This is a genomic window from Escherichia sp. MOD1-EC6021 (genome assembly GCF_002965245.1).
GTDB lineage: Bacteria > Pseudomonadota > Gammaproteobacteria > Enterobacterales > Enterobacteriaceae > Escherichia > Escherichia coli_F.
The window spans coordinates 115,344-173,014 of the sequence record NZ_PTRU01000005.1 but is presented as its reverse complement, the minus strand read 5'-3'; the positions used below and the strand labels follow the sequence as shown (position 1 = coordinate 173,014).

Sequence of the window (57,671 nt, the reverse complement as noted above, 5' to 3'; positions counted from 1 at the left end):
AGGCTGGTTGGTCGCGATCGGCGGCTCCTGGTACTACCCTATCGCTGGCCTTGTGATGCTCGGCGTCGCCTGGATGCTGTGGCGCAGCAAACGCGCCGCACTTTGGCTTTACGCGGCATTGCTGCTTGGCACCATGATTTGGGGCGTCTGGGAAGTGGGTTTCGATTTCTGGGCGCTGACGCCGCGTAGCGACATTCTGGTCTTCTTTGGCATCTGGCTGATCCTTCCGTTTGTCTGGCGTCGCCTGGTCATTCCTGCCAGCGGCGCAGTTGCCGCGTTGGTGGTCGCGCTGTTGATTAGCGGTGGTATCCTCACCTGGGCCGGATTTAACGATCCACAGGAAATCAACGGCACCTTAAGCGCTGATGCTACACCTGCCGAAGCTATCTCCCCCGTTGCCGATCAAGACTGGCCTGCCTATGGTCGCAATCAGGAAGGTCAACGCTTTTCACCACTGAAACAAATTAACGCTGATAACGTCCACAAGCTGAAAGAAGCCTGGGTGTTCCGTACAGGCGATGTGAAACAGCCGAACGATCCGGGCGAAATCACCAATGAAGTGACGCCGATTAAAGTAGGCGACACGCTTTACCTGTGTACCGCTCACCAGCGTTTGTTTGCGCTCGATGCCGCCAGCGGCAAAGAGAAATGGCATTACGATCCTGAGCTGAAAACCAACGAGTCTTTCCAGCATGTAACCTGCCGTGGTGTCTCTTATCATGAAGCCAAAGCAGAAACTGCTTCGCCGGAAGTGATGGCGGATTGCCCACGTCGTATCATTCTTCCGGTCAATGATGGTCGCCTGATTGCACTCAACGCCGAAAATGGCAAGCTGTGTGAAACCTTCGCTAATAAAGGCGTGCTCAACCTGCAAAGCAACATGCCGGACACCAAACCGGGTCTGTATGAGCCGACTTCACCACCGATTATCACTGATAAAACCATCGTGATGGCGGGTTCCGTCACTGATAACTTCTCAACCCGCGAAACGTCTGGCGTGATCCGTGGTTTTGATGTCAATACCGGGGAGCTGTTGTGGGCCTTTGATCCAGGCGCGAAAGATCCGAATGCGATCCCGTCTGACGAACACACCTTTACCTTTAACTCGCCAAACTCGTGGGCACCTGCGGCCTATGACGCGAAGCTGGATCTGGTGTATCTGCCGATGGGTGTGACCACGCCAGATATCTGGGGCGGTAACCGCACCCCAGAACAGGAACGTTATGCCAGCTCGATTCTGGCGCTGAATGCCACTACCGGGAAACTGGCGTGGAGCTATCAGACCGTTCACCACGACCTGTGGGATATGGATCTTCCGGCACAGCCAACGCTGGCAGATATCACCGTTAATGGTCAAAAAGTTCCGGTTATTTACGCTCCAGCGAAAACCGGCAACATTTTTGTGCTTGATCGCCGCAATGGTGAACTGGTGGTTCCGGCCCCGGAAAAACCGGTGCCGCAAGGCGCAGCGAAAGGTGATTACGTTACCCCTACTCAACCGTTTTCTGAACTGAGCTTCCGTCCGACGAAAGATTTAAGCGGTGCGGATATGTGGGGCGCCACCATGTTTGACCAACTGGTGTGCCGCGTAATGTTCCACCAGATGCGTTATGAAGGTATTTTCACCCCGCCATCTGAACAGGGTACGCTGGTCTTCCCGGGTAACCTGGGGATGTTCGAATGGGGCGGGATTTCCGTTGATCCGAATCGTGAAGTGGCAATTGCCAACCCAATGGCGCTGCCGTTCGTTTCGAAACTGATCCCACGCGGTCCTGGCAACCCGATGGAACAGCCGAAAGATGCCAAAGGCACCGGTACGGAATCCGGCATTCAGCCACAGTACGGCGTACCGTATGGCGTTACGCTCAACCCGTTCCTTTCACCGTTTGGTCTGCCGTGTAAACAGCCAGCATGGGGCTATATCTCGGCCTTGGATCTGAAAACCAACGAAGTGGTGTGGAAGAAACGCATTGGTACGCCGCAGGACAGCATGCCGTTCCCGATGCCCGTTCCGGTGCCGTTCAATATGGGTATGCCGATGCTGGGCGGGCCAATCTCCACGGCGGGTAACGTGCTATTTATCGCCGCTACGGCAGATAACTACCTGCGCGCTTACAACATGAGCAACGGTGAAAAACTGTGGCAGGGCCGTTTACCGGCGGGTGGTCAGGCAACACCGATGACCTATGAAGTGAATGGTAAGCAGTATGTGGTGATCTCCGCAGGCGGTCACGGTTCATTTGGTACGAAGATGGGCGACTATATTGTGGCTTATGCGTTGCCGGATGATGTGAATTAAGATTGACTCATATTGCTGACAAAGTGCGCTTTGTTCATGCCGGATGCGGCGAAAACGCCTTATCCGGCCTACTAAAACTCGCAAATTCAATAAATTGCAGAGTTCACGTAGGCCTGATAAGCGTAGCGCATCAGGCAGTTTTGCGTTTGTCAGCAGAATAATGCCCGGAGAGATCCGGGCATATTTCCGAATACGGTCTTTTTATACCGTAAACCCTAACATCATCCCCGTATCTTCATGCTCCAGCAGATGGCAGTGCGCCATATATGCATGTTCTTTCGGGGCGTCATGATTAAACTTCACCAGGACTTCGCTGACATTACCTTCTACCTTAACGGTATCTTTCCAGCCTGCGCGATGCGTCGCTGGCGGTTTGCCATTTTCCGACAAGATACGGAACTGCGTACCGTGGATATGGAACGGATGCAGCATCATGTCGCCCACGCCAGAGATAACCCAACGCTCGTACTGCCCTTTTGCTGCCGCAAACATCGGCTTGTTCATATCAAACGCCTGACCGTTGATTTTATTGGCATGGTGGAAATCGAACTTCCCGTCGTGGTTCATATGATTCATATTGCCGTGCCCCATATGGCCCATCATCTGGCTGTGGTCCATCCCGGCCATCGCCTGATCGCCATATTTCTCCATCAGCATCTGCATACCAATCATATCGAGCATCGGGTCCATAGAGAGTTGCAGCTTGCGTACCGTTAATCCATCCAGCGAAGGTAACGCTGGCAGGCTACCTAACGCGTCAGGTAAGGCACCTGAAGCACTAATGGAAATCGGCTGGATCCGCATTACCGGATGCGGCTTGTCAAACGGTGCAATTGCCATTCCCATCTGGCTGACCGGTAGCGTCACCAGATCAAAGGGTTTGTTGTCGTTAACCTCCACCAGCACTTCGAAACGCTCGCCCATCAGCACCGGCAGCTCGCTCACCTTCACTGGTTCAGGTAGCAGACCACCGTCGCTGGCAATCACATACAGCGGGCGATTGTCACTGGTAGCGAAATTGAGCGAGCGGGCGTTACAGCCATTGAGCAAACGCAGGCGCAGCCAGCCGCGCGGGGCGGCGTGTTGCGGGTAGATAGCACCGTTGGTCAGCAGCGTATCGCCAAACCAACCCACGGCAGCGGTCATCACATCCAGTTGATAATCAATCTGCCCGTCAGCGTTAAATTTTTTATCCTGCACGATCACCGGGACATCATCGATACCCCACTGTTTTGGCAGCATTAATTTTAGAATCTCGTCATCTTCAATCACTACCAGCCCCGCCAGCCCCATCGCCACCTGTCGCCCGGTTTTGCCATGTTGATGCGGATGGAACCAGCAGGTAGCGGCAGGTTGATCAACGTTCAACGTCACCGTACGCTTGCCACCTGGCGGAATAATTCCCTGCGGGCCGCCGTCGACTTCACCCGGTACTTCCAGCCCGTGCCAGTGCAACGTCGTTTCTTCCGTCAGTTGGTTATAGATATCAACCGTTACCGCTTTGCCGCGCTGTAATTTCACCGCCGGCCCCAGCAGATTGCCGTTATAGCCCCAGGTAGTTGCCGTTTTTCCGGCAAAGGTGGACTGGCCTGTGCCAACAGTTAACTGAATACGATTGCGGGCATCAGTCGTGAGCAAATCAGGGATCGGTAACGTTGGACGCTCCGCCGCAAATACTGCGCGGCTCCACAGCGGCAAGGCTGAAGCTACGCCCAGCGCAATGGAATATTTCAAGAAATCACGACGTTGCATAGTTATTTCCTTATTCTTAAGCAGGCGAAACAAAATCAAACGTTGAGCATAGTCCTTCCCCTTACGGGAAGGTCAAGCCGCAGACACAATTTAATCAACAATAATGGTCGTCGCCTCGCTCGCAGTGTGCTAACGTTTATCTTCTTTAAGCCCCTGGTAGAAGCAATGAAGACGTTTTTCAGAACAGTGTTATTCGGCAGCTTGATGGCCGTCTGCGCAAACAGTTACGCGCTCAGCGAGTCTGAAGCCGAAGATATGGCCGATTTAACGGCAGTTTTTGTCTTTCTGAAGAACGATTGTGGTTACCAGAACTTACCAAACGGGCAGATTCGTCGCGCACTGGTCTTTTTCGCCCAGCAAAACCAGTGGGATCTCAGCAACTACGATACCTTCGACATGAAAGCCCTCGGTGAAGACAGCTACCGCGATCTCAGCGGCATCGGCATTCCCGTCGCTAAAAAATGCAAAGCCCTGGCTCGCGATTCCTTAAGCCTGCTTGCCTACGTCAAATAATCCCTGATACCTTTTTGTAGAAATATTGACCGTGCATCCGCGGTCAATGTTAGCTATTATGTTGCGCCCTTTTTTTACGGGTGTTAACAAAGGAGGTATCAACCCATGGCCGAAAAAAAACAGTGGCATGAAACGCTACACGACCAGTTTGGGCAGTACTTTGCGGTAGATAACGTTCTGTATCATGAAAAGACCGATCACCAGGATCTGATCATTTTTGAGAACGCTGCATTTGGCCGCGTAATGGCGCTGGATGGCGTAGTACAAACCACCGAGCGCGACGAGTTTATCTATCATGAGATGATGACCCACGTTCCGCTATTAGCCCACGGTCACGCGAAACATGTGCTGATTATCGGCGGCGGCGACGGTGCCATGCTGCGTGAAGTGACCCGACATAAAAACGTTGAGTCAATCACGATGGTGGAAATCGATGCGGGTGTCGTGTCGTTCTGCCGTCAGTATCTGCCCAACCATAACGCCGGTAGCTACGACGATCCGCGCTTTAAACTGGTGATCGACGATGGCGTCAATTTCGTTAATCAAACCAGCCAGACCTTTGATGTCATTATCTCCGACTGCACCGATCCTATCGGTCCCGGCGAAAGTCTGTTCACCTCAGCATTTTATGAAGGCTGCAAACGTTGCCTGAATCCAGGCGGTATTTTTGTCGCACAGAACGGCGTCTGCTTTTTACAGCAGGAAGAGGCCATTGACAGCTATCGTAAACTCAGCCATTACTTCAGCGATGTTGGCTTTTATCAGGCGGCAATCCCGACCTATTACGGCGGCATCATGACCTTTGCATGGGCGACAGATAACGACGCCTTACGCCATCTCTCAAGCGAAATTATTCAGGCGCGTTTTCTCGCCTCTGGCCTGAAATGCCGTTATTACAATCCGGCAGTCCATACGGCAGCTTTTGCCTTACCTCAGTATCTGCAAGACGCACTGGCCTCACAGCCGTCCTAAGGAGAAGATAAGAAATTGAAAAAACTGAAACTGCATGGCTTTAATAATCTGACCAAAAGTCTGAGTTTTTGTATTTACGATATCTGCTATGCCAAAACTGCCGAAGAGCGCGACGGTTATATCGCTTATATCGATGAACTCTATAATGCCAACCGCCTGACCGAAATTCTGTCAGAAACCTGTTCCATTATCGGAGCCAATATTCTTAACATCGCCCGCCAGGATTACGAACCACAGGGTGCCAGCGTCACTATTCTGGTGAGTGAAGAACCGGTCGACCCGAAACTTATCGACAAAACAGAACACCCTGGACCACTGCCAGAAACGGTCGTTGCCCATCTCGATAAAAGTCATATTTGCGTACATACCTATCCGGAAAGCCATCCTGAAGGCGGTTTATGTACCTTCCGCGCTGATATTGAAGTCTCGACCTGCGGCGTGATTTCTCCGTTGAAGGCACTGAATTACCTGATCCACCAGCTTGAATCCGATATCGTGACCATTGATTATCGCGTGCGCGGTTTTACCCGCGACATTAACGGTATGAAGCACTTTATCGACCATGAGATTAATTCGATTCAGAACTTTATGTCCGAGGATATGAAGGCGCTGTATGACATGGTGGATGTGAACGTCTATCAGGAAAATATCTTCCATACAAAAATGTTGCTTAAAGAGTTCGATCTTAAGCACTACATGTTCCACACTAAACCGGAAGATTTAACCGACAGCGAGCGCCAGGAAATTACCGCTGCGCTGTGGAAAGAAATGCGCGAGATTTATTACGGGCGCAATATGCCAGCTGTTTAACGGCTCTGGCGGAGCTCGCAGGCTCCGCCAGATTTATCTACTTCTGCTGCACAAAATCGCGATAAGCCGCCACTACCTGCAAGAAGTCCTCAACGCCGCACAGCGACAGGCTTTCCTCGTCGTAGTAGTTCATCCCCTCTTCCATTTCATCGCCAGCGAATTCCAGTTGATTGGCGCGAACCATCACCTCTTCACCGTCCATCCGCAGGGTGTATTCATGCCCTGCCCGCTGCCAGGAACGTTCGCTGCCTTTGAGCGTGCGCGCTGCGTCTTCCACTTCGTCAAGCAAGGCCAGGTTTTCTTTCACCTCTTCATTAAACCAGTGCCCGATGACTTCATGCCCCATGGACATGCGCACCTTTACCACTCCGGTTACATCGCGCAGAAATTCGTAATCCATAGTGTGTTCCTCTGCTCCCGGCAATGCGCCGAAATCGCATTGCGCCATTGATTTAATTATCGCAGCCTTATCGGAGAAAAACAGCGGAACGGCGATGGTTTAGAAATAAAAAATGCCCGGGAATCTCATTCACCGGGCATTGTCTCGTTTATGCGCAGCGGGTGCGCTTACTTATTAAACCGCAGTCTGGAAAATCACCCCATCCGCTTTTTCGGTGTACTGAGAAAGCTGGTTGAAGTTCAGATAACGATAAGTATCAACGGCTGTTTTATCTACCTGCGCCACGTAGGTCTGGTACTCTTCCGGCGTCGGCAGTTTGCCAATCAGCGCCGCAACAGCAGCCAGTTCCGCAGAAGCCAGGAAGACGTTCGCGCCAGTCCCCAGACGGTTCGGGAAGTTACGGGTAGAGGTGGAAACCACCGTCGCACCGTCCGCTACACGCGCCTGGTTACCCATACACAGGGAACAGCCAGGGATCTCGATACGCGCACCACTCTTACCGAAGACGCTGTAGTAGCCTTCTTCGGTCAACTGCGCGGCGTCCATACGCGTTGGCGGTGCCACCCACAGGCGGGTCGGCAACTGACCTTTGTGCGCATCCAGCAGTTTACCGGCGGCACGGAAGTGACCGATGTTGGTCATGCAAGAACCGATAAACACTTCGTCGATCTTCTCGCCCTGTACCGCAGACAGCGGACGTGCGTCGTCCGGGTCGTTAGGTGCACAGAGGATTGGCTCTTTGATATCAGCCAGATCGATATCGATTACTGCTGCGTATTCTGCATCAGCATCGGCTTCCAGCAGCTCAGGATTCGCCAACCATTTTTCCATACCCTGAATACGGCGTTCCAGGGTACGACGATCGCCATAACCTTCCGCGATCATCCACTTCAGCAGGACGATGTTAGAGTTCAGGTATTCAATGATCGGCTCTTTGTTCAGCTTGATGGTACAACCGGCAGCAGAACGCTCGGCGGACGCATCGGTCAGCTCAAAGGCCTGCTCAACTTTCAGATCCGGCAGACCTTCGATTTCCAGAATGCGACCAGAGAAGATGTTTTTCTTGCCTTTCTTCTCAACGGTCAGCAGACCTTGTTTGATCGCATACAGCGGAATGGCGTGTACCAGATCGCGCAGGGTGATGCCTGGCTGCATTTTGCCTTTGAAGCGAACCAGAACGGATTCCGGCATATCCAGCGGCATTACGCCTGTTGCAGCTGCAAATGCCACCAGACCAGAGCCCGCCGGGAAAGAGATACCGATCGGGAAACGGGTATGGGAGTCACCGCCAGTACCGACGGTATCCGGCAGCAGCATACGGTTCAGCCAGGAGTGGATTACGCCATCACCCGGACGCAGCGACACACCGCCACGGTTCATGATGAAGTCCGGCAGCGTGTGGTGCGTGTTCACGTCAACTGGTTTCGGATAAGCCGCTGTGTGACAGAAAGACTGCATCACCAGATCAGCCGAGAAGCCCAGGCACGCCAGGTCTTTCAGTTCATCACGGGTCATTGGGCCGGTGGTGTCCTGGGAACCTACAGAGGTCATTTTCGGTTCGCAGTACGCCCCCGGACGAATGCCTTTCACGCCGCAGGCACGACCGACCATTTTCTGCGCCAGCGAGAAGCCGCGATCGCTCTCAGCGACATCTTTCGCCTGACGGAACACATCGCTCTGCGGCAGGCCGAGTGCTTCACGTGCTTTGGTGGTCAGGCCACGCCCGATAATCAGCGGAATACGGCCACCTGCTCGCACTTCATCAATCAGCACGTCGGTTTTCAGTTCGAAGGTCGCCAGCAGTTCGCCGGTTTCGTGGTTACGCACTTCACCTTTGTACGGGTAAACGTCAATCACGTCGCCCATGTTCAGGTTAGAGACGTCGACTTCGATTGGCAGTGCACCCGCGTCTTCCATCGTATTAAAGAAGATTGGTGCAATTTTACCACCGAGGCACAAACCACCGCCGCGTTTGTTCGGTACATGAGGAATGTCTTCACCCATAAACCACAGCACGGAGTTAGTCGCAGATTTACGTGAGGAACCGGTACCCACAACGTCACCCACATAGGCCAGCGGGAAACCTTTCTGTTGCAGAGCTTCGATTTGCTTGATCGGACCAACAACACCCGGCTGATCTGGCTCAATACCTTCACGCGCGTTTTTCAGCATCGCCAGCGCGTGCAGTGGGATATCCGGGCGCGACCACGCATCCGGTGCCGGAGAGAGGTCATCGGTGTTGGTTTCGCCAGTTACTTTGAAGACGGTAACGGTCAGTTTTTCAGCCAGCGCCGGGCGATTCAGGAACCATTCGGCATCCGCCCAGGACTGCATTACCTGCTTCGCATATTCGTTACCTGCTTTCGCTTTCTCTTCTACGTCATAGAAGTTATCGAACATCAGCAGCGTGTGAGAAAGTGCTTTGGCAGCGATCGGTGCCAGTTTGGCATCATCCAGCGCGTCGATCAGCGGATGAATATTATAACCACCCTGCATGGTGCCCAGCAGTTCGATGGCTTTTTCCGGAGTCAGCAGTGGGGATTTAGCTTCGCCTTTGGCGACAGCAGCCAGGAAGCCTGCTTTGACATAGGCGGCTTCATCGACGCCAGGGGGAACACGGTTGGTTAACAGATCTAACAGGAATTCTTCATCGCCCGCGGGCGGGTTTTTCAGCAGCTCTACAAGTGCGGCCATTTGGTTTGCATCCAGGGGTTTGGGCGCAATCCCCTCAGCGGCACGCTCAGCTACGTGCTTACGGTATTCTTCTAGCACGACGGTTCTCCTCGCTCTCATTGTCATAGTGCGGCAGGCGATTCTCTTCACGCTCCTGTGAGACAGCAGTTTGTAGGGTAAATGCCCAGTACCGCAACGGGCAGAATAGCAGGATTTTGACGATGTGTTAATCTGTTTACAAAAAAGCAACATAAAAAAGTGGCTGAATCGTTAAGGATAGTCTAGAGATTGTTTCCCTCCGTAAAAACCTCGTTAATTCGCATGGTGATAATCACCTTTCTCAACGAATCCCAAGATTAGTCAAAATTTAAACTACCGCCTCTTTATACTCGGATTCATAGCACCTGCGGGTGGCAGTTCGCCGACCATTGCGATTTCCTTGAGATCCGAATTATGAAAATGACTTTGCCGTTTAAACCCCATGTGCTGGCGCTAATTTGCAGTGCCGGGCTTTGTGCCGCCTCTGCCGGGCTATATATAAAAAGCCGCACAGTGGAAGCGCCTGTGGAAGCGCAATCGACACAACTGGCTGCGCCTGACATCACCGCAGTTACGCTTCCTGCAACGGTTTCCGCACCGCCCGTAACGCCCGCCGTCGTTAAAACCGCATTCAGCACTGCGCAAATAGATCAATGGGTTGCACCTGTCGCGCTGTACCCCGACTCTCTGCTTTCACAAGTGTTAATGGCATCAACCTATCCGACAAACGTTGCGCAAGCAGTGCAATGGTCGCACGATAATCCACTTAAACAAGGCGATGCTGCTATTCAGGCGGTATCTGACCAGCCGTGGGACGCCAGCGTCAAATCGCTGGTGGCTTTTCCGCAATTGATGGCGTTAATGGGCGAAAACCCGCAGTGGGTGCAAAATCTTGGCGACGCATTTCTGGCGCAACCACAGGACGTAATGGACTCGGTACAGCGGTTGCGGCAACTGGCGCAACAAACCGGCTCGCTGAAGTCATCAACCGAACAGAAAGTTATTACCACAACGAAGAAAGCTATACCGGTAAAACAGACAGTCACGGCTCCCGTCATACCATCCAATACCGTTACAACTGCCAACCCTGTCATTACAGAGCCTGCAACAACCGTCATTTCCATTGAGCCCGCCAATCCTGATGTGGTCTATATTCCCAACTACAACCCAACCGTGGTTTACGGGAACTGGGCCAATACTGCGTATCCGCCGGTTTATCTGCCACCACCAGCCGGAGAACCGTTTGTTGACAGCTTTGTGCGCGGATTCGGCTATAGCATGGGCGTTGCTACCACGTACGCACTATTCAGCAGCATCGACTGGGACGATGACCATCATCATGACGATGATGATTATCACCACCACGATGGCGGTCATAGTGACGGTAATGGCTGGCAACACAACGGCGACAACATCAATATCGACGTCAACAATTTCAACCGTATCACCGGTGAGCATCTTACTGATAAGAACATGGCATGGCGGCACAATCCAAACTACCGTAATGGTGTGCCCTATCATGATCAGGATATGGCAAAGCGGTTTCACCAAACCGATGTCAACGGCGGCATGAGCGCCACGCAGTTACCTGCTCCAACACGCGACAGCCAGCGTCAGGCGGCAGCAAGTCAGTTTCAGCAACGAACACACGCCACACCCGTCATTACGCGAGATACACAACGTCAGGCTGCGGCACAGCGATTTAATGAAGCGGAACACTATGGGAGCTATGACGACTTCCGCGAGTTCAGCTGTCGCCAACCACTGACCCAGCAACAAAAGGACGCCGCTCGTCAGCGTTATCAGTCGGCCTCTCCTGAGCAGCGCCAGGCAGTCCGCGAGAGAATGCAGACTAACCCGCAGAACCAGCAGAGAAGAGAAGCGGCACGTGAGCGTATTCAGTCAGCCTCGCCTGAGCAGCGCCAGGCGGTTCGCGAGAAAATGCAGACTAACCCGCAGAACCAGCAGCGAAGAGAGGCAGCGCGTGAGCGTATACAATCAGCATCACCTGAACAACGTCAGGTTTTTCGGGAGAAAGTTCAGGAGAGCCGCCCACAACGTCTAAACGACAGTAACCGTACTGCCCGATTGAATAACGAGCAACGGTCAGCAGTACGCGAACGTCTCTCTGAGCACGGAGCAAGGCGACTGGAAAGGTAAATTACAGACGTAAAAAAAAGCGGCGTGGTTAGCCGCTTTTTTAATTACCGGATGTCCCGGCACTCGAAGAATTACTTCTTCTTCGCTTTCGGGTTCGGCAGGTCGGTGATGCTACCTTCGAACACTTCTGCCGCCAGGCCCACAGACTCGTGCAGAGTCGGGTGCGCGTGGATGGTCAGTGCGATGTCTTCAGCATCACAACCCATTTCGATTGCCAGACCGATTTCACCCAGCAGCTCGCCGCCGTTAGTACCGACAATCGCACCACCGATCACACGGTGAGATTCTTTGTCGAAAATCAGCTTGGTCATACCGTCTGCGCAGTCAGAAGCGATAGCACGACCAGAAGCAGCCCACGGGAAGGTGGCGGTTTCATAGCTGATGCCTTTCTCTTTCGCTTCTTTCTCAGTCAGACCCACCCATGCAACTTCTGGTTCGGTATAGGCGATAGACGGGATAACTTTCGGATCGAAGTAGTGTTTCTTACCGGCAATAACTTCAGCGGCAACGTGACCTTCGTGAACACCTTTGTGTGCCAGCATCGGCTGACCGACGATATCGCCGATAGCAAAGATGTGCGGTACGTTGGTACGCAGCTGTTTGTCAACGCGGATGAAACCACGGTCGTCAACTTCCACGCCAGCTTTGCCTGCGTCGAGGTTTTTACCGTTCGGCACACGACCAATCGCTACCAGCACGGCGTCGTAACGCTGCGGTTCAGCTGGTGCTTTTTTGCCTTCCATCGTCACATAAATGCCGTCTTCTTTCGCTTCAACGGCGGTAACTTTGGTTTCCAGCATCAGGTTGAATTTCTTGCTGATACGCTTGGTGAAGACTTTAACGATGTCTTTGTCAGCTGCCGGGATAACCTGGTCGAACATTTCAACCACATCAATCTGTGAACCCAGCGCGTGGTATACGGTCCCCATTTCCAGACCGATGATACCGCCACCCATTACCAGCAGGCGTTCTGGTACTTCTTTCAGTTCCAGCGCGTCAGTGGAGTCCCAGATACGCGGATCTTCATGCGGAATAAACGGCAGTTGAATCGGGCGAGAACCCGCTGCAATGATCGCGTTGTCGAAGTTGATCACGGTTTTGCCGTTCTCACCTTCCACTTCCAGGGTGTTCGCCCCGGTGAATTTACCCAGACCGTTGACCACTTTGACTTTGCGGCCTTTCGCCATACCAGCCAGACCACCGGTCAGCTGATTGATCACTTTCTCTTTCCAGGTACGAATCTTGTCGATATCGGTTTTCGGTTCGCCGAAGACGATACCGTGTTCAGCCAGCGCTTTGGCTTCTTCGATAACTTTTGCTACGTGCAGCAGTGCTTTAGAAGGGATACAGCCGACGTTCAGGCAAACACCGCCGAGGGTGTTGTAGCGTTCTACGATTACGGTTTCCAGACCTAAATCAGCGCAACGGAAGGCAGCGGAGTAACCTGCGGGGCCTGCCCCAAGTACCACGACCTGAGTTTTGATTTCAGTACTCATCATGACCTCTATATATTTATCTCCGGCGGGTCTGACGTTTTTTTTATGACGCCCATCATCCACCGGGTCGTTCTATCCGTCGGTATTTTACAAAATTGTTAACAATTTTTAAACAACAAACGGCAACCGATTTGTCTATTCGCTAATAACCTCAATACATTCATGAGATTACCAGAAAAAAGCCGGCCGTTGGGCCGGCTCTTTTACTTACATCACCAGACGGCGAATGTCAGACAGCGTGTTGTTAATGATGGTAATGAAACGGGCACCATCAGCACCGTCGATCACGCGGTGGTCGAAGGAGAGAGAAATCGGCAGCATCAGACGCGGCACGAACTCTTTACCATTCCACACCGGCTCCATCGCGGACTTGGAAACGCCGAGGATAGCCACTTCCGGCGCGTTCACAATCGGCGCGAAGTGGGTAGTACCCAGGCCGCCGATGCTGGAGATGGTGAAGCAACCGCCCTGCATTTCGCCCGCAGTCAGCTTACCGTCACGCGCTTTCTTAGAAATAGTCATCAGCTCGCGAGACAGCTCGATGATGCCTTTCTTGTTGACGTCTTTGAATACCGGAACAACCAGACCGTTCGGGGTATCCACCGCCACACCGATGTTGATGTATTTCTTCAGGGTCAGACGCTGACCGTCTTCCGACAGAGAACTGTTGAAGCGAGGCATCTGCTCAAGTGCCGCAGCAACGGCTTTCATGATGAAGACAACTGGGGTTATCTTCACATCCAGCTTACGTTTCGCTGCTTCTTCGTTCTGCTGTTTACGGAACGCTTCCAGCTCAGTGATATCGGTTTTGTCGAAGTGAGTAACATGCGGGATCATCACCCAGTTACGGCTCAGGTTCGCACCAGAGATTTTCTGGATGCGGCCCAGTTCCACCTCTTCGATTTCACCAAACTTGCTGAAGTCCACCTTCGGCCACGGCAGCATGCCAGGGATACCGCCGCCAGTTGCCGCCGGAGCCGCTTCTGCACGTTTGATCGCTTCTTTCACGTAAGCCTGAACGTCTTCGCGCAGGATCCGACCTTTACGGCCAGTACCCTTCACTTTCGCCAGGTTAACGCCGAATTCGCGTGCCAGACGGCGGATCAGCGGAGTCGCGTGAACGTAAGCGTCGTTTTCAGCAAACTCAGATTTGCCTTCTGCTTTCGCAGCCGGTGCTGCTGCCGGAGTTTCAGCTTTTGCTGCCGGAGCCGGCGCCGGCGCTGCCGCTTCCTGTTTCGCAGGAGCTGCCGCAGGTGCTGCGCCTTCAACTTCGAAGATCATAATCAGCGAGCCAGTTTTCACTTTGTCGCCAACGTTGACTTTCAGTTCCTTCACGACGCCAGCAAACGGAGCCGGAACTTCCATAGAAGCTTTATCGCCTTCTACGGTGATCAGTGACTGCTCAGCGGCAACTTTGTCGCCCACTTTCACCATCACTTCGGTCACTTCAACTTCGTCACCGCCGATATCCGGAACGTTAACTTCTTTCACGCCAGCCGCTGGTGCAGGGGCCGCTGCCGGAGCCGCTTCCTGTTTAGCCGCCGGAGCTGCCGCGCCTGCTTCACCCGCGACTTCGAAGACCATAATCAGCGAGCCGGTAGACACTTTGTCACCCACGGTCACTTTGATCTCTTTCACGGTGCCTGCAAACGGAGCCGGAACTTCCATAGAAGCCTTGTCGCCTTCTACGGTGATCAGCGACTGTTCAGCTTCAACTTTGTCGCCCACTTTCACCAGGATTTCGGTCACTTCGACTTCATCGCTGCCGATATCCGGAACATTTACGTCTTTTGCCGCCGCAGCCGCGGGTGCTGCTGCCGGAGCTGCTTCTTTCTTCTCTTCTGCCTGAGCAGGTGCAGCGTCAGCTGCACCGTCGGCGGAATCGAAAATCATAATCAGTGCGCCGGTCTGGGTTTTATCGCCAACAGAGACTTTGATCTCTTTAACGATACCCGCCTGCGGAGACGGTACTTCCATAGAGGCTTTGTCGCCTTCTACGGTGATCAGCGACTGTTCGGCTTCAACTTTGTCGCCCACTTTGACCAGGATCTCGGTGATTTCAACTTCATCAGCCCCGATGTCCGGTACTTTGATTTCGATAGCCATTATTCTTTTACCTCTTACGCCAGACGCGGGTTAACTTTTTCTGCATCGATGTTGAATTTGGCGATTGCGTCAGCAACCACTTTCTTATCGATTTCGCCACGTTTAGCCAGTTCGCCCAGCGCCGCAACCACGACATAAGAAGCATCAACTTCGAAGTGGTGACGCAGGTTCTCACGGCTGTCGGAACGACCGAAGCCATCAGTACCCAGTACGCGGTAGTCGTCAGCCGGTACGTAAGTACGGACCTGCTCAGCGAACAGTTTCATATAGTCGGTAGATGCCACTGCCGGAGCGTCGTTCATCACCTGAGCGATATACGGAACGCGTGGAGTTTCCAGCGGGTGCAGCATATTCCAGCGTTCACAATCCTGACCATCACGCGCCAGTTCGGTGAAGGAGGTCACGCTATATACGTCAGAACCTACGCCATAATCTTTCGCCAGGATCTCTGCCGCTTCACGGACGTGACGCAGGATAGAACCGGAGCCCAGCAGCTGAACTTTACCTTTGCTACCTTCAATGGTTTCGAGTTTGTAGATACCTTTACGGATACCTTCCTCAGCACCTTCCGGCATTGCCGGCATGTGGTAGTTTTCGTTCAGCGTAGTGATGTAGTAGTAAACGTTCTCTTGTTTTTCACCGTACATACGCTCCAGACCGTCATGCATGATGACAGCAACTTCGTAAGCGTAAGCCGGGTCGTAAGAAATACAGTTCGGGATAGTCAGCGACTGAATGTGGCTGTGACCATCTTCGTGCTGCAGACCTTCGCCGTTCAGGGTGGTACGACCGGAAGTACCGCCGATCAGGAAGCCACGTGCCTGCTGGTCGCCAGCAGCCCAGCACAAATCGCCGATACGCTGGAAGCCGAACATCGAGTAATAGATGTAGAACGGAATCATCGGCAGATTGTTGGTGCTGTAAGAAGTCGCCGCTGCCAGCCAGGAACAACCTGCGCCCAGCTCGTTGATCCCTTCTTGCAGAATCTGACCTTTCTCGTCTTCTTTATAGTAAGCAACCTGCTCGCGGTCCTGCGGGGTGTACTGCTGACCGTTCGGGCTGTAAATACCAATCTGACGGAACAGACCTTCCATACCGAAAGTACGCGCTTCGTCGGCGATGATCGGCACCAGACGATCTTTGATCGACTTGTTCTTCAGCATCACGTTCAGGGCACGAACGAAAGCGATAGTGGTAGAGATCTCTTTGCTCTGCTCTTCCAGCAGCGCGCCGAAGTCTTGCAAGCTCGGCAGCTCCAGCTTCTCGGTGAAGTTCGGCTGGCGGCTTGGCAGATAACCGTGCAATTTCTGACGCTGAGCGTGCAGATAGGTATGCTCTTCAGAACCTTCCGGGAAGGTGATGTACGGCAGTTTTTCGATATCAGCATCAGACACCGGCACATTGAAACGGTCGCGGATATGACGCACGCCGTCCATGTTCATTTTCTTAACCTGGTGCGCGATGTTTTTACCTTCAGCTGCGTCGCCCATGCCGTAACCTTTAATGGTATGAGCAAGGATTACTGTCGCTTTGCCTTTGGTTTCCTGCGCTTTCTTGAATGCAGCGTAGATTTTCTTCGGATCGTGACCACCACGGTTCAGCGCCCAGATCTGCTCGTCAGTCCAGTCTGCAACCAGAGCTGCGGTTTCCGGATATTTACCGAAGAAGTGTTCACGAACATACGCACCATCTTTCGATTTGAAGGTCTGGTAATCGCCGTCAACGGTTTCGTTCATCAGCTGGATCAGTTTACCGCTGGTATCTTTACGCAGCAGTTCGTCCCAACGGCTACCCCACATCACTTTGATCACGTTCCAGCCAGCACCTTCGAAGATGCCTTCCAGTTCGTTGATGATCTTGCCGTTACCGGTGACCGGGCCGTCAAGACGCTGCAGGTTACAGTTGATAACGAAGACCAGGTTATCCAGTTTTTCACGGGTAGCGATGGTGATCGCACCTTTGGATTCCGGTTCGTCCATCTCGCCGTCGCCGAGGAAGGCGTAAACGGTCTGTTTAGAAGTATCTTTCAGGCCACGGTGTTCCAGATATTTCAGGAATTTAGCCTGGTAAATAGCACCAATCGGACCCAGACCCATAGATACGGTCGGGAACTGCCAGAATTCCGGCATCAGTTTCGGGTGCGGATAGGAAGAGAGGCCATTGCCGTGAACTTCCTGACGGAAGTTATCCAGCTGCTCTTGAGTCAGACGACCTTCCAGGAAAGCACGTGCGTAAATGCCCGGGGAGATGTGGCCCTGGAAGTAAACCAGGTCGCCGCCATCCTGCTCGTTGCGTGCACGGAAGAAGTGGTTAAAGCACACATCATAAATGGTTGCGGACGACTGGAAGGACGCCATGTGGCCGCCCAGTTCGAGGTCTTTTTTCGACGCACGCAGAACCGTCATGATGGCGTTCCAGCGGATAGCTGAACGAATACGGCGTTCCAGTTCCAGATTACCCGGATACTCCGGTTGTTCTTCAACGGGGATGGTGTTGATGTAGTTGCTGATACCGGTGCCTGCGGCTACGTTGACACCGCCTTTGCGGGCTTCAGCAAGCAGTTGGTCGATCAGATACTGAGCACGCTCAACACCTTCTTCACGGATGACCGATTCGATCGCCTGGAGCCAGTCGCGAGTTTCGATCGGATCCACGTCATTTGGGAAACGTTCTGACATGGGTTATTCCTTATCTATCTAATAACGTTGAGTTTTCTGGAACCTGTCCCATTGAACTCTCGCCGGAAAGCTCAATAAGACAGGTTCTACGTTTAGTTGCCGCGCTTTTATATGCGCTTGATTTACAACATCTTCTGGATAATTTTTACCAGAAAAATCACTAATTCTTTCGTTGTTCCAGACGACGCAGAGAACGCTCACGGCGGCTCTCTTCACGGCTTCTGTCGAGCAAAATTTCTTCGATAAAGGCCAGATGGCGATGCGATGCTTCGCGCGCTTCTTCCGGCTTACCGGCCATAATCGCTTCGAATATGCGAGTGCGGTGACTACTCACCAGCGGCAGCATCTCGCGACGCGAATAGAGCAATTCGAAGTTCTGACGGACATTCTGAGCCAACATCGGCTCCATACACCTTAGCAGATGAAGCAGAACTACATTGTGGGCTGCTTCGGTGACGGCAATCTGATACTGGAGGACGGCGTTTGATTCCGCGTCCAGATCGCCAGACTGCTGCGCCAGCTCTATGGCGTGGTGGAGTTCACGGATGCGTTCCTTGTCTTCATCGGTACTACGCAGCGCGGCGTAATAGGCGGCGATACCTTCCAGGGCGTGTCGTGTTTCGAGCAAGTCATACTGTGATTCAGGATGGTCGGAGAGCAGCTCCACCAGCGGATCGCTGAAACTTTGCCAGAGGCTGCTCTGAACAAAAGTGCCGCCACCCTGGCGACGAAGCAACAAGCCCTTTGCTTCGAGACGTTGAATCGCCTCACGCAAGGAGGGACGGGAGACGTCGAACTGTTTCGCCAGTTCGCGTTCCGGTGGGAGTTTTTCGCCCGGGCGGAGTGTGCCTTCGAGGATCAAAAACTCCAGTTGCTGCTCAATCACATCGGAGAGTTTTGGTTGGCGGATTTTGCTGTAGGCCATGAGTTCCTGTCTTAAGCCACTTGCCGAAGTCAATTGGTCTTACCAATTTCATGTCTGTGACGCTAAAGTAACAAAGTATTCACCTCATGTCCATACAGGTTTTGATTGAAATCATGAAACTGTGCACATTTTAACAAGTTAACATATATAACGTTTCAAAGTTGTAACTATGCACAAATGTAGACTTTACGTAGGAAAGGGATTTTTTAACGATTATTAAACTATAAAAATCCGAATTGAACCGATTCACTTACCAATTTATCGATTTTTAATTCAAAAATAATGAATTTATATTCATTTTGTATGTTGAGGGGATTTGAGGCTGACCTTTACAAACGGTTCCTTTTTAAGCAACTCATCTTCAACCATGCATAAAGCGGGTGCATTCGCTGCCGCATACCATTATTCTTTATCTGACGGAAGTCCTTTTGTAACAATTCAAACGTCTTTGATGTAAACAAATTAATACAAAAAACGGAATTGCAAACTTACACACGCATCACTGCGTAGATCAAAAAAACAATCACCGCACGAGGTTTCATGATGGAAGGTCAACAGCACGGCGAGCAGCTAAAGCGCGGCCTTAAAAACCGCCATATTCAGCTTATCGCGCTGGGTGGCGCGATAGGGACCGGGCTATTTCTGGGTAGCGCCTCCGTAATACAGTCCGCAGGGCCAGGGATTATCCTGGGTTACGCCATTGCTGGTTTTATCGCCTTTCTGATCATGCGTCAGCTGGGTGAAATGGTGGTCGAAGAACCTGTCGCAGGCTCCTTTAGCCACTTTGCTTATAAATACTGGGGTAGCTTTGCCGGTTTCGCTTCTGGCTGGAACTACTGGGTACTGTACGTTTTAGTTGCCATGGCAGAGCTGACTGCCGTGGGTAAATACATTCAGTTCTGGTATCCGGAAATCCCCACCTGGGTTTCTGCCGCCGTGTTCTTTGTGGTGATCAACGCCATCAACCTGACAAACGTAAAAGTGTTTGGCGAGATGGAGTTCTGGTTTGCCATTATCAAAGTTATCGCAGTGGTGGCGATGATCATCTTCGGCGGCTGGCTACTGTTCAGTGGCAACGGCGGCCCGCAGGCGACCGTTAGCAACCTGTGGGATCAAGGTGGTTTCCTGCCGCACGGCTTTACCGGACTGGTGATGATGATGGCGATTATCATGTTCTCTTTCGGCGGTCTGGAACTGGTGGGGATCACCGCAGCAGAAGCTGATAATCCGGAGCAAAGTATCCCGAAAGCAACTAACCAGGTTATCTACCGCATCCTGATTTTCTATATTGGTTCGTTAGCCGTTCTGCTCTCGCTGATGCCATGGACCCGCGTTACTGCTGATACCAGTCCGTTTGTACTGATCTTCCACGAATTGGGCGATACCTTTGTGGCTAATGCGCTGAACATCGTGGTACTGACTGCTGCGCTCTCCGTGTACAACAGCTGCGTATATTGCAACAGCCGTATGCTGTTTGGTCTGGCACAACAGGGCAACGCGCCAAAAGCGCTGGCGTCTGTCGACAAACGCGGTGTACCGGTTAACACTATTCTGGTGTCTGCGCTGGTTACGGCATTGTGCGTGCTGATTAACTACCTTGCACCGGAATCCGCATTCGGACTGTTAATGGCGCTGGTGGTATCTGCACTGGTCATCAACTGGGCGATGATTAGCCTGGCGCATATGAAATTCCGTCGCGCCAAGCAGGAACAAGGCGTGGTAACTCGCTTCCCTGCTCTGCTTTATCCGCTGGGTAACTGGATCTGCCTGCTGTTTATGGCGGCGGTACTGGTGATTATGCTGATGACCCCAGGAATGGCGATTTCGGTATACCTGATCCCGGTATGGCTGATCGTGTTAGGTATCGGCTATCTGTTTAAAGAGAAAACCGCCAAAGCCGTAAAAGCGCATTAATCTCTCTACGCCCTCACCCGTGCAGGGTGAGGGCAATAATCTTTACACCAACGCCCCGTAAATCGTCAGTAGCGCAATTACCACCACGACCACGAACGAGGTTTTCTTCGCCATGGAAACCGCTGCCTTCGGCGTCTCCACCTTATCGACATGCGGTTCACGCGCCAGAGAGAACTGTGCCAGACGTGTTAATACCTGATATTGCGAAGTATGGAAATCACCCAGCGAAGCAAACCAGGCCGGTAACGCTTTTTCCCCATGACCGATCAAGGCATATACCACACCCGCAAGACGAACCGGCACCCAATCCAGTACATGAAGCACGGCATCAATGCCGGACTGTAAACGATGATGCGGCGTCTGGTAACGCGCCAGCCAGTATTGCCATGCACGCAAAAACGCATACCCCATCAGCGTAACGGGTCCCCAGGTTCCCCCCACAATCAGCCAGAACAACGGAGCAAGATAAAAACGAAAGTTAATCCACAGCAATGCATTTTGCAGCTCACGCAAATACTCACGTTCATCGCAGCCTGCCGGGACGCCGTGAATCATGGTGAGTTCGCCAGCCATCGTGGCACGGGCATGGCTATCATTACGTGAAGCAGCTGTCAGATAAGCATGATAATGAAGACGAACTTTACCTGCGCCAATACACAGCAAACCAATCAGCAGCCACACCAGCAGCGTGGGAACGTTGAACAATACTCCCTGCAATGCGCGTAACAGTAAAAAAGTCACGCCCATCGCAATAATGGTCATGCCTAATGTGCGCCCGAGAGAAAAATGTTTCACCCGCCGAAAGAACGCTTCAAGACGATGATCAAGCTGCCAGTGCTCGCCCAACTTAAACAGGCGCTCGAAAATTAACACCAGTAAGGTTGTAAATAGCGTCATGTTGTCTCCTTGCTGACCAGTGCACGAAACCGTGCCCAATCAAATGCAGGACCGGGATCGGTTTTCCGATCCGGCGCAATATCACAATGGCCCGTCATGTTATTAGCGATATCTGGATAGCGATCAATCAGTGCCCGCGTAACCGCCGCAAGCTGTTGATACTGCGCATCGGTATACGCCAGCGTATCGGTGCCTTCCAGCTCAATCCCAATAGAAAAATCATTGCAGCGTTCGCGCCCCTGATACTGAGAGACTCCGGCATGCCAGGCACGTTTATCGAAAGGAACATACTGAACTATTTCACCATCGCGGCGAATCAAACAGTGAGCGGAGACGCGCAAATGGGCGATCTCAGCAAAGAAAGGATGTGCCTGCGGATCAATAGTTCCAGTGAATAATGCGTCGATCCACGGACCGCCAAACTCGCCTGGCGGCAGGCTAATATTGTGCACCACCAGCAGGGTGGGTGTTTCGTCATCCGGGCGGCAATCGTAATGTGGTGAGGGAACGCGGCGCGCGCCAACCAGCCACCCCTGTTCTAACAACATGCAGGATCTCCTTATATGTGGTGCTAATACCCGGTTCAGAGTAGCATGTTTCTACCTTATGATTCGTTAGCTATCTGGAGTTTTAACATGCCGCCTCGCCGCTATAACCCTGACACCCGACGTGACGAGCTGCTGGAACGCATTAATCTCGATATCCCCGGCGCGGTGGCCCAGGCGCTGCGGGAAGATTTAGGCGGAACAGTCGATGCCAACAATGACATTACGGCAAAACTTTTACCGGAAAACTCTCGCTCTCATGCCACAGTGATCACACGCGAGAATGGCGTATTTTGCGGCAAACGCTGGGTTGAAGAGGTGTTTATTCAACTGGCAGGCGACGATGTCACCATAATCTGGCATGTGGATGACGGCGATGTCATCAACGCCAAACAACCCTTGTTCGAACTTGAAGGCCCATCCCGCGTGCTGTTAACGGGCGAACGCACTGCACTTAATTTTGTGCAAACCCTTTCAGGGGTTGCCAGTAAGGTACGCCACTATGTCGAATTACTGGAGGGCACCAACACGCAGTTGTTGGATACGCGCAAAACCTTACCCGGCCTGCGTTCAGCTCTGAAATACGCGGTACTTTGCGGCGGCGGAGCGAATCACCGCCTGGGGCTTTCTGATGCCTTCCTGATCAAAGAAAACCATATTATTGCCTCCGGCTCAGTGCGCCAGGCGGTCGAAAAAGCGTCCTGGCTGCACCCAGATGCGCCAGTAGAAGTCGAAGTAGAGAATCTGGAAGAACTTGATGAAGCCCTGAAAGCAGGTGCCGATATCATCATGCTGGATAACTTCGAAACAGAACAGATGCGCGAAGCCGTCAAACGCACCAACGGCAAGGCGCTACTGGAAGTGTCTGGCAACGTCACTGACAAAACACTGCGCGAATTTGCCGAAACGGGCGTGGACTTTATCTCCGTCGGTGCGCTAACTAAACACGTACAGGCACTCGACCTTTCAATGCGTTTTCGCTGATTGCTGACAGATTTATCCGCTCCATCGTGGGCGGATAATCTCCCCTTTCCCAACTTTCTTCGTAACGCCTCGCAAATTTCTTGTCTTTCGCTGCAACGTAATAAAAAACTCCGGAAGCTGCTTTCCCGTTTCGTTTTTTGCCCCTCGCTTGTGCTGATGGCGTTTGCCAAAGTAGCGCCAACCAAATCAAGGAGCGAAACAAATGGACAAGCAACGCGGTTTTACACTTATCGAACTGATGGTGGTTATTGGCATCATTGCCATTTTAAGCGCCATTGGTATTCCCGCTTATCAAAACTACCTGCGCAAAGCCGCACTCACCGACATGCTACAAACCTTTGTGCCTTACCGTACCGCCGTAGAGTTGTGCGCGCTGGAACATGGTGGATTAGATACCTGCGACGGTGGCAGCAATGGCATTCCCTCGCCTACCACCACCCGCTATGTTTCAGCCATGAGTGTGGCAAAGGGCGTGGTGTCGCTGACCGGGCAAGAAAGTCTCAATGGGCTAAGCGTCGTCATGACACCGGGTTGGGATAACGCAAACGGCGTCACCGGCTGGACACGCAACTGCAATATTCAAAGTGACAGCGCATTACAGCAAGCCTGCGAAGATGTCTTCCGTTTTGATGACGCCAACTAAGGAGCGGCAATGAATATTCCACAGCTCACCGCCCTGTGTCTGCGTTATCAGGGAGTCTTGCTGGATGTCAGCGAAGAGGTGGTTCATGTTGCGGTGGTCGATGCCCCTTCGCATGAGCTACTGGACGCATTGCATTTCGCTACCACCAAACGTATTGAGATCACCTGCTGGACGCGCCAACAAATGGAAGGTCACGCCAGTCGCCCCCAACAGACATTGCCCGTAGCTATTCATGAGAAGCATCAGCCCAAAGCAGAGTTGCTGACTCGAACGTTACAATCTGCGCTGGAACAACGCGCGTCTGATATTCATATCGAACCAGCGGACAATGCCTACCGCATCCGCTTGCGTATCGACGGTGTATTGCATCCTTTACCGGATGTTTTACCGGATGCCGGAGTCGCATTAACCGCCAGATTAAAAGTGCTGGGCAACCTGGATATTGCGGAACATCGCCTGCCGCAGGACGGGCAATTCACTGTCGAACTGGCAGGAAACGCCGTCTCATTTCGTATTGCGACCTTACCATGCCAGGGTGGTGAAAAGGTGGTATTAAGGTTGTTACAGCAGGTGAGCCAGGCACTGGATATCAACACGCTGGGGATGCAGCCGTTACAACTGGCGGACTTTGCTCATGCCTTGCAACAACCACAGGGACTGGTGCTGGTAACTGGCCCTACAGGCAGCGGCAAAACGGTCACGCTTTATAGTGCCCTGCAAACGCTGAATACCGCTGACATTAATATTTGTAGCGTCGAAGATCCGGTTGAGATCCCCATAGCCGGACTAAACCAGACGCAAATCCATCCGCGTGCCGGTCTTACCTTTCAGGGCGTTTTGCGTGCGTTATTGCGCCAGGACCCTGACGTCATCATGATCGGAGAGATCCGCGATGGCGAAACAGCAGAGATCGCTATTAAAGCGGCGCAAACCGGTCACCTGGTGTTGTCTACCCTACACACCAATTCCACCACTGAAACGCTGGTACGTTTACAGCAAATGGGAGTCGCCCGCTGGATGCTCTCATCGGCGCTTACGCTGGTAATAGCCCAGCGTCTGGTACGTAAACTTTGCCCACATTGCCGCCTGCAGCAAGGGGAGCCCATCCATATTCCAGACAATGTATGGCCGTCGCCGCTGCCCCGCTGGCAAGCACCCGGTTGTGTACATTGCTACCACGGTTTTTATGGTCGCACGGCCTTATTTGAAGTTCTGCCCATAACACCGTTCATACGTCAGCTTATTTCCGCTAATACCGACGTTGAATCGCTGGAAACGCACGCCCGACAGGCGGGTATGCGAACGCTTTTTGAAAACGGCTGCCTGGCCGTGGAGCAAGGCTTAACCACCTTTGAAGAGTTAATCCGCGTACTGGGAATGCCGCATGGCGAGTAAGCAACTCTGGCGCTGGCGTGGCATAACCGGCGACGGCAATGCGCAAGATGGGATGCTATGGGCAGAGAGCCGTGCTTTGCTGCTCATAGCACTACAGCAACAGATGGTTACCCCACTTAGCCTGAAGCGAATCGCCATCAATTCTGCGCAGTGGCGAGGAGATAAAAGCGCGGAAGTCATTCATCAACTGGCGACGCTACTCAAAGCCGGGTTAACGCTTTCTGAAGGGCTGGCACTGCTGGCGGAACAGCATCCCAGTAAGCAATGGCAAGCGTTGCTGCAATCACTGGCGCTCGATCTCGAACAGGGCGTTGCCTTATCCAATGCCTTATTACCCTGGTCAGAGGTATTTCCGCCGCTCTATCAGGCAATGATCCGCACGGGGGAATTGACCGGTAAGTTAGATGAATGTTGCTTTGAACTTGCTCGACAGCAAAAAGCCCAGCGTCAGTTAGCCGATAAAGTGAAATCAGCGTTGCGTTATCCCATCATCATTTTAGCGATGGCAATCATGGTGGTTGTGGCAATGCTGCATTTTGTACTGCCGGAGTTTGCTGCTATCTACAAGACCTTTAACACCCCATTACCGGCGCTAACGCAGGGGATCATGACGCTGGCAGACTTTAGTGGCGAATGGGGCTGGCTGCTGCTGTTGTTCGGCTTACTGCTGGCAATAGCCAATAAGTTGCTGGTGCGCCGCCCGACCTGGCTCATCGTGAGGCAAAAATCACTGTTACGCATCCCAATTATGGGTTCACTGATGCGAGGGCAAAAACTCACGCAGATCTTTACGATTCTGGCGCTGACACAAAGTGCAGGCATTACTTTTTTACAGGGCGTAGAGAGCGTCAGAGCAACAATGCGCTGTCCGTACTGGGAGCAACTTCTGACACAAATCCAGCACGATATCAGTAACGGTCATCCTATCTGGCTGGCGCTAAAAAATGCCGGTGAGTTTAGCCCGCTCTGTTTGCAATTAGTGAGAACAGGAGAGGCATCCGGTTCGCTGGATCTCATGTTAGACAACCTCGCCCGTCATCATCGGGATAACACCATGGCGCTGGCGGATAACCTTGCAGCCTTGCTCGAACCGGTGTTGCTGGTCATAACGGGAGGAATTATCGGTACGCTAGTGGTGGCAATGTATTTGCCAATTTTCCATTTAGGCGATGCGATGAGTGGGATGGGATAACGCTGGCGTGTTACTCCACGCCAGCATTGGGAGATTACAGATTGTTGAAGATGCGGTTTTCTTGTTCCTGTACACGGATAAACGTAGTGCGCTTGGTCAGCTCTTTCAGGCGTGAAGCCCCAACGTATGTACAAGCTGAACGCAGGCCGCCCAAAATATCACGCGCGGTATTTTCAACCGGGCCTCGCAGCGGCAGCTTAACGGTTTTACCTTCTGCTGCGCGATATTCCGCAACGCCGCCAACGTGACGTTTCATCGCAGACTCGGAGCTCATGCCGTAGAACAGCATAAATTTCTCGCCGTTCTCCTCAACGATGCGACCGCCGCTCTCTTCGTGGCCCGCCAGCATGCCGCCAAGCATGACGAAATCGGCACCGCCGCCAAAGGCTTTCGCGACATCGCCCGGCGTGGTGCAGCCACCGTCGCTGACGATCATTCCGCCCAGACCATGCGCAGCATCGGCACATTCGATCACCGCAGAAAGTTGCGGATAACCGACGCCTGTTTTGACGCGAGTTGTACAAACAGAACCGGGGCCAATGCCAACTTTAACGATATCAGCACCGGAGAGGATAAGCTCCTCACACATTTCACCTGTCACGACGTTGCCAGCACAAATGGTTTTGGTCGGCCACGCTTCACGCGCTTTCGCAACGAACTGCACGAAGTGTTCAGAATAACCATTCGCCACATCAATACAAACGAAGTTTAATGCCGGGTTCAGGTCGAGAATCTGTTTAGTTTTTTCGAAATCCGCATCTGACGTGCCGGTAGAAACCATCACATGTTTCAGCACATCAGCGGAAGAATTGTTGATAAACGCTTGCCACTCTTCGACAGAATAGTGTTTATGCACAGCAGTCAGAATATCAAAAGAAGCCAGCGCAGAGGCCATAGAAAATGTGCCTACGGTGTCCATATTTGCGGCGATAATCGGCACGCCGGACCAGCTCTGACCTGAATGTTTGAAGGTGAATTGACGTTCCAGTTCAACATCGGAACGGCTTTTAAGAGTGGAGCGTTTAGGGCGGATGAGAACGTCTTTAAAACCTAACTTCAGATCTTCTTCAATACGCATGTGCGGATTCCTGGGGTTAATGGCTATAAGGGTAAGAGCGCAACTCCAGTGACGCTATCATACGCACTAATCAATGCGGCGCAAGACTGCGAAATTGTCTTTTTTTACGCTACAATCCCATAAATTTACCTGGTAAATAGTGAGCGAACGTTTCATCAATTTCGCTTTCGTGCGCTCATTTTTAACGTTTTGATAATCATGATGAATTCCCGGGAATATAAATTATGAGGTATATAGTTGCCTTAACGGGAGGCATTGGCAGTGGCAAGAGTACCGTTGCCAATGCGTTTGCTGATCTCGGAATTAACGTCATTGATGCCGATATTATTGCGCGTCAGGTGGTTGAACCAGGTGCACCTGCGCTACATGCCATTGCTGATCACTTTGGCGCTAACATGATTGCTGCTGATGGAACATTGCAGCGCCGGGCCTTGCGCGAGCGGATTTTCGCCAACCCGGAAGAGAAAAACTGGCTTAACGCCCTGCTACATCCGCTGATTCAGCAAGAGACGCAACACCAGATCCAGCAAGCATCTTCCCCCTATGTACTTTGGGTTGTGCCATTGCTGGTAGAAAACTCATTGTATAAAAAAGCGAATCGAGTGCTGGTGGTGGATGTCAGCCCAGAAACGCAACTTAAACGCACCATGCAGCGCGATGATGTCACTCGCGAGCATGTTGAACAAATTCTTGCTGCTCAGGCAACGCGCGAAGCCCGCCTTGCCGTGGCAGATGACGTCATTGATAATAACGGCGCACCGGATGCTATCGCATCGGATGTTGCCCGCCTGCACGCACACTATTTGCAGCTTGCGTCGCAGTTTGTCTCACAGGAAAAACCGTAATGCAGACCCAGGTCCTTTTTGAACATCCACTAAATGAAAAAATGCGTACATGGCTGCGCATTGAGTTTTTGATTCAGCAACTCACCGTTAATCTACCCGTCGTTGACTACGCTGGCGCTCTGCATTTCTTCCGCAATGTCAGTGAATTACTGGATGTTTTCGAGCGCGGCGAAGTCCGTACTGAGCTGTTGAAAGAACTTGACCGCCAGCAGCGCAAACTCCAGACCTGGATTGGCGTGCCTGGCGTGGACCAGAGCCGTATTGAAGCATTAATTCAGCAGTTAAAAGCGGCGGGGAGCGTATTAATTTCCGCGCCGCGTATCGGGCAATTTCTGCGTGAAGATCGTTTGATTGCTCTGGTGCGTCAGCGACTGAGCATCCCAGGCGGCTGTTGTAGCTTTGATTTACCTACATTGCACATTTGGCTGCATCTACCCCAGGCGCAGCGCGACAGCCAGGTAGAAACCTGGATTGCCAGTCTGAACCCGCTCACCCAGGCACTTACCATGGTGCTGGATTTAATTCGCCAGTCGGCCCCCTTCCGTAAACAAACCAGCCTGAATGGTTTTTATCAGGATAACGGTGGCGATGCCGACTTGCTGCGCCTGAATCTGTCGCTCGATTCACAGCTTTATCCGCAAATTTCCGGTCATAAGAGCCGTTTTGCCATTCGTTTTATGCCGCTGGACAGTGAAAACGGACAGGTACCGGAACGTCTGGATTTCGAACTGGCCTGTTGCTAAGGAGTAAAAATGTCAGAAACTATTACGGTGAATTGCCCAACCTGCGGGAAAACGGTGGTGTGGGGTGAAATCAGCCCGTTTCGGCCATTTTGTTCCAAACGTTGTCAGCTGATCGACCTAGGAGAATGGGCTGCTGAAGAAAAACGAATCCCCAGCAGTGGCGATCTTTCCGAAAGCGATGACTGGAGCGAAGAGCAGAAGTAATTGGGTGTAAAAGGTGAGATGTTGTCGGATGCAGCGCGAACGCCTTATCCGACCTGCAAGATCTTTTATATCAATGTGTTAAAAAATTGTAGGCCTGATAAGACGCGCCAGCGTCGCATCAGGCATCCAGTGTAAATGTTGGATGCCTTAACCGATCTACAGACACTTAAGCTTCGCAATTACCGGTTCATTGGCTGGCGGAAAATCATCTGCATTGAGGCTGGCCTGTGAAATCCACTCACTGGGCTGCCCTTCTTTACCCCACGGCTCCCCTTCCCAGCTTTCGACCAGCCAGAACCACAGTGTTATATGCCTGTCCGGGAATTCATATTCCAGTTTTTCAAATAGCGAATAATGTTGTGGGGTAATCCCGACTTCTTCCTGAAGTTCACGCACCACCGCCTGTTCCGGCGTTTCGCCCATTTCAATTTTACCGCCAGGAAACTCCAGTTTATTCGCCATGTGCGCATCTGCGGCGCGACGGGTTATAAAGATTTCATTGTTCTCGTTGCGAATAATACCTACCGCAATTTGCAGCTTTTTCATTGTCTTAAACCTATAAAAAAGGCGCAGAATCCTGCGCCTTTTGTTTCAAGAGTTAGCTTTATTGCAGGCGACCATGGCACTGCTTGTATTTTTTACCAGAACCGCACGGGCAAGGATCGTTACGTCCTACTTTGCGTTCACCGGTTTGCGCCGCCAGTGCAGCTGCGGCTGCAGAGTCGTCATCCTGATGGCTAAGCTGCTGCATTTGCGCTAAACGCTCGGCTTCCATACGACGCTGTTGTTCCAGCTCTTCAACCTCTTCAGGCATACGTACCTGGACTTTGCTCAGCGTGCTGATGACTTCATATTTCAGCGACTCCAGCATCGCTGCAAACATGGAGAACGATTCACGTTTGTATTCCTGCTTCGGATCTTTCTGTGCATAGCCACGCAGGTGGATACCTTGACGCAGATAATCCATCGCCGCCAGGTGCTCTTTCCACAGGGAGTCAAGCGTTTGCAGCATGACGCCTTTCTCGAAGTGACGCATCATCTCAGCGCCAACCACTTCTTCTTTACGCTGATACACTTCGATGGACTGCGCCAGAATACGCTCACGCAGCGTCTCTTCATGCAGTTCTGGCTCTTTGTCCAGCCACTCGGCAATCGGCAAATCGAGGTCGAAATCGTTCTTCAGACGTTCCTGCAGCCCCGGAATATCCCACATTTCTTCCAGCGACTGCGGCGGAATGTAGGCATCGATGGTCGCTTTGAACACATCTTCACGAATGCTGTTGATGGTATCGCTCACATCGCTGACATCCAGCAGTTCATTACGCTGGGAATAAATAGCGCGACGCTGATCGTTAGCCACGTCATCATATTCCAGCAGTTGCTTACGAATATCGAAGTTACGGCTTTCAACTTTACGCTGAGCGTTGGCAATCGCTTTGGTCACCCACGGGTGCTCGATGGCTTCGCCTGGTTTCATACCCAGTTTACGCATCATGCCGGAAACACGGTCAGAAGCAAAAATACGCATCAGCGCATCTTCCATCGACAGGTAGAAACGTGAAGAACCGGCATCCCCCTGGCGCCCAGAACGACCGCGTAGCTGGTTATCGATACGACGAGATTCGTGACGTTCTGTACCGATGATATGCAGACCACCTGCAGCCAGTACCGCATCGTGACGCACCTGCCAGTCGGCTTTGATTTTTTCAATTTGCTCTGCGGTCGGATTTTCCAGCGCGGCAACTTCTGCCTGCCAGCTACCACCGAGCACAATATCTGTACCACGACCCGCCATGTTAGTCGCGATAGTCACCGCCGCCGGATAACCCGCTTGTGCAACAATCGCTGCTTCGTTAGCGTGGAATTTGGCGTTCAGAACGTTGTGTTTGATACCGGCTTTGGTCAGCTCGTTTGACACCAATTCCGATTTTTCGATGGAGATAGTACCCACCAGCACTGGCTGGCCCTTCGCAGTACGCTCTTTGATATCTTCGATGATCGCCTGGATTTTTTCTGCTTCAGTCATATAGACCAGATCTGGCAGATCTTTACGAATCATCGGACGGTTGGTTGGAACAACAACGGTATCCAGTTTGTAGATTGAGCTAAATTCGAAAGCTTCGGTATCAGCAGTACCGGTCATGCCCGCCAGTTTTTCATACAAACGGAAGTAGTTCTGGAAGGTGATCGACGCCAGCGTCTGGTTTTCGTTCTGGATCTGTACTCCTTCTTTCGCTTCCACTGCCTGATGCAGGCCATCGGACCAACGACGTCCCTGCATGGTACGACCGGTGTGTTCGTCAACGATGATAACTTCACCATCTTTAACGATGTAGTCGACGTCTCGGGTAAACAGCGCATGAGCGCGCAGCGCCGCCGTTACGTGGTGCATCAGCATGATGTTGGCCGGAGAGTACAGAGACTCCCCTTCATCCATGATGCCTTCTTTCACCAGCAGTTCTTCAATCAGCACCAGACCACGTTCGGTCAGGTTCACCTGGCGAGATTTTTCGTCCACCGAGAAGTGGCCTTCGCCCTGGAAGGTTTCGGAGTCTTCTTTTTCCTGACGGATCAGGTGCGGAATAATTTTATTCACGCGTTTATACATTTCCGAGCTGTCTTCAGCCGGGCCGGAAATGATCAGCGGTGTACGCGCTTCATCGATGAGGATGGAGTCCACTTCGTCCACCAGCGCATAGTGCAGTTTACGTTGTACACGTTCTTCAGGGCTGAATGCCATGTTGTCGCGCAGGTAGTCAAAGCCGTATTCGTTGTTTGTACCGTAAGTGATGTCAGCTGCGTAAGCTTCGCGCTTTGCCGGTGCTGGCATGCCCGGCAAGTTGATGCCGACTGTCAGGCCAAGGAATTCAAACAGCGGACGGTTGTTTTCGGCGTCACGTTGCGCCAGGTAATCGTTGACGGTAACAACGTGTACCCCCTTACCGGTTAATGCGTTCAGGTAAGCAGGCAGCGTTGCGGTTAGGGTTTTACCTTCACCGGTACGCATTTCCGCGATGCAGCGTTCGTTAAGAACCATACCGCCGAGTAACTGAACGTCGAAGTGACGCATACCAAAGACGCGCTTACTTGCCTCACGCACCACAGCGAAAGCTTCTGGGATCAGATTTTCCAGCACTTCGCCTTTTTCCAGACGTGCACGAAACTCTGCGGTTTTCCCTTTCAGTTCTTCGTCGGAGAGTTTTTCCATCTCCGGTTCCATGGCATTGATGATGTTGACGACTTTGCGCATCCGGCGCAGGGTGCGATCGTTACGACTACCGAAAACTTTAGTTAATAATTTGATTAGCATAATAAAATCTCAAACGCCCCGCGTTGCGGAGTCAATAAAATGAAGTAAAGGTTTATTGTTGTTAGCTGAGGCGTTGAGGGCCAGCACGGATGCCTTGCGCCTGGCTTATCCAGACGGGCGTGCTGAATTTTGCTTGTGGGGTAAAATGCGCATAATCAATGCGATAACCCTTTTCAGACGGCGTGCCTTCCTGGGTCAACAGCGCGCTGAGCGTATCCAGTAATGCAAGATGTTGCGCCTGAAGAGGCAAAGATTCTTCAGCAACGGGCAGCGTTTGCGGTGCCATTGCGAAGGAAAGATGACGGATTACCGTGCGAATGGCATGTTGATGCCAGTAATCAACGGAATAGTTCGAATTCGGGCGGCGCGTGTTCGCTTCCAGCATGGCCAATTGACCAAAGTTAACTTTGGCTGAAGGCTCGTGGTTGCGGGTTGTCGCTTTTGCGGGCGCGTTTGGTTCGGCGGCGTTGCTGAGCGCAGGCAAACCTAAACTCGCCGCGACCATCCCTAATAAGAGATGCGGCCAGAAGTAGCGTTTACCAAACTGTCGCCAGCGCGTCAGTATTCCACTCACGTTATTGCCATCCCGATCGTATTCAAACGTATTTAGCGCACAAATCTTATCATTAAAGCCTGAAGTCCACAGCACGAATGAAGATAAGTTGTGCGTAAAAGTGCTTAAGAAAACAGCGTTCGCACCGTTTTTTATCGTTCTTATAAAATTCAAAAAAAAACGACTGGTTCACCTGGCCGGAGAGAGTGCCAGATTTGCCAGTCGAATTTTATACGACAGTATAAATGTCGTTATGCCAGTACGGCTGAAGGCGCTTTGAAGGCCAACGGCAGTTCTGCGTCGTCCTGGAAGGTCACATATTCCCAGGCTTCCTGTTTTGCAAGGACAGCCTGCAGCAGTTTGTTATTCAGTGCATGACCAGATTTATAAGCGGTAAATGCACCAATAATATTGTGACCACACATGAACAAGTCACCGATCGCATCGAGCATTTTGTGACGCACAAATTCGTCTTCAAAACGCAGGCCGTCTTCGTTCAGTACGCGATAATCGTCAACAACGATGGCACAATCGAAGCTGCCGCCCAGGCACAAACCACGGGACTGCAGATATTCGATATCACGCATGAAACCGAACGTACGCGCACGGCTGATCTGGCGCATAAACGCATCAGCGGAGAAGTTCATCGCATAGCGCTGGTTGCTGGAATCAATAGCCGGATGGTTAAAATCGATGGTGAAATCCAGCGAAAAACCATTGTACGGCTTAAATTCAGCCCACTTATCGCCATCTTCGACACGAACAGTCTCTTTGATGCGAACAAATTTCTTGGCGCAGTTCAACTCGTCGATACCGGCGTCAAGCAGCAGGTATACAAACGGAGCGGCGCTGCCGTCCATGATCGGGATTTCCGGCGCGTTAACTTCGATAACAATGTTATCGATGCCGAGGCCCGCGAGAGCAGCATTGAGGTGCTCTACGGTTGAAATCCGTACATCATGCTCGTTGACCAGACACGTACAGAGCATGGTATCACGCACAGATTTGGCATCGGCCGGGAAATCTACCGGTGGATTCAAGTCGGTGCGACGATAGATGACCCCGGTGTTGGCCGGCGCAGGGCGTAACGTCAGGGTGACTTTCTTGCCGGTATGTAAACCGACACCCGTCGCCTGAACGATACGTTTAAGTGTCCTTTGTTTGATCATCGTATTATCTCGCCAAATTACCTATCCAACCGAAGTGTACTATACATTCGGCGGGCCAGTTTAGCACAAAGAGCCTCGAAACCCAAATTCCAGTCAATTCTTAATCAGCTTGCTTACGCAGGAATGCTGGGATATCCAGATAATCCGGCTCTTTCGCAGTTTGCGGCGCATTGTCATTCACGACTTTAGCAACCGGCTTCTGCTCCTGGGTCAGCGGAGCCATCCCGTGCTGCTGGTAGCGATCCATCACTGGCTGCTGAACCTGCTTATTGGTCACCAGAGTGATTTCAGGACGTTTGTCCATACCGATACCTGTCGCAACAACAGTTACGCGCAGCTCGTCATTCATATCCGGGTCAAGAGAAGTACCGATAACGACAGTTGCGTTGTCGGATGCAAATGCACGGATGGTGTTACCTACCGTTTCGAACTCATCCAGACGCAGGTCGAAGCCCGCCGTGATGTTAACCAGCACGCCGCGCGCGCCAGACAGATCGATATCTTCCAGCAGCGGAGAGGAAATAGCCATTTCAGCAGCTTCTTCCGCACGGTCTTCGCCGCTCGCCACACCAGAACCCATCATTGCGTAGCCCATTTCAGACATTACGGTACGTACGTCTGCAAAGTCCACGTTCATCAGGCCTGGACGAGTAATCAGTTCAGCGATACCTTGCACAGCACCTTTCAGTACATCGTTCGCTGCGCCAAATGCATCCAGCAGGGAGATACCGCGGCCCAAGACTTTCAGCAGTTTGTCGTTAGGGATAGTGATCAGAGAGTCCACATGCTTGGACAGTTCAGTGATCCCCTGCTCAGCGAATGCCATACGCTTCTTGCCTTCAAAGTTGAAAGGCTTAGTCACGACAGCAACGGTCAGGATCCCCAAATCTTTTGCCACTTCAGCGACAACTGGTGCTGCACCAGTACCGGTACCACCACCCATACCCGCAGCAATAAAGACCATGTCTGCACCTTCCAGCGCCGCACGCAGTGCATCGCGATCCTCATCAGCCGCATTACGGCCAACTTCTGGATTTGCGCCAGCTCCCAGTCCTTTGGTGATACCGCTACCGATTTGAATCGTCTGTCCAACCGCTGTTTTACGCAGCGCTTGTGCATCGGTATTTACCGCGAAGAATTCAACACCTTCAATGCGCTCGCGCACCATGTGTTCAACAGCATTACCGCCGCCGCCGCCGACGCCGATGACTTTAATCACCGCGTCATTGGTAAGTTCCATTGGTTCAAACATAGTTTCTCTCCGATTTGTGCCTGTCGCCTGAGGCCGTAATTATCGTCGACCTCATAAAAATTAAAACTCTTTTCGCAGCCAACTATTGAGTCGCTTGATCCACGAGCCAACTGATGCTGTAACACGTTTTTCTACTTCAGCTTCACCGTTAAGATGTGACTCTTTCCCGTAGTGAAGCAATCCCACCGCCGTCGAATAATACGGCTCCTGAGCATAATCCGTTAAACCGGTAATGTTCAGCGGCGCGCCGATGCGCACCTGCGTATGAAACACGCGCTGAGCACAGGCTGCAAGACCTTCGATCTGCGCTGCGCCACCAGTTAAAACAATGCCAGCCGCCAGGTGATGTTTAACCCCTTGTTGGCGAAGCTTTTCCTGCAACTGCAATATCTCTTCGTTGACCAGGTTGAGCAGCTCGGTATAGCGCGGCTCGATCACCTCTGCCAGGGTCTGACGTTGCAGACTCCGCGGTGGACGACCGCCTACGCTAGGCACTTCCACGCTCTCATCTTTTCCAACGATGGAACCCAGCGCACAACCGTGGCGAACTTTAATCGCTTCGGCGTCGCTTGGCGGCGTGCCAAAGGCGTAAGCGATATCACTGGTCACGACATTGCCAGCATAAGGAATTACCTTAGTGTGGCGCAATGCCCCACCGGTATAAACGGCGATATCCATTGTACCACCACCGATATCGACGACGCAGACACCCAGTTCACGTTCATCTTCCGTCAATACCGAATAACTTGATGCCAGTCCGGCAAATATCAGTTGGTCAACTTTCAGCCCACAACGTTCAACCGCTTTGACGATGTTTTTCGCCATATCGTTGTGACATGTGATCAGGTGCACTTTTGCCTGCATCCGCACGCCCGAAAGTCCTACCGGATTCTTGATCCCTTCCTGATAGTCAATCGCATACTCTTGCGGGATCACATGCAGCACACGATGCTCATCGCGCACACGCACTGATTTCGCGGTATGGACGACGTTTTCCACATCTTCTTGCGTCACTTCTTCTTCAGAAATAGGCACCATACCAATTTCATTCTGGCAGCTGATGTGCTTACCAGAAAGCGCCAGATATACCGAAGAGATCTGACAATCTGCCATCAATTCTGCCTGGTCAATGGCGCGTTGTACGCACTTGACCACGGATTCGAGGTCGTTCACCCCGCCTTTATCCATACCACGCGACGGGCAGCTGCCCACGCCAATGATATTGACCATACCGTCGGGCAGAACTTCCCCTACTAAAGCGGCAACCTTCGCGGTACCAATCTCCAGTCCTACTACCAGTTTTCTGTCCGTCGCCTTGATCATTGTTGTTCTGCCTGTGCCTGATTTTGTTGCTGAGTAGATTCCTCTGGCGGCAAGGGCGCCCAGCCTACTGCCGCTCCAGAGTCATAACGCAAATCAACGTAGCTAATCCGTTTGCCATCGGTTTGCGCCTGCTGCTGTAAAACCGGATAAAGTTCTACAAAGCGAGCCAAACGTTTCATCGTATCGCCCCGGCCAAGATTGAGCTTAATATCGTTATTCAGCGTCAACTGCCAGGAACGCCGCGCGGTCATCGCCGCTTCCTTCAGAGTAAATCTGTCCTTTGCCAGCATCTGCCCCATTTCGCGATAGCCCTGCAACACTTCATTGGCGCTGCCTTCCGGGCCATACAGCATTGGAAGCACCTGCTTGCTGGTGCGATCTGGTGGTACGCTGAAAGTGTTTCCTTCCGCGTCTACCATATGTTGATCATTCCACCGCGCAATCGGCACATATTCAACCAGATGAATCTTCAATTCATCAGGCCACTGCTTTCTGACGCTCACCTGCTTAATCCACGGCAGGCGTTGTTCTATTTGCGTCTGGATGATGTTGACATCCTGGGTCATAAAGGTACCTGGCTCACCCAATGCCAGGATCGACTGCCGGATATCGTCATTACGCGTGTAATGGCGTTCACCGGTCAACACCAGCTTTGAGAGCGGCAGGCGTTGCGCATCTTCCATCCAGCCCAACACGACCCAGCCGCTCACCAACACTGTCGTTAAAACGGTCAGCAGGAAAAGGATCCCCGCCAGACGCGTTCCATTATTGCGGCGAGAAGAAACCTCTTCTTCGCTGTTTCGCGTGTTCAGAGCAGCCTGCGACATATTAGTCCGCCAGTTCCAGAATTCGTACTACCAACTGCGAGAAGCTCATACCTGCCTGACGTGCCGCCATCGGCACCAGGCTGTGGCTGGTCATACCCGGTGAGGTATTGGCCTCCAGCAGATAAAACTGTCCATCGCTGTCCAGCATAACGTCAATACGTCCCCATCCTTTGCAACCTAACGTCGTCCATGCTTTCAGCACTAATGCCTGCAAATTGGCCTCTTGTGACGCTTCCAGACCTGCGGGGCAGAAATACTGTGTCTCATCAGAGAGATACTTCGCCTCATAATCATAGAAGGTTCCGGCCGGTTGAATACGTATTGACGGTAAAATTTCTTCACCAAGTATCGCAACCGTGAACTCCGGCCCACTTAGCCATTTTTCAATCAATACTTCTTCATCGTGCTGAAATGCCAATCTTAATGCATCTTGTAGAGCATTTTCTGCTACTACTTTTGACATTCCCACACTGGAACCTTCGCGGCTCGGCTTAACGATAACCGGCAAACCTAAGGCAGAAATTTCTGCTAACTGCTTATCGCTCAGGCCTTTTTCAAACTCTGCGCGGGTTAATGCTACCCACGGCGCTACCGGTAAACCAGCGCCCTGCCAAAGCAATTTGCTGCGTAGTTTATCCATTGAAAGCGCAGATGCCATCACTCCGCTGCCGGTATAAGGCAAGCCCATCAGCTCGAGCATACCCTGCAGCGTGCCATCTTCACCGCCGCGACCATGTAGCGCGATAAACACTTTCTGAAAGCCCATCGACTTCAGTTGCGTCACGTCGACTTCTTTCGGGTCGACAGGATACGCGTCAATACCGCCTTCACGCAGCCCGGCTAACACCGCTGCACCAGAATTCAGAGAAACTTCCCGCTCAGCGGAGGTCCCGCCCAACAGGACCGCGATTTTATCAGTCATGTTGTTCTTCCTCCGGAGTTTGCGGCTTCAGTTTGATTTCAGCTAAAGAACGAGCAATTTTTCCGATATTACCGGCCCCCTGAACGAGAATCAGGTCGTTACCGGTTAATACTGGTGCTAGCATTTCGGCTACCTGCGCCGGGTCCGGCACCAGAATGGGATCAATTTTCCCACGTCCACGAATTGTGCGACACAGCGAACGGCTGTCCGCTCCCGGAATTGGCGCTTCGCCAGCCGGATACACTTCCAGCATCAACAGGGTATCAACCTGCGTCAGCACATTGGCGAAATCATCATACAGGTCGCGCGTACGGGTAAAACGGTGCGGCTGAAACAGCATTACCAGGTTTTTATCCGGCCAGCCTGCACGCGCCGCTTTAATGGTGGCATCCACTTCGGTCGGATGGTGACCGTAGTCATCAACCAGCATTGCCGTACCGCTTTTACCATTCACTGGCTCCAGCGGGAATTCACCGAGGAAATCAAAACGACGGCCTGTCCCCTGGAAACTCTCCAGCGCACGCAAAATAGCCTCGTCGTCAATCCCCTCTTCCGTGGCAACAGCGACCGCAGCTGCGGCATTCAGCGCGTTATGACGGCCTGGCGCATTCAGGGTAACGCGCATCGGCTCTTTGTCCTGGCGCAGCAGCGTAAAGTGCCCCTGCGGACCAATCTGCTGATAATCTTCTACACGCACGTCGGCATCTTCGCTGAAGCCGTAAGTCGTGGTCTGACGCCCCACACGCGGTAACAATTCGCGGATCACCGGATCATCTACACACATCACCGCACGACCGTAAAACGGCAGGTTGTGCAGAAAATTAATAAAGGTCTGTTTTAAATTCTCAAAGTCGCCCTGGTAGGTATCCATGTGGTCGGCTTCGATATTGGTGACAATCGCCACCATCGGTTGCAAATGGAGGAACGATGCATCGCTCTCATCCGCTTCGGCAATCAGGTATCGACCATGCCCCAAACGCGCATGAACACCCGCCGCTTTTACCAGCCCGCCGTTAACGAAGGTTGGGTCGAGCCCCGCTTCTGCGTAGATGCTGGAAACCATCGCGGTGGTTGTCGTTTTGCCGTGCGTTCCGGCAATGGCGATGCCATGACGAAAACGCATTAACTCAGCCAGCATTTCCGCGCGACGAATCACCGGAATACGCGCTTCATGAGCTGCGACAATTTCCGGGTTATCGGCAGAAATCGCGCTGGAAACAACGACCACACTGGCATCACGTACGTTTTCCGGGCGATGGTTGAAATAAATCGTCGCTCCCAGATTCATTAACTGTTGCGTGACCGGATTTGGCGCTAAATCGGAACCACTGATCTGATAACCTTCATTGGCCAGAACTTCGGCAATACCGCCCATACCGGCACCACCGATGCCGACAAAATGTATGTGCCGAACGCGACGCATTTCGGGCACGATGGAACGCAGTTTTGCCAATTGTTGTGTATTCATTCTTTACGCCATTAACTTCTTACATTCATACGATGCAAAAGGCATCGCTACAATTACGCCCGGGCAGCCCGGCTCACTTCATTTGCCACTCGCTCGGTGGCATCCGGAATGGATGCAGCACGGGCGCGTTCTGCCATGGTTAATAAGGTTTCTCGCGACCACCCGGCCAGGGTGTTGGCGACAGCATCCACAGTAAGCTGTGGCTGCTCGATAATTTTGGCTGCGCCCGCTTTTTCCAGCGGTAGCGCATTCCAGTATTGCTGGCGGTCTTTATGTTGAAACGGCACAAACAATGCCGGTAGCCCCGCTGCGGCAATTTCACTCACCGTTAACGCACCGGAGCGGCAAACGACGACATCCGCCCACGCATACGCCGCCGCCATATCATCAATAAATTCCGTCACTTTATGCTGCGGTTGCCCCGCTTCCGCATACGCCTGTTCAACGGATTGTTGCGAACCTTTGCCGCTCTGATGCCAGATAGTGACTGAATCACCCAGTTTCGCAGCAACCTGCGGCATTGTCTGGTTAAGAATGCGTGCGCCCTGGGAACCACCCACTACCAACACACGAACCGGACCTTCACGTCCAGCCAAACGTTGCTGTGGCAACGGCAGCGCCAGCACATCGGTACGCACCGGGTTACCCACCACTTCCGCATTAGGGAAAGCGCCTGGAAACGCCTGCATCACTTTGGTGGCAATCTTCGCCAGCCATTTATTGGTTAAGCCCGCAATACCGTTTTGTTCATGAAGTACAACCGGAATGCCTAACGACCACGCGGCCAGACCACCTGGGCCTGATACGTAGCCGCCCATTCCGAGCACCACATCAGGTTTGAACGCTTTCATAATCGCCCGTGCCTGACGCCAGGCGTTAAAAATACGCAGAGGCGCAGCTAACAGTGCTTTTATACCTTTACCACGCAGACCAGAGATACGAATGAAATCAATTTCGATGCCATGTTTTGGCACTAAGTCCGCTTCCATACGGTCGGCAGTCCCCAGCCAGCGAACTTGCCAACCCTGAGCCATTAGATGGTGCGCAACCGCCAGTCCCGGGAACACATGTCCACCGGTTCCGCCGGCCATCACCATTAATCGCTTTCCTTGACCACTCATCGTGAACCTCGTACAAACGCCTGCGCTTTCTCCAGACGCGTTTCATAATCAATACGCAACAGCATCATGATGGCTGTCGACATAATCAGTAAGCTCGAACCACCGTAACTGATCAGCGGCAATGTCAGACCTTTGGTCGGTAACATCCCCGCCGCCGCACCTACGTTAACCAGCGCCTGGAAGCTAAACCAGATGCCAATGGAACAGGCGAGAAAACCGGAAAAACGATGGTCAATTTCTAATGCTTTACGGCCAATCGACATCGCACGAAAAGCGACGAAGAATACCATTAAAAGTGCTAGTACCACACCGACATAACCTAATTCTTCGCCGATAATGGCGAAAATAAAGTCAGTGTGCGCTTCCGGCAGATACTCCAGTTTTTGTACCGAGTTACCTAAGCCTTGCCCCCAAAGTTCGCCGCGACCAAACGCCATCAGCGATTGCGTTAACTGATAGCCGCTGCCAAAGGGATCTTCCCACGGGTTCCAGAATGCGGTAACACGGCGGATACGGTACGGTTCGGCGAGGATCAGCAACACAACCGCTGAAATGCCCATACCGATAATGGCAATGAACTGCCACAATTTCGCTCCCGCCAGGAATAACATCGCCAGCGTAGTCACAAACAACACCACCACCGTACCAAGGTCTGGCTGTGCCAGCAGTAACACTGCCAACACCAGAATCACGCCCATCGGTTTCAGGAAGCCGCGCAGGTTATTACGCACTTCGTCGCCTTTACGCACCAGATAGTTGGCGATATAGCAAAACAGCGACAGTTTTGTCAGCTCCGCAGGCTGGATACGCAGCAAGCCGAGATCGATCCAACGCGATGCCCCTTTAACAGAGCTACCCACTACCAGAACGATCATCAACAGGATGATTGAACCGAGTAGCATCGTAGCGCTGTAACGTTGCCAGAACTCCATCGGCAGACGCAGCGTAATGATCGCCAGAATGAACGCCAGGATCAGGTAGACGCCATCACGCTTAGCGAAGAAAAAGGGATCGTTAGTCAAGCGTTGTCCGATAGGCATTGATGCGGACGTCACCATGATAAAGCCGATCGCCGCGAGGCCGAAGGTCAGCCACAGTAAGGTGCGATCGTACATGATCAGGCTGTCGGTATCTTTTTCCCGCGAGCCCATCACCCAGCCCTTTAGCGCCGTGGAGATCCAGACCAGGATACTGAATCCTGGCAGGCGCGGCATTTTCAGGCGAGGGAGAGATAAACGCATCAACCTAACTCCTTCGCCAGACGGGCAAACTCATTGCCTCGTTGTTCAAAGTTCTTGAATTGATCAAGGCTGGCACAGGCCGGGGAGAGCAGAACCATATCTCCTGGTTGAACACGCGGAGCCAGCAAGCGCATCGCCTGTTCCATGGTTTCGGTTTGTTCTGCCACTCCCGGGCGCAGTGCCGCCAGCTGTGCGCCGTCACGACCGAAACAATACAAACGTACGTTATCGCCATTCAGGTAACGTGCCAGCGGACTAAAGTCCGCCGATTTACCATCGCCGCCCAGCAACAAATGCAGCGTGCCATCTACGTGCAGGCCATTGAGCGCCGCTTCCGTACTGCCGACATTGGTCGCTTTCGAGTCGTTAATCCAGCGCACACCGTTATGTTCCAGCACCACTTCAAAGCGATGCGGCAAACCAGTGAACGTAGTTAACGCTTTCAGGCTACTGGCGCGTGGCAAACCAGCTGCGTCTGCCAGCGCCAGTGCCGCCAGCGCATTGGTGTAGTTATGCTGACCGGAAAGTTTCATCTCTTTCACGTTCAACACTTTCTCGCCTTTCACCCGCAGCCAGGTTTCACCCTGCTGATGATTCAAGTGATAGTCGCCCATATTGATACCAAAGCTAACGCAGCGTTCATCCGCACCACGAATCGGCATTGTTAAGGCATCATCAGCATTAACCACGCAAACTTTCGCATTTTCATAAATGCGCAGTTTTGCCGCACGATACTGCTGTAAACCAAATGGATAGCGATCCATATGATCTTCAGTCACGTTCAGAATGGTCGCTGCTACCGCCTGTAAGCTGGAGGTGGTTTCAAGCTGGAAGCTCGACAGCTCGAGCACGTACAGTTCGCACTCATCATCCAGCAGCATCAACGCAGGCAGGCCAATATTGCCACCCACACCAACGTTAACCCCCGCCGCTTTCGCCATTTCACCCACTAGCGTGGTGACCGTGCTTTTGCCGTTAGAACCGGTGATCGCCACAATCGGAGCTTGTGCTTCGCGGCAGAATAGCTCGATATCACCAACGATTTCGATTCCGGCATCAGCGGCAGCGCTTAAGGATGGATGCGCCAGTGCAATACCGGGACTGGCGACAATCAGATCGGCCGCCATCAGCCATTCATCATTCAGACCGCCCGTGTGGCGTTCTACGGCTTCGGGTAATTTATCCAGGCCAGGCGGTGTCATACGCGTATCCATAACGCGCGGCGTCACACCGCGAGCGAGGAAAAAGTCCACGCAAGAAAGCCCGGTGAGGCCCAGGCCGATAATGACGACATTTTTACCCTGGTAATCAGCCATGATTAACGTACCTTCAGCGTTGCCAGACCAATCAGGACCAGCATCAGCGAAATAATCCAGAAACGTACAATGACGCGCGGTTCCGGCCAGCCTTTCAGTTCATAGTGGTGATGAATCGGTGCCATGCGGAAAATACGTTGTCCGCGCAGTTTAAAGGAGCCGACCTGCAAAATAACCGACAGGGTTTCAACGACAAACACGCCGCCCATAATCACCAGCAGGAATTCCTGACGCAGCAGTACGGCGATAATGCCTAACGCACCACCTAACGCCAGCGAACCGACATCGCCCATAAAGACCTGCGCCGGATAGGTGTTAAACCACAGGAAGCCCAGCCCTGCCCCGACTATCGCGGTACAGACAATGACCAGTTCCCCGGCGTGTCGTAGATACGGTATGTGTAAATAGCTGGCAAAGTTCATGTTGCCGGTTGCCCATGCCACCAGCGCAAAACCACCGGCGACGAATACAGTCGGCATAATCGCCAGGCCATCAAGACCATCGGTCAGGTTTACCGCGTTGCCAGTACCCACAATGACGAAGTAAGCCAGCAGAATGTAGAACAGCCCCAGTTGCGGCATCACATCTTTAAAGAACGGAACCACCAGCTGCGTTGCGGGCGTGTCTTTGCCGGCAAGGTACAGCGCGAAGGCAACACCCAGCGCAATGACCGACATCCAGAAATACTTCCAACGAGCGATCAACCCCTTGGTGTCTTTACGCACCACTTTGCGATAGTCATCAACAAAGCCAATGATGCCGTAACCTACCAGCACCACCAGTACGCACCAGACGTACGGATTGGATGGATAAGCCCACAGCAGCACGGAGATCACAATCGCTGTCAGGATCATAATCCCGCCCATGGTCGGCGTACCGCGCTTGCTGAAGTGTGATTCAGGACCGTCGTTACGCACTACCTGACCAAAGGAAAGTTTTTGCAAATGAGCAATCATGCGCGGGCCCATCCACAATGAGATGAACAGCGCAGTCAGCAGGCTGACGATGGCGCGAAACGTCAGATAGGAAAAGACGTTAAAGCCGGAATAATATTTGACCAAATGTTCGGCCAGCCAAACTAACATGTCCCATTCTCCTGTAAAGCGCGTACTACCTCTTCCATGGCAGCACTACGTGAACCCTTAACTAAAATCGTAATTACCTGTTGCTCAGCAATCAGTGATTTAAGACGCGCGATAAGCGCAGTTTTATCGGAAAAATGTTCGCCAACGCCGCTGGCGGTGCTGATAGCATGGCTTTGTTTACCCACACTTAACACGCGGTCAATACCCGCCGCCTTCGCCGCTTCGCCCACCTGTACATGGCAGGCCTCGCTTTCAGCGCCCAGTTCCGCCATATCGCCCACCACCAGCACACGGTAGCCCGGCATTTCAGCCAGTACCTGAACAGCGGCGGTCATGGAGCCGACGTTAGCGTTGTAGGAGTCGTCGAGCAGCAACTGATTTTCCGCCAGTTGAATGGGGAACAGACGGCCTGGAACAGCTTTCAGATTTGCCAGCCCCGCTTTAATAGCATCAAGCGTTGCGCCCACGGACATGGAGAGCGCAGCGGCTGCCAGCGCATTCGCAATATTGTGACGCCCCGGCAACGGCAGCAGAACATCGACGCTACCCGTTGGGGTTTGCAGGGTAAATTCCGTACCGTGCGAGGTCACGTGAATATTGGTGGCGGTGAAATCGCTGTTGTTAGCATTCGGTGAGAAGCGCCACACTTTGCGTGAGCCAATCACACTCTGCCAGTTCAGCCAGTCGTTGTTGTCGGCATTCATAATGGCGATACCGTTTTCCGGCAGGCCGCTAAAGATTTCACCTTTCGCTTTCGCGACACCCGCAAGCGAGCCAAAACCTTCCAGATGCGCCGCTGCCAGGTTGTTGACCAGCGCCGCTTCCGGGCGAGTCAGACTCACAGTCCAGGCAATTTCGCCCTGATGGTTCGCGCCAAGTTCAATTACTGCGTAATCGTACTCTGGCGTTAAGCGCAACAGCGTCATCGGTACACCGATGTCGTTGTTGAGATTGCCTGCCGTATAAAGCGTGTTGCCACACTGGCTTAAAATCGCTGCCGTCATCTCTTTAACGGAGGTTTTGCCGGAGGAACCGGTCAGAGCAACCACGCGCGCCGGAACTTGCTGGCGAACCCATGCAGCCAGTTCACCAAACGCCAGACGCGTATCCTTGACGATTAACTGCGGCAGATCGATATCCAGCGGACGGCTAACCAGCAGTGCACCCGCACCGCCAGCTTTCGCCTGGTCAGCAAAATCATGGGCATCGAAACGTTCGCCTTTCAGGGCAACAAACAGGCAACCCGGCGTCAATTTACGGGTGTCAGTGGTTACAGCATCAAGGGTAATATCTGCACCTTGCAGTTCACCGTTGAGAATATCGGTAAGTTGGCTAAGGGTTACGCTAATCATGCAATCACCCCCAGCAGACGCGCTACCGTGACGCGATCGGAGTAGTCCAGACGCTGGTTGCCAACAATCTGATAATCCTCATGGCCTTTGCCCGCGATCAGCACCACATCATTCTCTTTAGCCTGCATAACGGCGCAAGTCACCGCTTCAGCGCGGCCTTCCATCACTTTGGCATGTCCGGCGTCCAGCATTCCCGCCAGGATATCGTTGATGATGGCACGCGGCTCTTCGGTACGCGGGTTATCGTCCGTCACCACCGCCACGTCAGCAAACTCTTCAGCAATTGCTCCCATCAGTGGACGCTTACCTTTATCACGATCGCCACCACAGCCAAAGACGCACCACAGCTTGCCCGCACAGTGCAAACGCGCCGCCTGTAAGGCTTTTTCCAGTGCATCTGGCGTATGCGCGTAATCCACCACTACCGTCGGTTTGCCTGTCGCAGTGAACACTTCCATACGTCCACAAACCGGCTGCAGGCGTGCGGCAGTTTTCAGCAGGCCAGCCAACGGATAGCCCAGCGCCAGCAGCGTCGCCAGCGCCAGCAGCAAGTTGCTGACGTTAAAAGCGCCCATCAGATGGCTTTCAATTTCGCCATCGCCCCAGCTTGAGCTAAAGCGAATAGTCGCACCGCTGTCGTGATAGTTCACTTCAGTCGCTTTCAACCAGCGTCCGTGACAGTTCGGATTGATATGATCTTCCATTGATACTGCAACCGCGTCCGGCAGTTTTGCCAGCCAGCGGCGGCCCACTTCATCGTCGGCGTTAATAATCGCCTGACCGCAATGATGTTCAGAATAAAGCAGCCATTTCGCGGCTTCGTAGTGTTCCATATCACCATGATAATCAAGGTGATCGCGGCTTAAGTTGGTAAAGACCGACGCCGCAAATTTCAATGCCGCCACACGGTGCTGTACCAGTCCGTGGGAGGAAACTTCCATTGCGCAAAAAGTCGCGCCCTGATCCACCAGTCCCGCCAGCTCATGCTGAACATCGACTGCCGAACCGGTGGTATTTTCTGTCGGGATCACTTTTCCCAGCAGGCCGTTACCAACAGTCCCCATTACCGCGCTGGTTTCGCCAAGCAGTTGGCTCCACTGCGCCAGAAGCTGAGTAGTCGTAGTCTTGCCGTTGGTGCCCGTTACGCCCACGAGACGTAAATTGTCAGAGGGTTCATGGTAAAAGCGGCCCGCCAGTGCAGATAAACGCTCGTTGAGCTGGCTGAGATAGATGACTGGTACGCCGTGCATTTCACGGATTTCACCGTCGGTCGCCTCATCTTTCGCCTCTGCAATAATGGCAGCCACACCTTGCGCTATCGCCTGCGGGATATATCGACGCCCGTCCGCCTGATGACCTACTACAGCTACAAAGAGATCGCCCGCCGCAGCCACACGGCTGTCGAGTGTCATCTCTCGCAGTGCTCGCGAAGGTGCGTCTGGCACCCACGGAGCAAGAAGGTCGCGCAAATTACGATCTGCCACCTGTCCCCTCGCCTTGATTAATCACAAATTCATTTTTATCGCCCGTTGTCAGCGCATCCGGCTCGATGTTCATGGTACGCAATACGCCGCCCATGATGGCACCAAAGACCGGCGCGGAAACGGCGCCGCCGTAGTATTTACCCGCCTGCGGATCGTTGATAACAACAACCAGCGCGAAGCGCGGCTGACTCGCAGGCGCAACGCCTGCGGTATAAGCAATATATTTATTGATGTAGCGACCGTCCGGCCCGACCTTTTTCGCGGTACCGGTTTTAATGGCGATACGATAGCCTTTAATCGCCGCCTTCACGCCGCCACCGCCCGGTAGCGCCACGCTTTCCATCATATGCACCACGGTGCGAACAATGGACTCCGGGAAGACGCGTTCACCGGGAACCGGGGGATCAACTTTGGTAATCGACAGCGGGCGATAAATGCCATAGCTGCCGATAGTTGCGTAGACTCGCGCTAACTGTAACGGTGTTACCATTAGCCCGTAGCCGAAAGAGAAGGTGGCCCTCTCTATGTCAGACCACCGTTGTTTTTGAGGATATAAGCCACTGCGTTCTCCGACCAACCCCAAATTGGTCGCTTTTCCCAGTCCAAAACGTGAGTAAGTATCTACTAACGCTGAGGACGGCATCGCTAACGCCAGTTTGGAAACACCGACGTTACTCGACTTCTGTAATACCCCGGTCAGGGTTAATTCGCTGTAGCGTGCCACGTCTTTGATTTCGTGGCCGTTAATTCGATAAGGAACGGTATTCAGTACCGAGTTTTCCCGCACTACGCCACGTTGCAACGCGGTCATCACCACCATCGGTTTAACCGTTGAACCCGGTTCAAACACGTCAGTGATGGTACGGTTACGCATCGCCTCTTTCGGCGTGCCACTCAGATTGTTTGGGTTGTATGACGGGCTGTTAGCCATCGCCAGCACTTCACCGGTGTTGACATCCACCAGCACGGCGCTACCAGATTCAGCTTTGTTAAAGGCCACCGCGTTGTTCAGTTCGCGATAAACCAGCGCCTGCAGGCGTTCATCAATACTCAGCGCCAGGTTGTGCGCCGCCTGGCTGTCGGTGGAAGAGATATCTTCAATTACGCGACCATAGCGGTCTTTACGCACAATGCGCTCACCCGGCTGCCCGGTAAGCCATTTATCGAAACTCTTCTCGACGCCCTCAATCCCCTGACTATCGACGTTAGTAAAGCCGATGAGGTGAGCGGTCACTTCGCCGGATGGATAATAACGTCGAGATTCTTCACGCAGATGAATCCCCGGCAGTTTCAGTTTTTTGATGTACTCTGCCATGTCAGGGTTTACCTGACGCGCCAGATAAATAAAGCGCCCTTTCGGGTTGGCGTTAATGCGGGCTGAAAGCTGATCCAGCGGAATATTGAGTGCGTTAGCCAGCGCCTTCCAGCGATCACCGACGCTGATACCGCCAGCGTCATGCACTTCTTTCGGGTCAGCCCAAATCGCTTTTACCGGCACGCTCACCGCTAACGGGCGACCAGAACGGTCAGTAATCATGCCGCGGGAGGTGGAAACTTGCTGAACGCGAAGAGAACGCATGTCGCCCTCTTTTACCAGCATATCCGGGGAGATAACTTGTAACCACGCTACGCGTCCGAGCAGAAAAGCCAGCGCCAGGAGAATACAGCCGCATAACAACGCAAAACGCCAACTGATAAAGTTGGCATGTTCTTCCTGACGTTTTGGTTTCTGCGTTTTCGCCGCTGCTTTCATGCGTCGCGTTTATCCTTATTTTTGCACTACGATATTTTCTTGTGACGGATCAACATGCTGCATTTGCAGCTTTTCCGTGGCGATCCTTTCCACCCGGCTATGGTCGCCGAGCGCATTCTCTTCAAGGATCAGGTTGCGCCATTCAATGTCTAAAGCATCTCGCTCCAGCACCAGTTGTTCGCGCTGAGCGGTCAGTAAACGGGTATGGTGCGCCGTGGTTACCACGGTCACCGCCGTCAAAATAATGCAAATGAACAGGCAGAGTGGCAGCTTCCCAAATCGCAAAAGATCGTCACCGATAACACCAGGCAATGCATGGCGCTCGTGGCTTCCCATCGATCCTTTAACTTTGCTTAGAGCTTCTGTCACTCTGCTGATCATGCGTTCGTCCTCTCTGCAATACGCAGAACTGAACTACGGGCACGAGGGTTCTCAGCCACCTCTTCTTCGCCCGGCATTAACTTGCCTAGTGCTCGCAGCTGACGGCCACCCAGTTTTTTGAGCTGCTCTTCAGTCATCGGTAACCCTGCCGGAACTTGCGGACCACGGCTGTTTTCACGCATAAAGCGCTTCACAATGCGGTCTTCCAGCGAGTGGAAGCTGATGATCGAGAGCCGCCCCCCCGGGGCCAGCACGTTGAGCGAGCTTTTTAGCGCCTGCTCTATCTCCTCCAGTTCACTGTTTACCCAAATGCGCACCGCCTGGAAGGTACGGGTCGCGGGATGTTTAAACTTATCTTTCACCGGCGTTGCGGCAGCCACGACTTCCGCCAGTTCTTTGGTGCGGGTCATCGGCTGTTCGCGGTTTCGCTCGACAATGGCGCGGGCAATGCGTTTGGCAAAACGCTCTTCGCCGTAGGTTTTCAATACCCAGGCGATATCAGCTTCTTCTGCGGTTTGCAGCCATTCAGCGGCTGACTGCCCACGGGTTGGGTCCATACGCATGTCCAGCGGGCCATCGCGCATAAAGGAAAAGCCGCGTTCTGCATCATCAAGTTGCGGTGAAGAAACACCAAGATCGAGGAGAATGCCGTCGATCTTGCCGATAAGATCGCGCTCGGCAACGTATTCGCCCAGCGCGGAGAAAGGTCCGTGGATGATGGAGAAGCGCGGATCATCAATAGTCTTCGCAACGGCGATAGCCTGCGGGTCGCGATCGATCGCCAGCAAACGCCCCTCTTCGCCAAGCTGCGAGAGGATCAGACGTGAGTGACCACCGCGACCAAAAGTCCCATCAATGTAGATGCCATCAGGACGGATATTGAGGCCATTAACGGCTTCATCCAGCAGCACCGTAGTATGTTTATAGTTTTCCATCATTTTATAGAGACAAGTCCTGCAGTCGCTCCGATAAGTCTCCAGTAGCCAACTGCTCTGCGTCGATATCTTCCTTGACCTGTTGATGCCAGGTTGTTTCATCCCACAGCTCAAACTTGTTGAACTGTCCAACCAGCATCACTTCTTTTGTCAGACCGGCATGTTGCCGCAGTACTGGCGCGATTAACAATCGACCGGCGCCATCCATCTGACATTCGCTGGCATGACCTAACAGAAGGCGCTGCACACGGCGCTCAACCGGGTTCATGCTCGACAGACGCGATAATTTTTGCTCGATAATTTCCCATTCAGGCAGGGGGTAAAGCAGCAGGCACGGGTGATGAATGTCAATGGTGCAAACCATTTGACCGGCAGCGTTCTCAAGCAGCTGTTCCCGATAACGGGTAGGCACTGATAAGCGCCCTTTGCTGTCGAGATTGACTAACGTTGCTCCCCGGAACATGCCAGCCTCACCCCTTATTCCCACTTTGCCCCACAATTTCCCACTGAAAGGAGTTTACGGAGCGGAGGAAAAGCTTGTCAAGCCAGTCACAAGGCATACCGAGGTAAAAAACCCGATGTTTACGGCTAATATCAGCGTTGTTTATTTTACGTCCAACGTGCGAAGCAAATTAACGTTATGAATAGCTGTAAGAAAAAATCCCTCATCGTCATCACCGTTTTAAAATGACTAACTATTTTCCACAGCAAATATAAAGTGTCAGTTTGCGACGCGAGCGGCATTTTAGGACATATCTTCCCCGGTTAACAGTCCCTGTTGCGTCTGTGTGGCGCTTGATGCCAGCAGGTTTGCGCAAAAGCAAAGAAAAGTGTTTGTTAAATCGGCAATTCATCTCTGCATGTAACAAAATAATGCAAAAACGCTCTGTCAATATTGCTTAATTATTGTGAATTTCAGCAGGTGAGTTAATTAATGGGCGGGTTTAAAAGCATTTATCAATAATAGCCAGGAATAGTCTTATTTACTTTAAGGATATTGATGTCCATTCCCGTACTCGACGCGCCAATGAGAAATTCACTGGCGCGTATTTTTGTTCGCGGCTTAGTTACGGCTGAGCACGCCGCGGCGATAGAGATTACGTTTAATGCGCGTTAACCCAGGTTTTGGCTTACGCGGTTCGTCCAGGCTTGCCAGGACAATTTCCAGCACACGCTCTGCGACATCGCGGTGACGTTGAGCCACTGCCAGCACCGGGCACTGTAAGAAGTCGAGCAGTTCGTTATCGCCAAAGGTGGCAATTGCCAGGTCAGAAGGCAGTTTGCCATCGCGACGCAGCGTGACATCCATCACCCCTTGCAACAACGCAAACGACGTTGTGAACAGCGCCTGCGGCATCGGATGCGTTTCCAGCCATTTTTCGAATAACTGGGCAGCCGCCTCCCGCTCATAACTGTTGGCATAAAGGAAATGCACTTCGCGCGGATCATCTTTCCAGGCAGTACGGAAACCTTGCTCACGCAAGAAGCTCACAGAAAGCTCCGGCAGCGCGCCAAGATAAAGCACCGTCTCGGCGGGAAACTTACGTAACTCTTCCGCCAGCATTTCGGCATCATCCTGATCGGCACCAACCACGCTGGTGAAGTGTTCACGATCGAGGGCGCGGTCCAGCGCGACAATCGGGAACGGGTCGTTAGCCCAGCGTTGATAAAAAGGATGCTCTGGTGGCAACGACGTCGAAACAATAATGGCATCAACCTGACGCTGTAGAAGATGCTCAATACAACGCATTTCGTTGTCTGGCTGATCTTCTGAGCAAGCAATCAGCAGTTGATAACCCCGTTGCCGCGCCTGACGTTCAAGATAATTAGCGATGCGGGTATAGCTGGTGTTCTCCAGATCGGGGATCACAAGACCAATAGAACGTGTGCGTCCAGCACGAAGCCCAGCTGCCACGGCGTTCGGGTGGTAATTGTGCTCACGCACCACAGCCATGACTTTTTCAACGGTTTTGTCGCTCACACGGTATTGCTTCGCTTTGCCGTTAATAACATAGCTTGCAGTGGTCCGCGACACTCCCGCTAGCCGAGCGATTTCATCCAGTTTCACAATTGCCCCTTGCGTAAAATGTAAAAACCATAGCCATTGTACTGGTATGGGTTAAATTCATTAACATCTAAGCGCAGAAAATTAACTGCGGCAACTGCTTTTATTCCAGGTTCCCACTGAATTCGCAAAAAAAGCCCAACGTGACATGTTGGGCTGCAAATTGCGCATTGAGATCATTCTCAACGCATTATTTTATCGCCGCGCGAAAGTCCAACTACACCAGATCGAGCAACTTCCACAATTTTCGCCACATCGCGAATCGATGTTAAAAATGCATCAAGCTTATCGCTGGTGCCTGCCAGTTGGACGGTGTAAAGCGATGGCGTGACATCGATGATTTGCCCACGAAATATTTCCGTATTGCGCTTCACTTCGTCACGTCCGTAGCCGCTGGCCTGAATTTTCACCAGCATAATTTCCCGCTCGACGTGCGCCCCCTGCCCCAGCTCGCTCACGCGCAAGACATCGACCAGTTTGTGTAATTGCTTTTCGATCTGCTCAAGCACTTTTTCATCGCCCACGGTCTGGATGGTCATACGCGATAATGTCGGATCGTCGGTGGGCGCAACGGTCAGGCTTTCAATGTTGTACCCACGTTGGGAAAAAAGGCCAATCACGCGGGATAACGCGCCTGATTCATTTTCGAGTAAGACTGATAATATCCGGCGCATAATCAGGTTCTCTCCGTTTTGCTTAACCACATTTCATCCATTCCGCCCCCGCGAATCTGCATCGGGTAGACGTGCTCACTGCCATCGACGGTAACATCAACAAAGACCAGACGATTATTGCGCACCTGTTCCAGCGCCTCGCTAAGTTTGCTTTCCAGCTCTTGCGGATGAGAAATCTGGATCCCAACATGCCCATAGGCTTCCGCCAGACGGACGAAATCGGGTAGCGATTGCATATAAGATTGTGAATGACGGCCGGAATAGATCATGTCCTGCCACTGCTTCACCATCCCCAGATAGCGATTATTGAGATTCACCACCAATACCGGCAACTCGTATTGCAAGGCGGTAGACAGTTCCTGAATGTTCATCTGAATACTGCCGTCACCAGTGACGCAAACCACGGTTTCTTCTGGCAGCGCCATTTTGACGCCCAGTGCCGCAGGTAAACCAAACCCCATCGTGCCGAGGCCACCAGAGTTAATCCAGCGACGCGGTTTGTCGAAAGGATAATAAAGTGCGGCGAACATCTGGTGCTGCCCGACATCAGACGTCACGTAAGCGTCCCCCTTCGTCAGCCGCCAAAGAGTCTCGATAACCGCCTGCGGTTTAATCTTTTCACTGTGAATATCGTATTTCAGGCACTGACGAGCACGCCACTGTTCAATCTGCTGCCACCAATCGCGGATCTCATCCAGCGGTTGATGGGCGGATTCTTGCGACAGGAGTTCAAGCATTTGTTCAAGGACCTGGCGGGCATCTCCAACAATCGGGATATCAGCAGTCACGGTTTTAGAAATGGAGGTAGGATCAATATCGATATGCAAAACCGTGGCATTTGGGCAGTACTTTGCCAGATTGTTCGTCGTTCGATCATCAAAACGTACCCCGACGGCAAAAATCACATCCGCGTTATGCATCGTCATATTGGCTTCGTAGGTGCCGTGCATTCCCAGCATGCCCAGTGCCTGACGATGCGTTGCCGGAAACGCCCCCAGCCCCATTAATGAGGAAACAACGGGCAGATTCAACGCCTCCACCGTGTCTTTCAGCTGCTGATGGCAGCCCGCCGTGATTGCCCCGCCGCCTACATAGACAACCGGTTTTTTTGCCGCCACCAGCGTTTGCAGAGCGCGCTTAATTTGCCCTTTATGCCCAGTGGTTGTGGGATTGTAAGAACGCATACTGACTGCTTCCGGCCAGGCATACGGTAATTTTTTTGCCGGATTCAGGATATCTTTTGGTAGATCGACCACCACAGGTCCTGGACGACCACTTGCCGCCAGCCAGAAGGCTTTTTTCAACACCTGAGGAATATCTTCTGTCTGTTTGACCAGAAAACTGTGCTTCACCACCGGGCGGGAAATCCCCACCATGTCACACTCCTGAAAGGCATCGTAGCCTATCAACGAAGTTGCTACCTGCCCGGAAAGAACAACCAAGGGAATGGAGTCCATATAAGCGGTGGCGATGCCGGTAATCGCATTGGTCGCCCCTGGCCCCGATGTTACCAGCACGACGCCGACTTCCCCGGTCGCGCGTGCCAGACCATCGGCCATATGCACCGCCGCCTGCTCATGACGAACTAATACATGATCGATACCACCCACGGTATGCAATGCATCGTAAATATCAAGGACCGCGCCTCCGGGATAACCGAATACTTGTTTAACGCCCTGATCGATAAGCGATCGGACGACCATCTCGGCTCCAGACAACATCTCCATGGCCTGCCTCACTGTTTAACGGAAAAATGTGTAAAACACATTAACCGCCCGATCTTGCTTAAGCAATTGGCAGCCAGAGACATAAATACGAGGTAATAAGAATAAACAGGAGGAAAGGTGAAAAGAAACGATAAAATCCTCCATTACGGAGGATTAAATTGATAATAAATCGGCTAAATCCCACAACTTACAGCAATTTCTCTATTTTTTTAATTAATCCTAAAATAGTGAACTCACACATTCAGAATAAAATTCTATATTCAATAAAAAATACAGAATAAATCAGACATCAATGCCTGACCTATTCTGCATCCAGTTAGCGTTTGCAAATTGAGACTAATTGCTCTTCCATCCACTGATGGCCTTTGTCGCGCCCGGCAGCTTCATGCCAGGAGAGATAACAGGTTCTGCTATTTTGTTTTAATGGCAGCGGTAATACCTGTAACTCTAAAGATTCAGCGAACTCTTCAGCCAGCCAACGCGGCGCAATAGCGACCAGATGCGTTTGCGACACCACGCTCAGTACACTCATCATTGCCATGCCCTGATACGCGATACTGGCTTGTTTATCTACCGTGTCATACCATGGTTGACTAAATGACGCGAAACGATCGAGCGAAACTGCCGCATGTTGTTCGTTATAAACATCATGTTTCAGTAACGGGCCTTTAATTGTTGGATGATTTTTGCTGGCTACCAGCACCATTTCATCTTTAAATAATGGCACACTGGTAAATTCAGGACGATGGAAGTCTTCATAACTAATCACAAACTCCGTTTCCTGATAACGCAGTTGATGTTCAGTGTTCTGATTTAATGAAGACTTGAACATAACATGTATATTTGGCGCAGTTTGCTCAATGTGATTATAAATCTGCGAGGTCAGAATGCTGTCTAACGGACTGCAAACACAAAGATGAAATACACGTTCACTGCTCGCGGGTTCAAAACCTGAACCTGGCAATTCATTTTGTACTAATTGCAATGCCTGACGAACTGAACCAAAAAGTTGAAATGCGCGAGCAGTCGGTTGAATGCCACGGCCATAACGAACAAAAAGCTCGTCATTAAACATCACCTTCAGGCGTGCAACCGCGTTACTGACCGCAGGTTGCGACATCCCCAGAACATGAGCGGCACGGGTGATGTTTTGCTCCTGCATCACGGCATCGAAAACGGTTAATAAGTTGAGATCGACCATGCGTAGCTGTGGCTTGCTTAACTCCGCCGTCTCTGGTTGATCTGTTTGTACCTCTGGCATACTTAACTCCACTGTCACACTTAACTCCCTTTCCCTTATTGGAATGCAGAGAAATAATCCTCGAGAATATGATTTATCATGCATATAAAATAAGAAAAAGGAAAATGAGAAAAATTAGGAAAACATAAAGATACGGGTTCTTATAAAAACAGAACCCATTGCCGAGTAAAGAGTCATTTACCGCAGCATAATAATCCATAATGTTTTTGTTGCGAAAACAATCTAATCATAACTACCGCGAATACTCAATCATCCACAAAATGGATTAAATGTGCTTTTTTAATAATTAATTTATATGTTTAATGCATTAATTCTTAACATTAATTGAACAATAATATTCACCAAATGAATATCAAAAAATTAGCAAAACATATAATTCAATACAAATCATCATGATAGGTTTTGTAACGCGTGCATTTTATCCCCCTTTTCCTCGTTGATTAGATGCAAAAATTTATTCTGAAATATGTCAACCGATGAAAAGCGTCGGTGGTTAAGCAGAAATTAATATCGCTTGTTTTAACCACCGCAGCACAATTAGCTAATTTGACGAATGCAGAACTCACTCTGGCGGAACGTTTTTGTTGCGTCAGGGTTGACATCCGTTTTTGTATCCAGTAACTCTAAAAGCATATCGTATTCATCTGGAGCTGATTTAATGACTCACATCGTTCGCTTTATCGGTCTACTACTACTAAACGCATCTTCTTTGCGCGGTAGACGAGTGAGCGGCATTCAGCATTAAGCCAGCACGCAGTCAAACAAAAAACCCGCGCCATTGCGCGGGTTTTTTTATGCCCGAAGCGAGGCGCTCAAAAAGAGACAAGGACCCAAACCATGAGCCAGCAAGTCATTATTTTCGATACCACATTGCGCGACGGTGAACAGGCGTTACAGGCAAGCTTGAGTGTGAAAGAAAAACTGCAAATTGCGCTGGCCCTTGAGCGTATGGGTGTTGACGTGATGGAAGTCGGTTTCCCCGTCTCTTCGCCGGGCGATTTCGAATCGGTGCAGACCATCGCCCGCCAGGTCAAAAACAGCCGCGTATGTGCGTTAGCTCGCTGCGTGGAAAAGGATATCGACGTGGCAGCTGAATCTCTGAAAGTTGCCGAAGCCTTCCGTATCCATACCTTTATTGCCACTTCGCCAATGCACATCGCCACCAAGCTGCGCAGCACGCTGGACGAAG

Annotated in this window: 51 protein-coding genes (2 of these 51 cut by a window edge); 16 read left to right on the top strand and 35 right to left on the bottom strand. The window is 52.1% G+C overall.

What is annotated here, in order from left to right; translation table 11 throughout:
- Positions 1-2,299: the 3' portion of a quinoprotein glucose dehydrogenase gene (gene gcd / locus BEB54_RS08285; RefSeq protein WP_105277292.1), read on the top strand. It extends 92 nt beyond the left edge of the window; only the last 2,299 of its 2,391 coding nucleotides appear in the window; its start codon lies off the left edge, out of view; the stop codon is at positions 2,297-2,299.
- 201 nt (positions 2,300-2,500) lie between these two features.
- Here gcd and cueO read toward each other — a convergent pair whose 3' ends face one another.
- Positions 2,501-4,051 (bottom strand): multicopper oxidase CueO, encoded by a 1,551-nt coding sequence (gene cueO / locus BEB54_RS08280; protein ID WP_105277291.1) that lies wholly within the window; start codon positions 4,049-4,051, stop codon positions 2,501-2,503.
- Positions 4,052-4,216: 165 nt separating this feature from the next.
- On the opposite strand from cueO, the gene BEB54_RS08275 reads away from it, so the two are divergent.
- The 3 genes from BEB54_RS08275 (at position 4,217) to speD (ending at position 6,346) form a co-directional block, all read left to right on the top strand.
- A complete protein-coding gene (locus BEB54_RS08275) occupies positions 4,217-4,564 on the top strand; it encodes a YacC family pilotin-like protein (RefSeq protein ID WP_001295568.1) in 348 nt (115 codons plus the stop codon).
- A 105-nt stretch (positions 4,565-4,669) separates the two neighbouring features.
- Positions 4,670-5,536 (top strand): polyamine aminopropyltransferase, encoded by an 867-nt coding sequence (gene speE / locus BEB54_RS08270; protein WP_000818419.1) that lies wholly within the window; start codon positions 4,670-4,672, stop codon positions 5,534-5,536.
- Between the two features lie 15 nt (positions 5,537-5,551).
- On the top strand, positions 5,552-6,346 hold the full coding sequence (gene speD, locus BEB54_RS08265) for an adenosylmethionine decarboxylase (RefSeq protein WP_000734290.1): 795 nt from the start codon (positions 5,552-5,554) through the stop codon (positions 6,344-6,346).
- A 37-nt stretch (positions 6,347-6,383) separates the two neighbouring features.
- On the opposite strand, the gene yacL is transcribed toward speD, so the two are convergent.
- Together yacL and acnB are read right to left on the bottom strand one after the other, a co-directional pair.
- A complete protein-coding gene (yacL, locus tag BEB54_RS08260; protein WP_105277290.1) occupies positions 6,384-6,746 on the bottom strand; it encodes a protein YacL in 363 nt (120 codons plus the stop codon).
- A 174-nt stretch (positions 6,747-6,920) separates the two neighbouring features.
- Positions 6,921-9,518, bottom strand: a complete 2,598-nt coding sequence (acnB, locus tag BEB54_RS08255) for a bifunctional aconitate hydratase 2/2-methylisocitrate dehydratase (RefSeq protein ID WP_105277289.1) — start codon at positions 9,516-9,518, stop codon at positions 6,921-6,923.
- A gap of 354 nt (positions 9,519-9,872) precedes the next feature.
- Between acnB and BEB54_RS08245 the strand changes: the two genes are divergently transcribed.
- Positions 9,873-11,618 carry a DUF3300 domain-containing protein gene (locus tag BEB54_RS08245; protein ID WP_105282169.1) on the top strand — a complete coding sequence of 582 codons (1,746 nt, stop codon included), beginning with the start codon at positions 9,873-9,875 and terminating at the stop codon, positions 11,616-11,618.
- 71 nt (positions 11,619-11,689) lie between these two features.
- On the opposite strand, the gene lpdA is transcribed toward BEB54_RS08245, so the two are convergent.
- The 4 genes from lpdA to pdhR form a co-directional block, all read right to left on the bottom strand.
- Positions 11,690-13,114 carry a dihydrolipoyl dehydrogenase gene (gene lpdA / locus BEB54_RS08240; protein ID WP_000102485.1) on the bottom strand — a complete coding sequence of 475 codons (1,425 nt, stop codon included), beginning with the start codon at positions 13,112-13,114 and terminating at the stop codon, positions 11,690-11,692.
- A gap of 207 nt (positions 13,115-13,321) precedes the next feature.
- Positions 13,322-15,220: a pyruvate dehydrogenase complex dihydrolipoyllysine-residue acetyltransferase gene (aceF, locus tag BEB54_RS08235; RefSeq protein WP_105277287.1), complete on the bottom strand. Its 1,899-nt coding sequence runs from the start codon at positions 15,218-15,220 to the stop codon at positions 13,322-13,324.
- A 14-nt stretch (positions 15,221-15,234) separates the two neighbouring features.
- The gene (aceE, locus tag BEB54_RS08230; protein WP_105277286.1) at positions 15,235-17,898 is read right to left on the bottom strand and encodes a pyruvate dehydrogenase (acetyl-transferring), homodimeric type; all 2,664 of its coding nucleotides are present in this window, start codon (positions 17,896-17,898) and stop codon (positions 15,235-15,237) included.
- Between the two features lie 160 nt (positions 17,899-18,058).
- Positions 18,059-18,823, bottom strand: a complete 765-nt coding sequence (gene pdhR / locus BEB54_RS08220) for a pyruvate dehydrogenase complex transcriptional repressor PdhR (RefSeq protein WP_000331776.1) — start codon at positions 18,821-18,823, stop codon at positions 18,059-18,061.
- Between the two features lie 540 nt (positions 18,824-19,363).
- Here pdhR and aroP point away from each other — a divergent pair.
- A complete protein-coding gene (gene aroP / locus BEB54_RS08215; RefSeq protein ID WP_000969915.1) occupies positions 19,364-20,737 on the top strand; it encodes an aromatic amino acid transporter AroP in 1,374 nt (457 codons plus the stop codon).
- 42 nt (positions 20,738-20,779) lie between these two features.
- On the opposite strand, the gene ampE is transcribed toward aroP, so the two are convergent.
- Positions 20,780-21,634 carry a beta-lactamase regulator AmpE gene (gene ampE, locus BEB54_RS08210; RefSeq protein ID WP_000172005.1) on the bottom strand — a complete coding sequence of 285 codons (855 nt, stop codon included), beginning with the start codon at positions 21,632-21,634 and terminating at the stop codon, positions 20,780-20,782.
- Positions 21,631-22,182: a 1,6-anhydro-N-acetylmuramyl-L-alanine amidase AmpD gene (gene ampD / locus BEB54_RS08205; protein WP_000923726.1), complete on the bottom strand. Its 552-nt coding sequence runs from the start codon at positions 22,180-22,182 to the stop codon at positions 21,631-21,633. The genes ampE and ampD overlap by 4 nt, the downstream gene beginning before the upstream one ends.
- A gap of 87 nt (positions 22,183-22,269) precedes the next feature.
- Between ampD and nadC the strand changes: the two genes are divergently transcribed.
- The 4 genes from nadC (at position 22,270) to hofC (ending at position 26,393) form a co-directional block, all read left to right on the top strand.
- Entirely contained in the window at positions 22,270-23,163 is an 894-nt protein-coding gene (nadC, locus tag BEB54_RS08200; protein WP_032183211.1) for a carboxylating nicotinate-nucleotide diphosphorylase, read from the top strand.
- 202 nt (positions 23,164-23,365) lie between these two features.
- Complete coding sequence (gene ppdD / locus BEB54_RS08190; protein WP_000360904.1) at positions 23,366-23,806, top strand: prepilin peptidase-dependent pilin; 441 nt, start codon at positions 23,366-23,368, stop codon at positions 23,804-23,806.
- 9 nt (positions 23,807-23,815) lie between these two features.
- Complete coding sequence (gene gspE, locus BEB54_RS08185; protein WP_105277285.1) at positions 23,816-25,201, top strand: type II secretion system protein GspE; 1,386 nt, start codon at positions 23,816-23,818, stop codon at positions 25,199-25,201.
- Positions 25,191-26,393 (top strand): protein transport protein HofC, encoded by a 1,203-nt coding sequence (gene hofC, locus BEB54_RS08180; RefSeq protein WP_105277284.1) that lies wholly within the window; start codon positions 25,191-25,193, stop codon positions 26,391-26,393. Before gspE ends, hofC begins: the two co-directional genes overlap by 11 nt.
- Positions 26,394-26,427: 34 nt before the next feature.
- Here hofC and guaC read toward each other — a convergent pair whose 3' ends face one another.
- A complete protein-coding gene (guaC, locus tag BEB54_RS08175; RefSeq protein ID WP_001217338.1) occupies positions 26,428-27,471 on the bottom strand; it encodes a GMP reductase in 1,044 nt (347 codons plus the stop codon).
- A 155-nt stretch (positions 27,472-27,626) separates the two neighbouring features.
- Positions 27,627-27,671, bottom strand: a complete 45-nt coding sequence (locus tag BEB54_RS29130; protein WP_120795372.1) for a protein YacM — start codon at positions 27,669-27,671, stop codon at positions 27,627-27,629.
- A gap of 24 nt (positions 27,672-27,695) precedes the next feature.
- On the opposite strand from BEB54_RS29130, the gene coaE reads away from it, so the two are divergent.
- From coaE to yacG, 3 genes are read left to right on the top strand one after another with little or no spacing between them, the layout of a single operon-like run.
- Positions 27,696-28,316 (top strand): dephospho-CoA kinase, encoded by a 621-nt coding sequence (coaE, locus tag BEB54_RS08170; RefSeq protein WP_001269512.1) that lies wholly within the window; start codon positions 27,696-27,698, stop codon positions 28,314-28,316.
- Complete coding sequence (gene zapD / locus BEB54_RS08165; RefSeq protein ID WP_001194743.1) at positions 28,316-29,059, top strand: cell division protein ZapD; 744 nt, start codon at positions 28,316-28,318, stop codon at positions 29,057-29,059. Before coaE ends, zapD begins: the two co-directional genes overlap by 1 nt.
- 9 nt (positions 29,060-29,068) lie before the next feature.
- On the top strand, positions 29,069-29,263 hold the full coding sequence (gene yacG, locus BEB54_RS08160) for a DNA gyrase inhibitor YacG (RefSeq protein WP_000005043.1): 195 nt from the start codon (positions 29,069-29,071) through the stop codon (positions 29,261-29,263).
- Positions 29,264-29,419: 156 nt separating this feature from the next.
- Here the strand turns inward: yacG and mutT are convergent, their stop codons facing one another.
- The 23 genes from mutT to ilvI all read right to left on the bottom strand — a co-directional run bounded on the left by mutT (position 29,420) and on the right by ilvI (position 55,221).
- A complete protein-coding gene (mutT, locus tag BEB54_RS08155) occupies positions 29,420-29,809 on the bottom strand; it encodes an 8-oxo-dGTP diphosphatase MutT (protein WP_088541443.1) in 390 nt (129 codons plus the stop codon).
- Positions 29,810-29,867: 58 nt separating this feature from the next.
- Positions 29,868-32,573: a preprotein translocase subunit SecA gene (secA, locus tag BEB54_RS08150; RefSeq protein ID WP_000905777.1), complete on the bottom strand. Its 2,706-nt coding sequence runs from the start codon at positions 32,571-32,573 to the stop codon at positions 29,868-29,870.
- Between the two features lie 61 nt (positions 32,574-32,634).
- Positions 32,635-33,147, bottom strand: a complete 513-nt coding sequence (gene secM / locus BEB54_RS08145) for a secA translation cis-regulator SecM (RefSeq protein ID WP_039021823.1) — start codon at positions 33,145-33,147, stop codon at positions 32,635-32,637.
- A 230-nt stretch (positions 33,148-33,377) separates the two neighbouring features.
- The gene (gene lpxC / locus BEB54_RS08140; protein ID WP_000595482.1) at positions 33,378-34,295 is read right to left on the bottom strand and encodes a UDP-3-O-acyl-N-acetylglucosamine deacetylase; all 918 of its coding nucleotides are present in this window, start codon (positions 34,293-34,295) and stop codon (positions 33,378-33,380) included.
- A gap of 100 nt (positions 34,296-34,395) precedes the next feature.
- Positions 34,396-35,547 carry a cell division protein FtsZ gene (gene ftsZ / locus BEB54_RS08135; protein WP_000462776.1) on the bottom strand — a complete coding sequence of 384 codons (1,152 nt, stop codon included), beginning with the start codon at positions 35,545-35,547 and terminating at the stop codon, positions 34,396-34,398.
- A 60-nt stretch (positions 35,548-35,607) separates the two neighbouring features.
- On the bottom strand, positions 35,608-36,870 hold the full coding sequence (gene ftsA / locus BEB54_RS08130) for a cell division protein FtsA (RefSeq protein ID WP_000588474.1): 1,263 nt from the start codon (positions 36,868-36,870) through the stop codon (positions 35,608-35,610).
- On the bottom strand, positions 36,867-37,697 hold the full coding sequence (ftsQ, locus tag BEB54_RS08125; protein ID WP_000075744.1) for a cell division protein FtsQ: 831 nt from the start codon (positions 37,695-37,697) through the stop codon (positions 36,867-36,869). The genes ftsA and ftsQ overlap by 4 nt, the downstream gene beginning before the upstream one ends.
- 1 nt (position 37,698) lies before the next feature.
- A complete protein-coding gene (gene ddlB / locus BEB54_RS08120; protein ID WP_000130051.1) occupies positions 37,699-38,619 on the bottom strand; it encodes a D-alanine--D-alanine ligase in 921 nt (306 codons plus the stop codon).
- A complete protein-coding gene (murC, locus tag BEB54_RS08115; RefSeq protein WP_001096048.1) occupies positions 38,612-40,087 on the bottom strand; it encodes a UDP-N-acetylmuramate--L-alanine ligase in 1,476 nt (491 codons plus the stop codon). Before murC ends, ddlB begins: the two co-directional genes overlap by 8 nt.
- Positions 40,088-40,140: 53 nt before the next feature.
- Positions 40,141-41,208 (bottom strand): undecaprenyldiphospho-muramoylpentapeptide beta-N-acetylglucosaminyltransferase, encoded by a 1,068-nt coding sequence (gene murG / locus BEB54_RS08110; protein ID WP_000016571.1) that lies wholly within the window; start codon positions 41,206-41,208, stop codon positions 40,141-40,143.
- Positions 41,205-42,449 carry a cell division protein FtsW gene (ftsW, locus tag BEB54_RS08105; RefSeq protein WP_001295532.1) on the bottom strand — a complete coding sequence of 415 codons (1,245 nt, stop codon included), beginning with the start codon at positions 42,447-42,449 and terminating at the stop codon, positions 41,205-41,207. Before ftsW ends, murG begins: the two co-directional genes overlap by 4 nt.
- Positions 42,449-43,765 carry a UDP-N-acetylmuramoyl-L-alanine--D-glutamate ligase gene (gene murD, locus BEB54_RS08100; protein WP_105277283.1) on the bottom strand — a complete coding sequence of 439 codons (1,317 nt, stop codon included), beginning with the start codon at positions 43,763-43,765 and terminating at the stop codon, positions 42,449-42,451. The genes ftsW and murD overlap by 1 nt, the downstream gene beginning before the upstream one ends.
- A gap of 2 nt (positions 43,766-43,767) precedes the next feature.
- Positions 43,768-44,850 (bottom strand): phospho-N-acetylmuramoyl-pentapeptide-transferase, encoded by a 1,083-nt coding sequence (gene mraY / locus BEB54_RS08095; RefSeq protein WP_000964122.1) that lies wholly within the window; start codon positions 44,848-44,850, stop codon positions 43,768-43,770.
- Positions 44,844-46,202 (bottom strand): UDP-N-acetylmuramoyl-tripeptide--D-alanyl-D-alanine ligase, encoded by a 1,359-nt coding sequence (gene murF / locus BEB54_RS08090; protein ID WP_104918230.1) that lies wholly within the window; start codon positions 46,200-46,202, stop codon positions 44,844-44,846. Before murF ends, mraY begins: the two co-directional genes overlap by 7 nt.
- Positions 46,199-47,686, bottom strand: a complete 1,488-nt coding sequence (murE, locus tag BEB54_RS08085) for a UDP-N-acetylmuramoyl-L-alanyl-D-glutamate--2,6-diaminopimelate ligase (RefSeq protein WP_039021820.1) — start codon at positions 47,684-47,686, stop codon at positions 46,199-46,201. Before murE ends, murF begins: the two co-directional genes overlap by 4 nt.
- Complete coding sequence (ftsI, locus tag BEB54_RS08080) at positions 47,673-49,439, bottom strand: peptidoglycan glycosyltransferase FtsI (RefSeq protein WP_000642212.1); 1,767 nt, start codon at positions 49,437-49,439, stop codon at positions 47,673-47,675. Before ftsI ends, murE begins: the two co-directional genes overlap by 14 nt.
- Positions 49,440-49,454: 15 nt before the next feature.
- Entirely contained in the window at positions 49,455-49,820 is a 366-nt protein-coding gene (gene ftsL / locus BEB54_RS08075) for a cell division protein FtsL (protein ID WP_000625658.1), read from the bottom strand.
- Complete coding sequence (gene rsmH, locus BEB54_RS08070; protein WP_000970479.1) at positions 49,817-50,758, bottom strand: 16S rRNA (cytosine(1402)-N(4))-methyltransferase RsmH; 942 nt, start codon at positions 50,756-50,758, stop codon at positions 49,817-49,819. Before rsmH ends, ftsL begins: the two co-directional genes overlap by 4 nt.
- 1 nt (position 50,759) lies before the next feature.
- The gene (mraZ, locus tag BEB54_RS08065) at positions 50,760-51,218 is read right to left on the bottom strand and encodes a division/cell wall cluster transcriptional repressor MraZ (protein ID WP_001295770.1); all 459 of its coding nucleotides are present in this window, start codon (positions 51,216-51,218) and stop codon (positions 50,760-50,762) included.
- 600 nt (positions 51,219-51,818) lie between these two features.
- Positions 51,819-52,823: a catabolite repressor/activator gene (cra, locus tag BEB54_RS08055; RefSeq protein WP_000762400.1), complete on the bottom strand. Its 1,005-nt coding sequence runs from the start codon at positions 52,821-52,823 to the stop codon at positions 51,819-51,821.
- A gap of 81 nt (positions 52,824-52,904) precedes the next feature.
- On the bottom strand, positions 52,905-52,991 hold the full coding sequence (locus BEB54_RS08050; RefSeq protein WP_032160836.1) for a hypothetical protein: 87 nt from the start codon (positions 52,989-52,991) through the stop codon (positions 52,905-52,907).
- 11 nt (positions 52,992-53,002) lie between these two features.
- Positions 53,003-53,494, bottom strand: a complete 492-nt coding sequence (gene ilvN, locus BEB54_RS08045; RefSeq protein ID WP_105277281.1) for an acetolactate synthase small subunit — start codon at positions 53,492-53,494, stop codon at positions 53,003-53,005.
- 2 nt (positions 53,495-53,496) lie between these two features.
- Positions 53,497-55,221: an acetolactate synthase 3 large subunit gene (gene ilvI / locus BEB54_RS08040; protein WP_105277280.1), complete on the bottom strand. Its 1,725-nt coding sequence runs from the start codon at positions 55,219-55,221 to the stop codon at positions 53,497-53,499.
- A 117-nt stretch (positions 55,222-55,338) separates the two neighbouring features.
- Here ilvI and BEB54_RS29125 point away from each other — a divergent pair, with 117 nt between their 5' ends.
- A complete protein-coding gene (locus BEB54_RS29125) occupies positions 55,339-55,383 on the top strand; it encodes a hypothetical protein (protein ID WP_175565144.1) in 45 nt (14 codons plus the stop codon).
- A gap of 154 nt (positions 55,384-55,537) precedes the next feature.
- On the opposite strand, the gene leuO is transcribed toward BEB54_RS29125, so the two are convergent.
- Entirely contained in the window at positions 55,538-56,482 is a 945-nt protein-coding gene (gene leuO, locus BEB54_RS08035) for a transcriptional regulator LeuO (RefSeq protein ID WP_001361829.1), read from the bottom strand.
- A 658-nt stretch (positions 56,483-57,140) separates the two neighbouring features.
- On the opposite strand from leuO, the gene leuL reads away from it, so the two are divergent.
- Both leuL and leuA read left to right on the top strand, forming a co-directional pair.
- Entirely contained in the window at positions 57,141-57,227 is an 87-nt protein-coding gene (gene leuL, locus BEB54_RS08030; protein ID WP_001300467.1) for a leu operon leader peptide, read from the top strand.
- A gap of 92 nt (positions 57,228-57,319) precedes the next feature.
- On the top strand, positions 57,320-57,671 hold the 5' portion of the coding sequence (gene leuA / locus BEB54_RS08025) for a 2-isopropylmalate synthase (protein WP_000082846.1). It continues 1,220 nt past the right edge of the window; only the first 352 of its 1,572 coding nucleotides appear in the window; it begins with the start codon at positions 57,320-57,322; its stop codon lies beyond the right edge, outside the window.

Coding starts and splice junctions, on each gene's coding strand:
- zapD (WP_001194743.1), top strand. CDS start 28,316: ATGCAGACCCAGGTCCTTTTTGAACATCCACTAAATGAAAAAATGCGT.
- rsmH (WP_000970479.1), bottom strand. CDS start 50,758: ATGATGGAAAACTATAAACATACTACGGTGCTGCTGGATGAAGCCGTT.
- mraY (WP_000964122.1), bottom strand. CDS start 44,850: ATGTTAGTTTGGCTGGCCGAACATTTGGTCAAATATTATTCCGGCTTT.
- ilvN (WP_105277281.1), bottom strand. CDS start 53,494: ATGCGCCGGATATTATCAGTCTTACTCGAAAATGAATCAGGCGCGTTA.
- ftsQ (WP_000075744.1), bottom strand. CDS start 37,697: ATGTCGCAGGCTGCTCTGAACACGCGAAACAGCGAAGAAGAGGTTTCT.
- speE (WP_000818419.1), top strand. CDS start 4,670: ATGGCCGAAAAAAAACAGTGGCATGAAACGCTACACGACCAGTTTGGG.
- yacG (WP_000005043.1), top strand. CDS start 29,069: ATGTCAGAAACTATTACGGTGAATTGCCCAACCTGCGGGAAAACGGTG.
- murF (WP_104918230.1), bottom strand. CDS start 46,202: ATGATTAGCGTAACCCTTAGCCAACTTACCGATATTCTCAACGGTGAA.
- murD (WP_105277283.1), bottom strand. CDS start 43,765: ATGGCTGATTACCAGGGTAAAAATGTCGTCATTATCGGCCTGGGCCTC.
- BEB54_RS08245 (WP_105282169.1), top strand. CDS start 9,873: ATGAAAATGACTTTGCCGTTTAAACCCCATGTGCTGGCGCTAATTTGC.
- guaC (WP_001217338.1), bottom strand. CDS start 27,471: ATGCGTATTGAAGAAGATCTGAAGTTAGGTTTTAAAGACGTTCTCATC.
- secA (WP_000905777.1), bottom strand. CDS start 32,573: ATGCTAATCAAATTATTAACTAAAGTTTTCGGTAGTCGTAACGATCGC.
- ilvI (WP_105277280.1), bottom strand. CDS start 55,221: ATGGAGATGTTGTCTGGAGCCGAGATGGTCGTCCGATCGCTTATCGAT.
- yacL (WP_105277290.1), bottom strand. CDS start 6,746: ATGGATTACGAATTTCTGCGCGATGTAACCGGAGTGGTAAAGGTGCGC.
- ftsZ (WP_000462776.1), bottom strand. CDS start 35,547: ATGTTTGAACCAATGGAACTTACCAATGACGCGGTGATTAAAGTCATC.
- ftsA (WP_000588474.1), bottom strand. CDS start 36,870: ATGATCAAGGCGACGGACAGAAAACTGGTAGTAGGACTGGAGATTGGT.
- pdhR (WP_000331776.1), bottom strand. CDS start 18,823: ATGGCCTACAGCAAAATCCGCCAACCAAAACTCTCCGATGTGATTGAG.
- ftsL (WP_000625658.1), bottom strand. CDS start 49,820: ATGATCAGCAGAGTGACAGAAGCTCTAAGCAAAGTTAAAGGATCGATG.
- hofC (WP_105277284.1), top strand. CDS start 25,191: ATGGCGAGTAAGCAACTCTGGCGCTGGCGTGGCATAACCGGCGACGGC.
- ddlB (WP_000130051.1), bottom strand. CDS start 38,619: ATGACTGATAAAATCGCGGTCCTGTTGGGCGGGACCTCCGCTGAGCGG.
- aceE (WP_105277286.1), bottom strand. CDS start 17,898: ATGTCAGAACGTTTCCCAAATGACGTGGATCCGATCGAAACTCGCGAC.
- lpxC (WP_000595482.1), bottom strand. CDS start 34,295: ATGATCAAACAAAGGACACTTAAACGTATCGTTCAGGCGACGGGTGTC.
- BEB54_RS08275 (WP_001295568.1), top strand. CDS start 4,217: ATGAAGACGTTTTTCAGAACAGTGTTATTCGGCAGCTTGATGGCCGTC.
- cueO (WP_105277291.1), bottom strand. CDS start 4,051: ATGCAACGTCGTGATTTCTTGAAATATTCCATTGCGCTGGGCGTAGCT.
- aroP (WP_000969915.1), top strand. CDS start 19,364: ATGATGGAAGGTCAACAGCACGGCGAGCAGCTAAAGCGCGGCCTTAAA.
- ampD (WP_000923726.1), bottom strand. CDS start 22,182: ATGTTGTTAGAACAGGGGTGGCTGGTTGGCGCGCGCCGCGTTCCCTCA.
- ampE (WP_000172005.1), bottom strand. CDS start 21,634: ATGACGCTATTTACAACCTTACTGGTGTTAATTTTCGAGCGCCTGTTT.
- mutT (WP_088541443.1), bottom strand. CDS start 29,809: ATGAAAAAGCTGCAAATTGCGGTAGGTATTATTCGCAACGAGAACAAT.
- nadC (WP_032183211.1), top strand. CDS start 22,270: ATGCCGCCTCGCCGCTATAACCCTGACACCCGACGTGACGAGCTGCTG.
- ftsI (WP_000642212.1), bottom strand. CDS start 49,439: ATGAAAGCAGCGGCGAAAACGCAGAAACCAAAACGTCAGGAAGAACAT.
- lpdA (WP_000102485.1), bottom strand. CDS start 13,114: ATGAGTACTGAAATCAAAACTCAGGTCGTGGTACTTGGGGCAGGCCCC.
- leuO (WP_001361829.1), bottom strand. CDS start 56,482: ATGCCAGAGGTACAAACAGATCAACCAGAGACGGCGGAGTTAAGCAAG.
- murC (WP_001096048.1), bottom strand. CDS start 40,087: ATGAATACACAACAATTGGCAAAACTGCGTTCCATCGTGCCCGAAATG.
- ppdD (WP_000360904.1), top strand. CDS start 23,366: ATGGACAAGCAACGCGGTTTTACACTTATCGAACTGATGGTGGTTATT.
- coaE (WP_001269512.1), top strand. CDS start 27,696: ATGAGGTATATAGTTGCCTTAACGGGAGGCATTGGCAGTGGCAAGAGT.
- ftsW (WP_001295532.1), bottom strand. CDS start 42,449: ATGCGTTTATCTCTCCCTCGCCTGAAAATGCCGCGCCTGCCAGGATTC.
- mraZ (WP_001295770.1), bottom strand. CDS start 51,218: ATGTTCCGGGGAGCAACGTTAGTCAATCTCGACAGCAAAGGGCGCTTA.
- leuL (WP_001300467.1), top strand. CDS start 57,141: ATGACTCACATCGTTCGCTTTATCGGTCTACTACTACTAAACGCATCT.
- gspE (WP_105277285.1), top strand. CDS start 23,816: ATGAATATTCCACAGCTCACCGCCCTGTGTCTGCGTTATCAGGGAGTC.
- murG (WP_000016571.1), bottom strand. CDS start 41,208: ATGAGTGGTCAAGGAAAGCGATTAATGGTGATGGCCGGCGGAACCGGT.
- BEB54_RS08050 (WP_032160836.1), bottom strand. CDS start 52,991: ATGCGCAATTTGCAGCCCAACATGTCACGTTGGGCTTTTTTTGCGAAT.
- aceF (WP_105277287.1), bottom strand. CDS start 15,220: ATGGCTATCGAAATCAAAGTACCGGACATCGGGGCTGATGAAGTTGAA.